Origin of the sequence: Amycolatopsis sp. NPDC049868, from assembly GCF_044461365.1 — a bacterium.
Classification (GTDB): Bacteria; Actinomycetota; Actinomycetes; order Mycobacteriales; family Pseudonocardiaceae; genus Amycolatopsis.
This window is the reverse complement of the sequence record NZ_JBITKV010000004.1, coordinates 171,210-228,880: the sequence shown is the minus strand read 5'-3', so window position 1 is coordinate 228,880 and position 57,671 is coordinate 171,210. Positions and strand designations below refer to the sequence as shown.

Genomic DNA, 57,671 nt, shown 5'->3' with positions numbered 1-57,671 from the left:
CCGGTGACGCCAGCGCGCCGGCGGCGAGCACGACCTCGTCGGCGAAGACCTTGCGCAGTTCGCCGTCGACCTCGGCCAGCACGCCGGTCACCCTGTCGCCCTCGAAGACCAACCGGTGGACGAGCGCTCCCGTGTGGACGGTCATCCGCTCGGCGGCGGGCCGACCGTAGGCGAGCCAGGTGTTGAGGCGTTCGCCGTCGCGGGTGGTGACCCGCTGCACGGACACGCCGTCGAGCTCGTCGCCGTTGTAGTCCGGGTTGAACGGAAGCCCGATCTGCATCGCGGCGTCCACAATGGACTGCTGGATCGGATGCAGCGGCTCGTTCGGCACCACGTCGAGCAGATCCTTCTCGATCCGTTCGAACACCGGGCGCACGTCTTCCCAGCGCCAGCCGGGCAGGTCCCAGCCGTCGTAATCGGCCGGGGCGCCACGCACCCAGATCATCGCGTTGAGCGAATGGGACCCACCGAGTACCTTGCCGCGTGGCAGATGCAGCCGCCGGTTCGCCGCGTGCGGCTGCGGCACGGTGTAGTAGTCCCAATCCTCCGGGCCGTGCCACAGCTCTCCTGCCCGCGAAGGGTCGTGAATCGCCGGATTGGTGTCCGGCCCGCCCGCTTCGAGCAGCGTGACCCACGCTCCGGAGTCGGCCAGTCTCCTGGCGACCACCGAACCGGCCGAACCCGCTCCCACCACGATGACGTCCATGTCTCCCACCCTCGCAAGGCACGACGACGTCCGGCGGATTCGCTTCGCTGGCCGACAATCGGCGTGCCCTGGCGGGCAAGACCGGAGGGCGCACAGCGCCCGATACTCGATCACACACCGGTCGAGGAGGAGCTAGCCATGGCCACACGCCTGTTCATCGACGGACAGTGGACCGCCGCGGGAGGCGGGTCACTGCCGACGTACGATCCGGCCACCGGCCAGGTGATCGAGGAGGTCGGCACCGCGTCGGCCGCCGACGTCGACGCCGCCGTCGGTGCCGCCCGGAAGGCACTGAACGACCCCGCCTGGGCGGGACTGCTGCCGGTCCAGCGGGCCGCACTGCTGTTCAAGCTGGCGTCGCTGGTCGACGAGCACCACGAAGAGCTGGCCGCCCTCGAAACCCGCGACCAGGGCCAGCCGATCGGGATCTCCCGCCAGGTCAGCGTCACCGGCGCGGCCGAGCACCTGCGGTACTTCGCGGGCTGGGTCACCAAGATCCAGGGCACCACCAACCCGGTGTCCTTCCCGGACACGCTGCACTACACCCGCCGCGAGCCGGTCGGCGTGAACGCGCTGATCACGCCGTGGAACTTCCCGCTGATGATCCTCGTGTGGAAGCTCGCGCCCGCACTGGCCACCGGCAACACCGTGGTGATCAAGCCCAGCGAGGTCACCCCGCTGACCAGCATCCGGCTGGTCGAACTCGTGCACGAGGCCGGGTTCCCGCCGGGCGTGGTCAACCTGGTCACCGGCGATGGCGCGGTGGGCGCGCTCCTGAGCAGGCACGACGACGTCGACCACCTGTCCTACACCGGGTCGACCGCGGTCGGGAAGCTGATCACGGCGGCCAGCGCGGAGTCGAACCTCAAGCGGCTCACCCTCGAACTCGGCGGCAAGGCGCCGAGCATCATCTCCGGCGACGCCGACATCGACGCCGCCGTCGCCGGCAACCTCGCCGGTGCGACGCTGAACAGCGGACAGGTCTGTGCGGCGTACACCCGCTTCTTCGTGGACCGCAAGCGCGAACAGGAGTTCGTCGCGAAACTGGCCGCCGGGCTCGAAGGCCTCAAACTCGGCCCGGGGCTGGACGAGGCAACCCAGCTCGGACCCCTCGTATCCGCCAAGCACCGCGAGCACGTGGACTTCCTCGTCTCCACCGGGAGCGAGCAGGGCGCGGAGCTGGTCACCGGAGGCAAGCCCGTCGACCGGGACGGCTACTTCTACACCCCGACGCTGTTCGCCGGTGTGGCCGACGACATGACGATCATGCGCGAGGAGATCTTCGGGCCGGTGCTCGCCGTCACCGCCTACGACGATCCGGACGAGTTGCTGGCGCGGGCGAACGACACCGAATACGGGCTCGCCGCCACCGTGTGGACCCGCGATCTCGGCGTCGCGCAGCGGTTCGCCAACGGCATCCGCGCGGGCGCGGTGTTCGTCAACATGCCGCCGATCCCCGACATGGCCGCGCCGTGGGGCGGGTACAAGGCATCGGGCTGGGGCCGCGAGATGGGGCCGTGGGCGATCGACGCGTACACCGAGATCAAATCAGTCTGGCTGCACTACTCGTGACCGCGGGCGACGCGGTGAACTCGACCGCGAAGAGCAAGTCGCAGATCGCCTACCACTGGATCAAGGCGAGAATCGACGACGGCACCTTCTCCCCCGGCTACCGCCTCGTGTTCGGGCAGATCGCGCAGGAACTCGGGGTCAGCACCGTGCCCGTGCGCGAGGCGGTGCGGCGGCTGGAGGCGGAGGGGCTGGTGACCTACGAGCACAACATCGGCGCGCAGGTCGCGATGGCCGACGAGAGCGATTACCAGCACACCATGCAGACGCTCGCGCTGGTCGAGGGTTACGCCGCCGCGCTGGCGGCGCCGTCCTTGCCCGGCGAGGCACTCGACCGGGCGAAGGGACTCAACGCGGAACTGACCGCCTGCCTCGACAACTTCGAGCCGTCGCGGTTCACCGCGCTGAACCGCGACTTCCACCGCGTCCTGTTCGGCACCTGCCCCAATCCGCAGGTCCTCGATCTGGTCAACCGCGGCTGGAACCGGCTGGCCGGGCTGCGCACCTCGACGTTCAGCTTCGTCCCCGGCCGCGCGCACGAATCCGTGCAGGAACACCAGAAGATCCTCGACCTGTTCGACCGGAACGCGCCGGCCGGCGAGATCGAACTGGCCGTGCGCGAGCACCGGTTGACCACTTTGGAGACCTTCCTGGCCTGGCGGCGCCCCTAGAGCCTGTTGGCGGACGGTCTCCTCAACGGTTGTGGCGTGTCGCGAAAGCCACTTTCGCGACACCTGACGTCCCGAAAGTGGCTTTCGCGACACGCCAGATGCTGTTTGGTTTATTCGGGCGGGATGAGACTGGCTCCTTCTCGACTGTCTATCGGGGACACTTTTGGGGTGATTGCGCCCGATTCGGGCGTTTCGCGAGGGGGGTCGTGAGTGATAACGAGCGTCAGAGCCAACGGCTTCTTAGGTACCTACTGGATTTAGGTGCGGCTTGATCGCGGACCAGGTCCGTGAAGGCCTCCTTCCCTACCCTGAAGGTAGCGAAGGAGGCCTTCACGGACACGACGATCGCCACACTCGGCCCAGGCACACCAACAGCATCACGCCAGGTCTTGAATCCGCCAACAGGCTCTTACGCCGAAACCACCTCCGGCGGCGGGAAGGCGTAGAAGCGCACGGAAAGCTCCTTCTCACCCTCCGCCGGACGCCGTCGGCGATGGCAGTACCGCGCGATCAGCTCGCGGTATTCCGCGTCCAGTTCCCGGAATTCCTCTTCGGTCAGCCTCGTCGAGGTCCGCTGCGCGGTCGCCCACGGACCGAACTCGTCGCGATGCTTCGCGGCCCAGGACAGCAAGGCGACCTCGTTCGCGTACTTGGCTTCGAGGAACGCCGTGACCCGTTCCCGGTCCGCGCCGTCGTAGTCCTCCGGCTTCGGCTCGCGCAGGTCCTGCGGGATCGAGATCCAGTTCCCTTTTCGGTCACGGCGCACGAAACCGTTGTCCTGCAGGGTTTTCAGGCATTCGGCGACTTCGGCGGGCGCCAGCCCGGTCCGGCGCGCGACGTCCTCCTCGGCGGCGGGAAGCTCGCGCGTCACCAGGTGATACCGCGGGTCCTCGCGCATCGCGATGTCGTGCAGGTTCACCGTTCGCCGGGGCATCGCCTGACTCAACAACCGCCGCGCGGCGAAGGCCAGTACCACGGCGACCGGGATCTCGACGAAGACCGCCAGCGCGACACTGGTCCATCGCTCGGGCGACGTCCAGCCGAGCATCACGTCGAACCACGCGTCGCAGCACAACATCGCGGCCGTCGCCGACAGCAGCGGCACGGCCGCCCGACGGCGGCGCATCCCCAGCCACGCCCCCGCCGCGAAACACAGCAGAAGGGCGATGTCGAATCCGACCCAGGCCGCGCGCCACTGGCCGGTGTCGTACCGGTCGGGCAGGGTGTGCGCGAGGTAGACGGTCCAGGGCACGAGCAGGACCGCCGCACCGGCGAGTACCGTCAGGAGTATCCGTCGGATCATGATCACGACCTTAGAAGCGGGCGGCCGTGGGGACATCCGGGCTTTCCCCTGGGCCGGGCTCAGGGTCGGCTCGCGTGTCCTCACCATCACCGAGACTTGAGTCTCCACCCACTGGAGCCTTTACCGTCGTTCCCATGACGATCACCGTTCTCGACACCTACCCCGCCATGCGCGAGATCCTGCGCGCGCCACGGGCGGACCGCGCGGCGCTGCTCAAGGCGATGGTCGAGCCCGCCGCCGGGATGTACCGCTACTTCCCCGGCGAGGTGGACCTCGTCGCGATGCACGCGATGAGTTCCGGATTCCCGCTCGACCGCGACGAGGATCGATGTCTGGCGGCGCTCGAAGCCCTGCACGAAGCGGATGCCTGGAACCGCATCCAGCGGGCACTGGACGATGCCGTCACCGCGCAGCTCGCCGCGACGCCCGGGCTGACGATCCCGGACATCACCGTGCTCACCGTCCTGGGCGATCCCGGCGACCGGCACTTCATGGGACCGAACCTGGGGATGACGGCCAACGGCAGCGTGTCCGGCTACATCTATCTCAACTTCTGGCCGTATCCGGAGAACTTGGCGAGGCTGGAGGCCACCGCTGTCCACGAGCTGAACCACAACCTGCGCTACAGCCCCGGCGGGGTGATCTGGGATCCGGCGACCGTCACGGTCGGCGAGCAGATCGTGTCCGAGGGCCTGGCCGACGCGTTCGCCCGCCAGTTGTACGGCGACGAGCTCGGCTACGCCCGCATCGGTGTGCCGCATCTGCGCGACGACGCGGTGTTCGAGAAGGTCGTCTCCGGCTTGGAGATCACCGGTATGCAGAACTTCGCGGCTTGGGTACACGGAGACGAGACGGCTGCCCGCTACGGCGGCACTCCCGTCGGCCTGCCGACCGGCGCCGGGTACGCGGTCGGCAACCGGCTCGTCGACGCCTACCTGGCCGCGACCGGCCGGACCGCCGCGGAGGCCCTACTGGTGGACCGCCGCGACGTCATCGGCACCGCCCTCAGGACTCGCGCCGCCTCGACCGGATCGTGAGCGCCACCAGCGCACCACCCACCAGCAGCAGGAACAGGCCGGACACCAGCAGACCTCGGACCTCACTACCGGTCGAGGCCAGCGGGCCGCCGTCGGACGGTCCACCGCCCGGCGTGGTCGCTCCCGGCTGCCCCGGTGTCGTGTAGGTGGTCACCCCAGGGCCTGGGGTCGTGCTCGAAGAGCTGCTGGAGGTGGTCGGTGAAGTGCTGCTGGACGACGCGCTGCTCGAAGTGGCGCTCGATGACGTCGGGCTCGTTGAGGTCGCACTGGACGAGGTGCTGCTCGACGTCGGGCTGGTCGACGTGCTGCTCGTCTGACTCGACGAAGTGGTCGACGTCGGTGTCGTGGAAGTGGACGTGGCCGACGTCGACGAGCTGGACGTCGAGGTCGACGTGGTGGACGTCGGTGAGCTGGACGTCGAGGTCGACGTGGTCGAAGTCGGTGAGGTCGACGTCGACGAGGTCGAAGTCGGGCTCGTCGACGTGGAGCTGCTGCTCGTCGTGGTCGAACTCGACGAAGTGGAACTGCTCGGCGTGGTGGTCGGCGTACTCACACATTCCGGCAGGTCACCGTCGAACGGGTAGGCGTGGAACTCTTGCCCGCCACCACCGGTCGCTTCGGAGCTGTGCACCAGCGAGCCCGTGGTGAAGAACCGGCCGTTCATCCCGGACGCGGTGACGGTCGCGGTGCTCCCGGGCTCGCCGATCAGCACACTTCCCTGGAACTGGGCTCCACCGGCGATCTTCACCTGGGTCGCGTCCGGGAAGTTCCACAGCAGCCGCTCGCGCAGTTTGTTCAACGGGTCCCGATCGTCCAGGTCGCCGGTGTAGGTGTTGATCGTCCGGGCGGCTCCCACCATGTTGACCAGGACCGTCGCCCCCGCCGGGATGCCCTCGAACTCGATTCCCTGCATGCCGCCGGTGGCGCCGGTCAGGTCGAAGTCCACGGTGAACACTTGCAGCGCCGATTTACCGTCCCCGGTGAACAAGGTCCGGTAGCCCTGGTTGACCGCCGTACCCGTGGCCGGCCGCGGTGTGGTGCCTTCCCGCGCGTAGCACTTGCTCGCCACTCGGAGATCCTCGCGCAGGCTCACATAGGGCTTCGCCGCGTCGGGGTCCTTTTCGAGTGTGCCGGTCACCGTCCCGGTGACGGTTCCCGCGTGCCGGACGACCCCGCCCTCGGCGATCAGCCGCTGGTCCGCCGCGACGCTGACGTTTCCGCCGGTGGTCAGGAAGTCGGCGCCGTCCGGCGGCGGAACGCGTGATCCGACACCGGCGATGCCGACGTTGTAGACGGAGGACGCGCCCGCTCGTTTCGCCATGTCGAAATCGCCGAGGACGACGACCCGTCCTTCGGCTTCCGCCGCCGCTTCCCGTACCTGGAATTCGCCGCCGACGTAGACGTTGATGCCATTGTCCCGGCCGGCGTAGTCCTGGTTGTTCACCGGTGGGTACTTATCCGGGCACGCGGGTCCGACACACGGTCCCAGCCCGCCCGGCAAAGGGGCGGCGGCCGCGCCGTCGGTGACCACGAGAGCCGCCACGCACACCGCGGCGGCGGCACCGGCGGAAAGAGACGCGAATCGCCTTGCACGCATGCGGCGATTCTTGTGCCCACCGGCCGGGGGAACACAATCGAATCCGGAAATACCCCCGACCGGGCGAGGTGGGTAACCCGGCCCATTCGTGGCCGTCCAGCGTTATCCAGACAACGAAATTCCAGGTGGACCGCTGAATCCCTAAAGTTCTGACCGACGATGGGAGGTTCGCCACATGACGGACACCGGAGTGGGCAGGCGCACCGGTTCGGTGGAAGTGCTCGCGGGCCTTCTCGTGCTCGTTCTGCTCGCGCGAGTGCTGCTCGGTGACGTCCTCGGGACGCCGATCGTGCAGACCTGGACGACGGTCTTCGTTTCGATCGTGCTCCAGGCCGTTCCGTTCCTCGTCTTCGGCGTGACCCTTTCCGCCGCGATCGCGGTCTTCGTGCCACGGGAATTCTTCGCGAAAGCCCTTCCGAAACATCCGGCCCTCGCGGTTCCGGCCGCGGCGGCGACCGGAATGGTGCTGCCGGGGTGTGAATGCGGTTCGGTCCCCGTCGCCGGGGCTTTGGTGCGCAAAGGGGTCACCCCGGCCGCGGCGCTCGCGTTCCTGCTCGCGGCCCCCGCCCTCAACCCGGTCGTGCTGGCCGCGACGGCGATCGCGTTCCCGGACCGGCCGTCGATGGTCTTCGCCAGGGCGGCGGCCGGGCTCGCCGCCTCGGTCGTGATGGGCTGGTTGTGGCTCGGTCTCGGCCGGATGGAGTGGATCAAGCTGCCCGAACACGCCCACGGTGACACGCGCTGGCGGGCGTTCGCCGGCGCGGCGGGCCACGATCTGGTGCACGCGGGCGGCTTCCTCGTCGTCGGGGCCATGGCGGCCGCGACGCTCAACGTCCTGATCCCGGGCCGCTGGCTCCAGGCCGTCGCGGACGACCCGATACTCGGTGTCCTCGCGTTGTCGCTGCTGGCGGTCCTGTTGTCGATCTGCAGCGAAGCGGACGCCTTCGTCGCGGCCTCGCTGACCCAGTTCTCCCTCACCGCCCGCCTGGCGTTCCTGGTGGTCGGGCCGATGGTCGACCTGAAACTGTTCGCCATGCAGGCCGGCACCTTCGGCAGGCGGTTCGCCGCGCGGTTCGCACCCGCCACGTTCGTGGTCGCCCTCGCCTGCGCGGCCGTGACCGGGACGGTGCTCTGGTGAACCGGACCGCAGCGACGGTCGTGCTGCTCCTGCTGGGCGCGGCGGTGCTCAAGGTCTGCCTGACCGGCCAGTACCTGCGCTATGTCAAGGAAGGGCTCTGGCCGTTCCTGCTCGCGTCAGGTCTCCTGGTCCTGGTGCTCGCGGCCGCGAACCGTCATCATCACCCGAAAGTGGGATGGCTGCTCCCGCTTCCGGTCCTCGCCCTGTTGCTGGTCTCCCCGCAGCCGCTCGGCAGTTACGCGGCGGGCAACGCGGGCATGGCGCTGACGCGCTCCGAGGAGTACCCGCCACTGCCCGACGGCGACCCGGTGAAGGTGACCGTCCTGGACTACGCCTCGCGCGCGGTGTTCGACGAGGGCCGTTCCCTCGGCGCGAGACGGGTCGTGCTCACCGGCTTCACCGCCACCGGCGCGGACGGCGCGTCACTGCTCGTCCGGATGATCCTGACCTGCTGTGCCGCCGACGGGCGGCCGGTCAAGGTCGTGCTGGACGGCCGCGTCCCGAGCGAACCCGACACCTGGATCGAGGTCACCGGCACGTTCCGGCCGGGATCCGTGGTGGACGAGGTCAACGGGGAACGCATCCCGTTCCTGAAGGTCGAAAGTGTCACCCCGGTCGCCGCGCCCGAGCGTCCTTACGAATAGTCAGGTCCAGCTCCACTGGATCCCGTATTGGCCGGGGACCGGATCGAGGGTGATGAACTGGAAGGTACTGGTGTCCTGATCGAACGTCGCCTCGGACCGTTCCTCGGGCGGCAGTACGCCGCGCGGCCGGAAGAAACCGGCGCATCGGCGCGGCAACCGCCCGGGGTCGAAGGTGACCTGCACCGCGATGTCCCGCGCCGGCCGGTAGAGCGCGACCTGCACCTGCCGCTTGCCTTGGCCCGGCGGATAGCGCACGCCGAACTCGACGACGGCGAGTTCACCGGCGGCCAAGGTGCGGTCGAGAGCGAACTCGAAGACACAGGTGGACGACGGGACGTCCGCGCGGAACCGCGCCGGGCGGCAACCGTCGGTGAACAGCACGGACGGCGGCTGGGTGATGCTGGTGCACCGGTTGACGAAGACGAACCGCGAGGTGCCGTCCCGATCGGCACGGATCAGCCGCCGGACCCGGACCGATTCCTGGTTGCCGTCGGCGTCGACCCGGTAGGTGAGGTATTGCGAGAGCCGGTGCGGAGTATCGAGCTCGTCCGGCGTCACATCCATTTTGGACAGTGCGCGCACGACCTCCTCCGGCCGCCGCCACACCTGGTCGTAGGTCAGGGCGTGTCCGGTACGGACGGTCCAGCGGCCGCGGGGCCGGCGCGGGCCGAGCAACCCGGTCAGTGTTTCCGGCGGTTGGCCGAGAATGGCCTCCAGCGCGGTCACCGCGGCGAGGGAACTCGCTCGTTCCGGCCGGTTTTCGCCATTCTGCCAATAGCTCAGCGCGCTGATGCTGACCGGTGTCTGCCTGGCACGCAAGCGGCGGCTGATCTCGCTGAGACTCAGCCCGCTGCGTTCGATCGCGGCGCGCAGTGCGGCACCGAATTCCGCCGGAGCGAGACTCGTCATGAAAGCGCAGCGTACCGTCCGAAACGCCCGACTTTCGTCGGGTGAACCGGCGTCGTTCAGAGTTATCCAGCCTCGCCGCGGCTTTTCGTTGACGGTCCCCCCGCCGCGATTAGGGTCGAAATCGTCGGAAGAATCCCCGAATCCCCGACGACTCGCACGTCCTCCCGCCGATGACCGAAGAGGATGATCTCCCATGCGCTCAACCACGAAACGATGGCGCCGCCGCACGCTCGCCGTCGCGACCTCCACGCTGGCGGCCGGGGCCTTCCTGGTCGCCGCGCATCCCCAAGCGGGCGGAGCCGCGCCACCCGCCGTACCCGAAGTGGCCGATCAGGTTCCGCAACTGACCGAAATGGGTGTCACCGGCGGCCCCGCGTCGGTATCCGGCGGCGGCGCGTCCACTCTGGCCGACCGGTCCGTCTGCGCGCCCGGCGCGCACTGGCTACGCGTCCGGTTCACGGAACTTTCGTTACGCGGCAACGACTCCGTGACCCTGACCGGTAGCAGTGCGGGCTCGTACACGCTCACTTCGCGACACTGGCCGGGCAAAGCGTTCCACACCCGCGCGTTCGAAGGCGACTGTGTGCGGGTGTCGGCGGCGCTGTCCGATCCCGCCAGCCGCTTCGCCATCGACGCCTACCAGGCGGGTGACCGGCCGCTCGCCGCGGCGACGACCACGGTGGCCGCCGTCGGCGACGTCTGCGGGTCTTCGTGCAACCAGACCGCGCCGCTGATCAAGAACATGAACCCGCAGGCGCTGATACTGGCCGGGGACAACGCCTACAGTTCGGGCACGCTCTCGGAATACAAGAACAACTACGACCCTTACTACGGCCAGTTCAAAGCGATCACCTATCCGACGCCGGGCAACCACGAATACAACACGTCCGGCGCCTCCGGCTACTTCGATTACTTCGGTGCGCGGGCCGGTGAACGTGGCAAGGGCTACTACAGCTTCGACGTCGGTGACTGGCATTTCGTGGCGCTCAACTCCAACATCACCCGGAGCACCGGTTCGGCGCAGGAGACCTGGCTGAAGAACGACCTGGCGGCGAGCACCAAACCGTGCACGGCCGCGTTCTTCCACCACCCGCGGTTCAGCCGCGGCTCGCACGGCGACGACACGTCGGTCAAGCCGTTCTTCCAGGCGCTCTACGACGCGAAGGCCGATCTCGTCGTCGTCGGCCACGACCACAACTACCAGCGCTACGCGCCGTCGCGGCCGGACGGCACCCGCGACGACGTGAACGGTGTCCGCGAACTGCTGATCGGGACCGGTGGACGGGGTTACTACAGCTTCGACCAGTCCTCGGCCGCCGTGCAGGAGGCAGGCAACACCAACACCTTCGGCGTCGGGAAGCTGACGCTGAGCGCCACCGACTACCGCAGCGACTTCGTGCCCGTGTCGGGCCGCACCTTCACCGACACGGCGACCGGCAAATGCAAGAAGGCCGTCTCCTCCCCCGCCTTCTCCGTCGGCACCAGCCCGTCATCGGTGTCGGTGAAACCGGGCGGGACGGCATCGGCGACGGTGAACGTCGGCAGCACCGGCGGCTTCACCGCGGCGACCGCGCTTTCGGTCTCCGGCCTGCCCTCGGGGGTGACCGGGACGATCTCCCCCGCGTCGGTCACCCCGCCCGCCAACGGCACCGCGACCGCGACGCTGACCTTGACCGCTTCGGACACGGCGTCCGGCTCCGCGACCGCCACGGTCACCGGTTCCTCGGGCTCCACGACCCAGACGGCGAAGGTCACGGTGAGCGTCGGTCCGGCGGGCGGTGAGGCGTTCGCCGACGACTTCGAGACAGACAAGGGCTGGCGGCTCAACGCGGCCGGGGCGGACACCGCCACCGCGGGCAAATGGGAACGAGGTGACCCCGAGCAGACCACCTCCACCTACAGCAACCAGATCAAACAGCGCGGAGACACCACCAGCGGCGCGAACTGCCTGGTCACCGGGCGGCTGGCCGGTACCGAGTACGGCGCCAACGACCTCGACGGCGGGGCGTCGTCGATGGCTTCGCCTACGTTCACAGTGCCCGCGGGCGGGAAACTGACCTTCTCCTACACCTTCGCCCACGGCGACAACGCGACCTCGGCGGACTATCTGCGGGTCCGTGTTCTCGACGGCACCACACCGACGACGGTGTTCGAGAAGACCGGATCCGCGACCGAGGTGGCCGGGGTCTGGCAGAACGCGACGGCGGACCTGTCGTCGTTCGCCGGCCGTAGCGTGCGCCTGCTGGTCGAAGCCGCCGACGCGAGCACCGCGTCGCTGTGGGAATCCGCGGTCGACGACATCCGCGTCACCGCGTAGCGCCGGGAAGGCCCGACATGTACGTCTCATCCATCCGCTCGGCCGACCCCGCCCGGCCCGCGAACCGCACGAAACACGCGGTCCCGAGCACCGTCATCGGTCTGGGCGTGGTCAGCCTGATCACCGACATGTCCGCCGAGATGGTCACCGCCGTCCTCCCGCTCTACCTCGTGTACGGCCTCGGCGTCGGGTACCTGCAGCTGGGCGCGATCGATGGGCTGTACACGGGAGCGACGGCGTTGCTGCGGCTGGCGGGCGGCTACCTCGCCGACCGCCTCGGCCGCCCGAAGGCCGTGGCCCTGGTGGGTTACGGCCTCTCGGCGGCGACCAAACTCGCCTTTCCCGCCGCCGGGTCCTCGCTCGGCGCGATCGGGCTGGTGATCGGCGCGGACCGGGCGGGCAAGGGCATCCGCACCGCGCCGCGGGACGCGATGATCACCCTCGCCACCCCTGCCGGCGGACTGGGCCGCGCGTTCGGTGTCCATCGCGCCATGGACACCGCCGGCGCGCTGCTCGGGCCGGTCGCCGCCTTCGGCCTGCTGACCGTGCTCGTCGGTGACTACCCGGCGGTGTTCGGGGTGAGCTTCTGCCTCGCCGTGATCGCGGTGATCGTGCTGGCGGTGTTCGTCCGTGCCCCCGCCGGGGCCGTCGAGCGGTCCCGTGTCCGGTTGCGCGCCGGTTTCGCCTTGCTGCGCGGGCCAGGGCTTCGCGGAACCTGTCTGGCCGCGGCACTTCTCGGTGTGTGCACGGTCGGCGACATGTTCTTGTTCGTCGGCGTGCAGCGGTCCGCCGGGTTGCCGCCCGGGGCGCTTCCCCTGTTACCGCTGGCGACGGCGCTGGCGTTCATGGCGCTGGCGTCGCCGATCGGACGGCTCGCGGACCGGCTCGGACGGTGGAAGGTGTTCCTGGCCGGGCACGTCGTGTTGCTCGCCGCGTATGTCGTCCTGGCCGCTTCGGCGACCGGTTGGCTCGTCGCGGTGGCCGTCCTGGCGGCACACGGCGTGTTCTACGCGTGCACGGACGGCGTGCTGATGGCACACGCGGCGCCGCAGGTGTCGGAATCGTTGCGGGCCACCGGTCTCGCGTTCGTCCAAACCGGACAGGCCTTGGCCAGGGCCACCGGCGCGGTGCTCTTCGGCGCGCTCGCGGCGGGGATGGCGCTGGGCCCCGCGTTCGCGGTGTTCGCCGTGGCGCTGCTGGTGTCGGTGCTGGCCGGAACGAGGGTCTCATGAAGCGGATCTGGGCGGGCGTCGCGGCGCTCGTGATCACGGTGGTGGCCGGGGCGGTGTTCGTCGGGCTGCGCACCGGCGACGCGGTGGCGGAACAGCGGCTGGACCTCACCCACGGCGGGCTGCTGTACGTCGACGAGTCGGGCCGCGTCCGGCAGGACGACCGCGCCGGCCCGTCGTGTCAGCGCGTCGACGTCGCCGCGGGCACCCTGGCGTGCCTGCGCGCGACGGCGGTGCCCGACCAGGCCGAACTGGTCGTCACGAAACCGGGGGCGGAACCGCGGACGATCTCCGAATGGGGAACGCCGTCCCGGGTCAGGGTGTCGCCGTCCGGGCGGCTGGTGGGCTGGACCGTGTTCCGCGCCGGGGACTCGTACCTGGGCGGCGTGGGCACGTTCTCCACCACCGCCGGAATCTTCGACCTGGACACCGGAAACCACTACGGCTCCCTGGAGGACTTCGCGCTCACCGTCGACGGAAAACCTTACCCCGCAAAGGACCTGAACTACTGGGGCGTGACCTTCGCCCGCGACGATCTGACCTTCTACGCCACCGCCCGGTCCGCGGGCGGCACCTGGCTGGTGCGAGGCGATCTTCGCGGCCGCACGCTGACCGCGCTGCGGCACAACGTCGAATGTCCCTCCCTCTCGCCGGACGGCACCCGCGTCGCCTACAAGTTCCGTGACGGCGACCGCTGGCGGCTGCACGTGCTGTCCCTCGCCGACGGTCGTGACGTCCCGCTCGCCGATCCGGCTCATCTGGACGACCAGGCGCAATGGCTGGACGACCGGACCGTCGCCTACGGCCGGGACAAGGCGATCTACGCCGTCCCCGCCGACGGCACCGGCGCGCCCACGCTCGTCCGCGCGAACGCCTCCTCCCCCGCGGTCGTGCGGTGATCCCCCGTGACTGCACCCCGATCGGCCTGGCGCTGGCGGCGGTGGCCGCCGTCGTGGTCGTGGTCCTGCCCGCGCCGGTCCCCGCGGTCAAGGCTCCGGTCTTCGCGTCGGTCACCGACGTCTGGCCCGGCGCGCGGATCGCCGCGAACACCGTCGCCGGGCCGCCCTACACCCCGTTGGCGTTCCTCGACTCCGGGACCTCAGCCGGAGTCACGCGGACGAGCGACGCGATCCGGCTGACACTGGGAGAACGAGTGCTCCGCGAAGTCCCGCTGTCGGGCTCGCCCCGCTTCGTTCTCGCCACCTCCCCGGACGCGCTCGTATGGCTGGAACTGTCCGACATCACCGGGACGGGCGCGTTGTGGCACTCCGGGCCACGCGGTGAGAACCCCGTCCTGGTCACCGCCGACACCGGGCGGGTCGTGTTCCTGGACTCCCAGTACGACCTCGTCGTGCACGAAGGCCAGGCCTCCTGGGTGGCCGTGCGGGGCGAGGCGACCGAGGTGCGGACGGTCGCGTTGACCGGCGGCCCGGTGACCGGCACTCCGCTGCCCGGCGACTTCGCGCTCACCGCCTGGCCGTTCGCGACGTCGGCCGCCGTCGAACAGGCGGGACCGTCGGAGCTGGTGGATCTCCGCGACCGCCGGGTCTCGCGGGTCGCCGGGCAGAACGTCGAACTGGTCGACTGCACCCCGTCCTGGTGCCGGGTCCAGGTACTGCGCCAGAGCGGGACGGCGCGGTTCGACCTGATGAAACCCGACGGTTCCGAACGAAGGCGTGTGGGCGGGAAGGGGATCCGGCCCGCGTTCGGCGACGTCGTCGTGCTCGACCGGTACGCGGTCGTGGTCGACGACGACCGCGGAGTGCTCGCCTTGTACGACACGGCGACCGGCCGGATGGCCGACCTCTCGGCGGAGTTCGGCACCGTGCTGGCGCGGGGGCCGTACGTGTGGTGGTCGGTGGGCGGGAACGAGGCGCTCACCTGGCGGGTACTGGACCTGCGCACGCTCGAGGCATCTGTTTGACTGCTGCCGTGCCATCCGATCGTGAGACCTCCGTCGAAGCGGAGTTCTCCAGGGTGGTCGGCCGGTTCGCCGGACCGGCGAGGGGTGCCGGCCTGCTGGTGATCAGCGTTTTCGGCGTGCTCGCCACGCCGTCGGACGCGCTTCCTCTCGCCTTCGGTCTGCTCGGGCTGGCCTTGGTCACCGCCGTGGCCGAATACGTCGTGGGCAAGACGGGCCGGGGCAGACCGGTGGCGTTCGCGCTGACCTTGGTGCGGGCCGCGGCGATCTGCGGCACCCAGTTCCTGACCGCGCCCGAAGCGGGCGAGCTGAACCAATGGGCGCTCAACGTGCTCACCCTCACCGCGATCACCCTCCAATGGGAATGGCCGCCGAAGATCACCGTGCCCGCCATCGCCGGCCTGCTGGCGATCGAAGTGGCGCCGCTCGGCTTCGAGGACGGCTTCCCGGTGGTCTTGCGAGTGCTCATCGAAGCCTCCCTTGCCCGTGGCGCCTTCCTCCTGCTGTCGCGGACGACGCGCCGGATCGACCACCTCCGCGAGCGCCGGGCCCGGCTGACACGTGAGGAATCCCTTGCCGTGGAACGGCGATTGCAGGAACGGGAGTATCTGGCCGTCCTGCACGACACGGCCGCGGCCACCTTTCTCACGGTGGCCCAGCGCGGGGAAACGACGGATCCGGCCGAGGTCGCCGGATACGCCCGCCGCGATCTCGCGATCCTCACCGGCGAATCCGGTCCCGGCAGCGTGGTCGACCTCGAGACCTCGTTGCGCGGCGTGCTCGCGCAAAGCCCGGTGAAGGTCGAGACCCGGTGGTCACCGGTCGCGCCGATCCCGGCGTCGGCGGCGCTCGCGCTGGTCCGCGCCGTGCGCGAGGCGCTGGTGAACGTCGACCGGCACGCGGGTGTCCGCGAGGCCCGGCTGACGGTCGAAGACGGCGTTCGCGTGACCGTCCGGGACGAAGGCCGCGGTTTCGACCCGGCGAAGACCCCGTCGCAACGGCGAGGTGTCCGGGAATCGCTCGTCGAACGGATGGCCGCGGCGGGCGGCCGGGCCGAGGTGATCTCCGCGCCCGGCGCGGGGACCACGGTGGAACTGGTGTGGCCGGATGAATGAGACCGCGGACCGCGTACTCGGCGGCTGCCGGATCGCGGTCCTGCTCGCGACGGCGGCGATCCAGGTCGGGCTGAGCCTGGCGCGGCTGACCGACACCCCGGGCCGGATCGCATACGCGGCGCTCGCCGGTGTGCTCGTCGTGGCGGCATGGTGGGTATCGCGCTGGAAGCCGGTCCCTTGGCCGGTCGCGCTCTCGGGAGCGGTGGTGGTCCTGGCCGCGTCGACGGTCGCCGTCTGGACGCTGCCCCCGGACCGGCTTTTCGGCGACGAGAACTGGGCGTCCGGTCTCGCGGGCTGGCATCTGCTGGTACTGCTGATGGACCGCCCCGCGATCGCGATGGCCGCGCTCGTCCTCCAGATGGCGCTCGCCGTCGTGCGGCAGTTCAGCGTGGAGTTCACCGATCGCGGCGAGATCGGCAACGTGGTGATCGTCGCGCTCAGCGTGCTCACCTTCCAGGCCGCGACGCTGGCGCTGATCAGGGTGGTCAACCGGCGGGCGGGCGACGCCGCGGAGGCCTCGGCCGAACGGGACCGTCAGGCACACCGCAAGGCGCTCGCCGAGGAGCGGGAGGCCGACCAGCGGAACCGGTTCGCCGGCCAGCTCGGTGCCACCTTGCCGCTGCTGGCCGGGCTGGCCGACCGCACCCTCGACCCGCGTGACGACGCGGTCCGGCAGCGATGCGCGCTCGCGGCCACGCAATTGCGGCGGCTGTTCGCGGAGAACGACGACGTCCCCGACCCGCTGCTGCACGAAGTCTCGGCATGCGTCGATCTCGCCGAGCGGCGGGGGCTGACGGTGACGCTGGCGGTCAGCGGCGACCCGGTCCCGGTCCCGACCGCCGTCCGCCGCGAACTGACCGGTCCGCTGATGACCGCACTGGCCACCGCCCGGTCACACGCCAGGGTCAGCGTCCTGCGTGCCGACGACGAGATCCGTGTCGCGGCGATCACGGACGGTGAATCAGGTGTGACCGAGAACGGATCGGGCGCCGTCGACGTCGAATGGCACGCACTGGGAGAACGATCGTGGATGGAGGCGAAATGGCGTTCGCGACCGAACTGACCGCGGTGGTCGTCGACGATCATCCGGCCGTACGGGCCGGGGTCGTGCACTGGCTGTCCTGCGGCAGCCCGCCGGTCAGCGTCGTGGCCGAAGGCGAGGACGTGCGGGCCGCGTGGATCGGCGAGGGCGCACACGCCGACGTCGTCATCCTCGACCTGCACCTGAACAGCACCACCCCGGCGATGGGCGATCTGCGGCGGCTCACCGAAGCGGGCCGTCGCGTCGTCGTCTACTCGATGCGGGCCGACGACGAGACCGTCCTGCAGTGCCTCGAACTCGGCGCGCTCAGCTATCTCACGAAGGCCGAGGGCGCGGAGCATCTCCTCGAAGCCGTGCGCACCGCGGCGGACGACCGGTCGTACACGCCGCCGTCGCTGGCGGGCGCGATGGCCGGGGACCGCTCCGAACGGCGGCCCGCCCTCTCCGCGCGCGAGACCGAGGTGCTCATCGAGTGGTTCCAGTCCGAGTCGAAGGACTTCGTGGCGCACCGGCTGGGGATCTCGCCGAACACGGTCAACTCGCATCTCGAACGGATCCGGGTCAAGTACGCCCAGATGGGCAGGGATGCCCCGACCAAGGCCGCGCTCGTCGCACGGGCGATCCAAGACGGGCTGATCGGCGTAAGCGATTTGTGATCGGTTGTGGTGCGAACGGACCACTCTCCGCTTCTCCTCCAGCGACTACGTTGCGTGACGAGCCACGAGTCCGAGGAGATCCATGAAGTCCGCCCTGATCGCCACCTGCTGCGCCGCCGCACTGCTGCTTTCCGCCTGCGGCGGGGAAGAGAAGGGTGACAAGACCGTCCGGGCCGACGGCACCCTGGCGCCCGGCAGCACGGTGAAGGTCGGCGAACGCGCCGTCGTCCCGTTCAAGGACGCGGGCAAGTCCGGCACGATCGCGATCACCGTGAAGTCGGTCGACCTCGGCCCCAAGGAAGACCTCGCCGAGTTCAAGAACAAGGGCGAAGGCATGCTTCCGGTCTACGTCCGGATGGTGATCGAGAACGTCGGCGGCACGGATCTCTCCGACACTTCGGTGTCGGTGCGCGCGGTGGACCCGAACGGCAAGAGCACCAAGGTGATCCTCGCCAACAGCACCGCGGCTTGCAAAGGCGAGGCGGCACCGGAGAACTTCACCACCGCCGGCGCGACCTACGAGACCTGCAAGACCGAAGGCGTCAAGGACGGCGGCGAGGTCGGCGGCGTCATGTTCCGGGACGGCGATTACCAGGACGACCCGATCACCTGGAAGAAGTGAAAGCGAACCCATTAGGCCGATAAGCGTAACCGATTCGTGACCTGCTCTGGTGCGAATGGACCACACCGATGTACTCCATCATCAACTACGGTGCGTGGCGAGAACGCCGGAGCAGGATTCGGCGGGGAGTCCGAGGAGATCCATGAAGTTCGACCGTATCGCTCTGTCCGCCACCGGCTGCGCCGCCGTGCTGCTGCTTTCCGCCTGCGGCGGCGAGGAGAAGGGGGGCAGTCCGGCCCCCGCCCCGTCGCCCGCGCCGGCGTCGGCATCCGCGTCCTCGCCCGCGACCAGCGGTACCGTCCCGGTCTCGAACGCGGACGCCACCGCGCCGGGCACCTCGCTCAAGGTCGGCGAACGCGCCGTCGTCCCGTTCAAGTACGGCAACGACAAGTCCGGCACCATCGCGATCACCGTCAAGGCGATCGAACTCGGCCCGAAGGAAGACCTCGCCTCCTACGGCGAGAAGGCCAAGGGCATGACGCCGGTCTACATCCGGATGACGGTGGAGAACGTCGGCGGCACGGACCTCAGCTACAGCACGGTGCGGATGCGCGCGGTCGGTCCGGACAACAAGAGCACCGGCGTGATCATCACCGGCGAGACGACCGCTTGCCAGTCCGAGTCGGCGAAGAAGGACTTCAAGACCGCCGGCGCGACCTACGAGACCTGTGAACTCCAGGCCATCAGGGACGGCGGCGAGGTCGGCGGTGCCGAGTTCAACGATGGTGACGGGTACAAGGACGACCCGATCGTCTGGAAGAAGTAGCCCGGATCGCGCGTGAAGGCCCCCTTCCCTCGGCTGAGCCGAGGGAAGGGGGCCTTCACGCGCTTCGCCGAGGCTGCGGGAGCCGGTTCTCCTGCGTAGCGTTGTCGTGATGGTCCACGTGCACCGGACGATCACGGTCCGAACCCCCGCCCAGACCGTCGTCGGCTATCTGCGGGACTTCGCGCACGCGGAGTCGTGGGACCCCGGCACCGTGTCCTGCACCCGCACCGACACCGGCCCGATCGCCGTCGGCGCGCGGTGGCACAACGTGTCCGAGTTCCGCGGCAAGAAGACCGAGCTGACCTATCGGCTCGACCGGCTGGAGCCGGACCGGATCGTGTTCGTCGGCAGCAACAAGACCGCGACGTCGACCGACGATCTGACAATCTCCGAACAAGACGGCACGACGACCGTCAGCTACCACGCCACCATCGAGTTCCACGGCCTGGCGAAACTCGCGGACCCCTTCCTCGTGAGCAGGGAGCGGCGTTTCGGGTCAAGTACATGAAGGCCCCCTTCCTTGCGCCTAGGTAAAGGAAGGGGGCCTTCATGTACCTAGGGTGTCATTTCCGCGGGCCGCTCAGCCGCCGCACCGCGTTCGCGCACGCGAGGGACTCCAGAAGCGGAACCGTCCGCTCCCAGCCCAGGCAGGCGTCGGTGATGCTCAGGTCGGGCCGGGGCCGTGTGGCGCCGACGTCCTGCCTGCCGTCGGAGAGGTACGACTCGATCATCACCCCGGCCAGCGCGTCGTTGCCCGCCGAGATCTGGTCCGCCAGATCGGCGACGACCACGGGCTGCCGGTTGTGGTCCTTGCCGCTGTTGCCGTGCGAGGCGTCGACGACGAGCCGGTGCGGCAGGCCTGCGGCAGTCAGCGCGTCGAGCGCGTCCGCGACCGCGTGGGCGTGGTGATTGGGTTTCGGGCCGCCGCGCAGCACGAGATGCGCGTCCGGGTTCCCAGCGCTGCGCTGGATCCGCGGCCGTCCGTCGGCGGCGGCGCCCGGGAAGACGTGGGGCAGCGCGGCCGCGCGGACGGCGGCCACGGCGGTGTCCAGCCGCCCGGACACGCAGTTCTTCATGCCCATCGGCATCGGCAGCCACGACGCCAGGTGCCGGTGCGGCTGGCTGGCGACGGTCCGCGCGCCGATCGCGCCCCAGCTGATGGTGTCCGCGAAGTACGGCGCCAGGAACGGATCGACGAACTCGTACGCCAGCGGCAGCCCGGTCGCGGCGGCGTCGTCCAGGAACCGCCGCCCGATTCGGATCCCCGACGCGAGATCGCCCTTGCCGTCCAGCGTGGGGTCGGGCACCAGGCCGGTCCAGCCCGCGATCGTCCGCGGTTTCTCCAGGTAGGCGCGCAGGACCACGACGAGGTCGTCGGCGAACCGGCGCGACGCTTCCGCGAGCCGGTGCGCGTAGTCGAGCGCGCCGTCGGTGTCGTGCACCGAACACGGGCCCACGACGACGAGCAGCCGCGAGTCGCGCCGCGCGAGGACGTCGGCGACGGTTTCGCGGTGCCGGGTGATCTCCTCCGGTACGAAGCCGCTCGTGGCCACCTCGGCCGGACTGGGCAGCTGGTCAAGCATCCGCATGACCTCTCTTCTTGTCGGGGGCGGCCCGGGGCAGCCGCGTCGCACCGGCCACCGCCACGACGGCGAGGCCGAGAACACACCAGAAGGCATCGGCGAAGGCGGCGGCGACATCCGGGCCGCGCGCGGCCAGCCGGGCCTGCAGCACCACGGCCAGCACCGCGGTGCCGATCGAGCCGCCGAGCGTGTTGAGCAGATTCAGTGCCCCGGCCGCGCGGGGCAGCCGGGCGGGTTCGACCCGGCGGTAGACGATCGTCATCACCGGCGCGCCGATCAGCGCCGCGCCGAAACCGCGCAGCAGCAGGGAAACCACGATCACCCAGTCCGGGAGACCCGGACCGAGCTGGGTGAACGGCGCGGTGCCCAAGGCGACCAGCCCGATTCCGCTCAGCACCAGGGTGCGCGGCGAGAGCCGGTCGACGAGCCGGTTCACCAGTACCGAACCGGCCGCCGCGCCGATGCCCTGGGGCACCAGCAGGAGACCGGTGTCCCAAGTGGACAGTCCGGGGCCGCGCTGGAGGTACAGCGGGAGCAGGAACATCGTGCCGAACACCGACGCGCCGAGCAGCACCAGCGCCAGCGCGGCGACGCCGAACGGGGGCCGCGTGAACAAGCGTGGATCCAGCAAGGGAGCTTCGGCCCGCAAACCGTGCCGCACGAACGCCGCCAGCATCACGACGCCGAGCGCGACGGCGATCCCAGCGACCGTCGGCGTCCCCTGGTCGAACCAGGTGAGCCCGAAGACCAGGACGGCCAGCCCCGGTGAGAGCAGCAGCGCACCCCGGAAATCGAAGCGCTCGCCCTTGCCCCCGGGTTCGCTCGCGGGAACCCAGCGCCGGGCCAGGATCACCGCCACCACGCCGATCGGAAGGTTGACGTAGAACAGCCACGGCCAGTCGGCGACCGCGAGGATCGTGCCACTCGCCAGCGGGCCGAGCACCGGCGACAACAGCGGCACGAGGCCGACGACGGCGATCACGCGGCCGATGCGGTCCGGCCCGGCGGCCCGCGCCAGCAGCGCCTGGCCGGTCGGCGGCAGCAGTCCGCCCGCGAGTCCTTGCAGGACACGGAACGCGATGAGCGCGGGCAGCGTCGTCGCCAGCGCGCACAGCAGGGACGCCAGCAGGAACACGACGACGGCGGTGAGCCAGACGCGACGGCCGCCGTACCGGTCGGCGAGCCACCCGGACGCCGGCACGGCGGTGACCACGGCCAGCAGATACGCCGTCGTCACCCAGTGGACGCCGGTGACCGGCGCGCCGAACTCGTCGGCCAGGGTGTCGACGCCGACCGAGACGATCGTGCTGTCCAAAGTGGCCATGAAGGTGCCGAGCACCAGCACGGCCGCCGTGCGCCACAACGCGGCGTCGATCGGGCGCGCGGTCACCGCTCCACCGCGAACCCGGCGGCGTCGCCGTCGATCCAGGACTGCAGCTTCCGGAGGAACCGGACCAGGTCATCGGCGAGCGACCGGGCGTCGGCCTCCTTCGCGTACAACACGCCTTCCCAGCCTTGCTCGCCGGGGACGACCGTGACGCTCACCGGGTGGTGCGTGCGTTCGCGGAACCTCGTCCCGGTGACGGTCAGGCCCGGAGCGGGCTCGCGCAGCTTCGCCGGATCCACCGGATAGTTCTCGAAGACGAGCAGGCTGTCGAACAGCCGCTCGCGTCCGGCGAGCGACGCGAGTTCCGGCAGGCCCATCCGGTGGTGCGCGGCCATCGCCTGCTGCCGTGCCTGCAAATCGGCCAGCGCCTCGGCGACGGTTCCGGTGAACCGGGCCCGGACCGGGACACTGTTCGCCAGCAGGCCGATGATGTCCTCGACACCGTCCACATCGGACGTCCGGTTCGAGGTCATCACCCCGAAGCTGACGTCGGGGCGTCCAGCGTGGGCCGCGAGCACGGCCGCCCACGCACCCTGCAGCAGGGTGTTGACGGTGAGCCCTCGTGCCGCGCCCAGCTTGGTCAGTTCCGAGACCAGGCGACCGTCCACAGTGAACAGCGCGGGATCGGCGGAGCCACCGGTACGCGGCAGGTGATCACCTTGCGGAAGACCGTCGAGTTCCCTGCGCCAGGCCCGGACGTCGGCCGAGTGGTCGGCCGCGGCGAGCAGGCGCGTGTACCGCGTCGGCGGTACCGGCTCCGGCAACGGCTTCCCCGCGTACAGCGCGAACAGTTCGCCGAGGATGCGCGGTGCGGACCAGCCGTCGGACAGCAGATGGTGACTGGTGAGCACGAGCGTCTGGCTGCCGGGTCCGTGCCGCAGCACGGTGACCCGCCACAACGGACCGTGCGCCAGGTCGAACGGCTCCGCGAGCTCCTCGTCCAACTCGGCGTCCAAATCGGACACCGCGCGCACACGGAAACCGGCCCGCGGCTCGGCGGGGATCACCTGGACCTCGTGCGACGGCGGGAACACCGCGCCCAGGTTGGGTTGCCGTCGCACCAGCTCGCTCGCCGCCACCCGCAACGCCTCGACATCGAGGTCGCCGGACAGGGTGAACGCGGCCTGCACCGGATACGGATCTTCCTCCGCGGCCCGGGACTCGCGCAGGATCACCTCCTGTAACGGGGTCAGCGGCATGATCTCGCCGGGTCCCGGCACTTCGGCGGCGAGAGCGTCCAGCTCACGCCGGAAGTGCTCACCCAGCACGACGATCTCGTCTTCGGCGAACAGCGCGGACGGCCAGGTGAAGCGGACACCGAGCGTGCCGCCGTCGGGCACCATCGCGTTCACCGTCAGCGCGTACGGCAACGGCATCTCCGCGCCGCCGCCCGAACCGAGCGGATCGGCGTCCGGCGGGCGCTGCCACAAGGTCTCCTCGACCGTGGCCGCGGGGAAACGGCCGAGGTAGTTCCAGGCCACCTCCGGCCGTGGGCCGTCGACCTCGAGAATCCCGTGTCCGAGTCCGTCGCCTGCCGCGCGCAGGTGATCACGCACCGTCCGCAGCGCGTCCGGCAAGGGCCCGGGCGGCGGGGCGATCCGCGCCGGATGCACGGCAGTGAACCAGCCGGCGGTCTGCGCGAGGTCGACCGTGCCCGCGAAGTCCGGGGTGTGCCCCGGGCGTCCGTGGCTCTCGACGGCGACGAGCAGGTCGGCTTCCGTCCCGCGCCAGGCGGCGACAGCGCGGGCGAGCGCGGTCAGCAGCACCGTGTCCGGGCCGGTGCGGTAGGCCGTGGGCAGCGCGGTGAGCACGGCGTGGGTCGTGGCCTCGCCGAGATCGATCCGGTGGTGCCGCGCGGTCGCCACGGTGTCCCGCGCCGGATCGAGCCCGGTCCGGCCGAGCGTGCTCACCGGCGCGGCGGCGACACCCTGCCAGTACCGCATTTCGTCCTCTCGATGCGGTGCGGCCGCGCGCAGTGACCGCGCCCAGCCCAGGAACGACTGGCCGCGCCGGTGCAGGGTGTTGCCGTGGAAGGCCTGTTCGACGTCGTCGAGCAGCACGCGCCAGGTCACCGCGTCGGCGACCAGGTGGTGCGCCACCAGCAGCAACCGTCCCGGACGGTCCCCGGCGTCCACCAGCACCGCCCGCACCAGCGGTCCGGTGCGCGGGTCCATCCGGGCGACGATCCGCTCGACCCGCGCGTCCAACGCCGCGCGAGGATCAGCGGACACGCGAACAGCGGCGAGCACGTCGGCGCCGGTCACGGCACCGACGTCCGGGACACGAAGCGCGTCCTCGACCAGATGCGCGCGCAGGACGTCGTGGCGGGCGAGAACGGCGTCGAGCACCGCGGTCCAGCGAGGGACGTCATCCGCCGAAGGCACGCAGATCTCGACCCACTGGCAGAACCCGTCGGCCGCCTTTCCCGCTCGCTGCAACAGATCGCGCATGACCGGCGTGAGCGGCGCGTCACCGACCGCGTGGGCTTCCTCGGCCCGTTCGGGTTCGCCGCAGCGCGTGGCGATCCCGGCGACCGTGCCGCCTTCGAGGACATCGCGCGCGGTCAGGTGCAGCCCTTCACGGCGTGCGCGGGAGACCACCCGCAGCGAGGCGATGCTGTCCCCGCCCGCGTCCAGGAATCCGTCGTCCAGGCCGACGTCGGGGCCGAGCAGCTCGCGGACCACCCGCAGCAGCACCGCTTCCGCCGGGGTGGCGGGCTCCCGGCCGCCATCGGAACGGGCTTCCGGCGCGGGCAGCGCGGCCCGGTCCAGCTTGCCGCTCGGGCCGAGCGGAAGCCGGTCCAGCGGCACGAACGCGGTCGGCACCATGTACGCGGGCAGTTCCGCGGCGAGGTGTTCGCGCAGTGCGGCGGGGTCGGGTTCGGCGCCGTCCACGGGGACGGCATAGGCGACCAGGCGGTCTTCGCGGACGATCACCGCGGCGGCGCGCACGTCGTCGTGCGCGGTCAGCGCGGTCTCGATCTCGCCGAGTTCGATCCGGAACCCGCGCAGTTTGACCTGGTGGTCGGCGCGGCCGAGGAAGACGATCTGGCCGTCCGGGCGCCAGCGGACCAGGTCACCGGTGCGGTACATCCGCTCCCCCGGCGGCCCGAACGGATCGGCGACGAACCGTTCCGCGGTCAGCGCCGCCCGGCCGACGTAACCCTGCGCGAGCTTCGGCCCGGCCAGGTACAGCTCGCCGGTGACCTTCGTGCCGACCGGGAGCAGACCGCCGTCCAGTACGTACGCGCGGACCTCCGGGTCCGGACGGCCGATCGGCAGCGGGCCCGGGTCGGCCGGGTCGTACTGCCAGGTGACCGAGTTGATGGTGACCTCGGTCGGCCCGTAGGCGTTGAACAGCGCCCGCCGGTTCCCCCAGCGCCGCGCCAGTTCTGGGTCGAGCCGTTCGGCGCCGACGACGAAGAACACGCCGGGGTCGACGGTCGCGTCGTCGGGCATCGCCGAGAGGAACGACGGCAGCAGGTTGAGCCCGGTGACACGGTGCTCCGCGGCGTAGGCGAGCAGGTCGTCACCGGAGACCCGCACCTCCTCCGGCGCGATCACCGAGGTGCCGCCGGACAGCAGCGGCAACATGAATTGCCAGAACGCGACGTCGAAACTCGTCGAGGCGAAATGCAGGTACCGCTCGGCGGTCCCGATCCCGACGATGTCCTCCTGCAGCGCGATCAGGCTCGGCACGCCGCGATGCGGCACCGCCACGCCCTTGGGTTTGCCGGTGGTGCCGGAGGTGTAGATGACGTAGGCGATCGCGTCCGCACACGAGGGCACGGCCGGGTCTGTGTCCTCAGTGGACAGTTCGGCCGGGTCGATCACCGGAATGCCGTCCACGTCCGAAGTGGACACGACGGCGGCGGGCCGGATGTCGCCCAGCATGTAGGCGAGCCGGTCCGCCGGGTAGTCCGGATCCATCGGCACGTGCACCGCACCGGCCTTGATCACGCCGAACAGCGCGACCACGAGGTCGACGTCGCGGCGCAACAGGACCGCGACCGGGTCCTGCGGTTTCACCCCGGCGTCGATCAGGGTGTTCGCGAGCCGGTTGGCGCGGCGGTCCAGTTCGGCGTAGGTCAGGCTCCGGTCCCGGCACACGACGGCTTCGGCGTCCGGCGTCTCCCGGACCCAGCGCCCGAACTCCGCCAGCATGCCGCCGCGTTCGCGCTTCGGTTCCGGTCCCTCGCCGAGACGCAGCATCGCGCGTTCTTCCTCGGCGTCGAGCGCACGCAGCCGGGAGACCGGCCGCGCCGGGTCGGCGACGATCTCGTGCAGCACCGCACGCAGCCAACGGCCGTACGACTCGGCCTCCTCGCGGGTGAACGCCTGGGGCTGGTATCCGAGGCCGACGGCGAACTCGTCGCCGGGCAGCACGATCACCGTGAGCGGGTAGTGCGTCGCGTCGGTGATGTCGACGCCGACGAGGTCGAGGCCGGGCGCCAGGGTCGTGCGGGCGCGGCTGGAGAGCGGGAAGTTCTCCATCACCAGCATCGTGTCGAACAGGTCGCCGACGCCGGCCGCGCGCTGGATGTCCGGCAGCCCGGCGTGATGGTGCTCGGTGAGCCGGACACTTTCGCTGTGCACGCGCTCCAGCACGGTGCTCGCGGTGTCGGCGGCGTCGAACCGCACACGCACCGGGATCGTGCTGCCCAGCTGGCCGATCATGCGCTCGACCCCGGGGACGTCGGCCGGACGGCCGGAGACCGGGCAGCCGAAGACCACGTCCCGGCGGCCGGTCAGCCTGGCGAGCAGCACTCCCCAGGCGGTCTGGAACACCGTCGTCGGCGTGATTCCGCGGTCGCGGGCGAAGGCCCGCAGTCGTTCGCTGAACTCGCCGCCCAGCTCCACGGTCACGCGTTCCGGACGCTCCACAGTGGACTCGATACTCGCCGGAGCGAGCCGCGTTCCTTCGTCCAATCCGGACAGTGCCTCGCGCCACGCCTCCAGCGCGGCGTCCGGGTCACGTTCGCCGAGCACCCGGTGGTACTCCGAAAGCGGCGGCGCGACCGGGGCCGCCGGACCACCGCCGAGTTCGGCGTAGGTGGCCAGCAGTGTGCGGCCGACGAGCGGCATGGACCAGCCGTCGAGCAGCGCGTGGTGATTGGTGAGCACCAGGCGATGCTCGTCCGGGCCGAGGGTCAGCAGCAGGAACCGGATCAGCGGCGGGGACGCCGGGTCGAAGGGACGGGCGAGTTCGGCGCGGCATTCGGCCTCGGCCTGGTCCGCGGAGACGTTCGCGAACCGCCAGTCCAGCCTGACCTCGGCGGGTACCACCTGGACGACCTCACCCGCATCGGTGGTGTGCAGGTGGACACGCAACGCGGGATGCCGCCGCAACACCTCCGCCGCGGCCTCGCGCATGCGGTCCGCGTCGAGCGCGCCGCTGAGCAGCGTGACGGCCTGCACCACGTAGACGTCGGTGTCTTCGGTGCCGCGCGCCAGCGTGTGGAAGGAAAGCCCGGTCTGCAACGGGGTCGCGGGCAGGACGTCCTCGACGCGGCCGAGACGTTCGAGCGTGTCGATGTCAGGCTGGTCGAGGCCGACCAGCGGGAGGTCCGACGGGGTGAGCCCGCCGCCGTCCGGCCCGATCCGGGCGGCGTGCGCGGCCATCGCCTCCAGCGCTCGCGACCACGATTCTTGAAGCGCGGCAACGCTTTCCGGTGACAGGACGGCGCCGGCCGCGGTCCATTCGACGGCGAGCCGGGGACGGCCGTCCTCGCGGACAAAGCAGTTCAGCGCCAGCACCTGTTCCAGCGACTTGGCGTCCGGCTCGGTGACCGCGAACGGATCTTCCTCCGGCAGCCGCCAGCCGGTACCGGGCAGGGCCGCGAACCGGCCGAGGTAGTTCAGGACGATGTCCGGGGGCGGGACGGTGGCGAGTTCGTCCCGGGTGAGCGGGTCGAGGTACCGCAGAACCCCGAAGCCGACGCCGTTGTCCGGAACGGCGCGTTTGGCCTCCTTCGCGGCCCGCAGCAGCTTTCCGGCCGCGTCTCCGCCCGCGAGCGCGCTGTCGAAGTCCGCGGTCGCGGCCACCGCGGCGGCGGGAACGCGCAACGGATGCTCGGCGGTGAACCAGCCGACGGTGCGGGAAAGGTCCAGGCCGTCATGATCCCGGCCGTGCCCTTCGAGCGACACGGTCTCGGCCTCGACGGGGGCACCACGCCACGACCGCAGAGCGAGCACGAGCACGGCGAGCAGGACGTCGTCCGGTCCGGCGCGATAGGCCGCGGGCAACGCGGTGAGCACCGCTCCGGTCTGCTCCGGGGTGGCGAGGGTGACCGACCGCCGCGCGGTCGCGACCGTGTCGGCGGCCCGGTCGAGTGGCCGGTGGCCGAGACGCGGACCGTCGAGCGCGCCGCGCCAAAGGTCGAGTTCGCCACGCCGGGCACCGGAAGTGCCTTGCCCGGCAAGAAGGAGCGCGTGCCGCCGCCACGACGTCCCGACCGGTTCCAGCGGTTCGCCGGCACAGGCCGCGCGCAGATCCGGCAGGAGGACCCGCCACGAGACACCGTCGACCGCCAGGTGGTGCAGCACGATGACGAGGTGGTCCGGCAGCAACGCGACCTTGAGCACCCCGGCCCGGAGATCCAGGGATTCCGCGAGTTTCGCCGCGACCTCGGCCGGTTCGCCGGTCGTCTCGACGACCACGTCGGACGCCCTCACCGCCCCACGTTCCCGGACCCGCATTTCGTCCTCTGAATGCAGACGCAGGACGTCGTGGTGGTCCAGCAGGGTTTGCACGCACTCGGTCAGCAGGCCGGGCGGAAGGTCCTCGTCGAGCCGGACGGCGGTCCACTGCGCGTAGCCGGAGATGGTCGAGAAGTCCGGATGCGGATCGAGCAGGGCGCGGACGATCGGTGGGGCGGGCACCACGCCGACGGGCTCGTCCGGCGGGTCGGCCGGGACGCCGATATCCGCGCTCGCCGCCGCCAGCGCCTCGAAACTACGGCGGGCCAGCAGGTCACGCGGGCGCAGGTCGAGGCCGTGCGCGCGCAGCCTGCTGCTGACGCTGATCGCGGTGATGCTGTCGCCGCCCAGGGCGAAGAAGTCGTCGTCGACGGCGACCTCGTCGACGCCGATCACCTCGGCGATGGTGGCGCACAGCAGCCGTTCGCGATCGGTGGCCGCGGCCCGCCCGGCCGCCGCGCGCGGTGCGGGCAGCGCGGGGCGGTCGATCTTCCCGTTGGAGGTCAACGGAAGCGTGTCGAGCACGACGACCGCGGCGGGTACGAGGTGCTCCGGCACCCGCGCGGCGAGTTCCGCGCGGACCTCGTCCGGCACGACCTCGCCCACGACGTAACCGACAAGCCTGGGCCCGCGCACCGCCGCGGCGGCGGCACGCACACCGGGAACCGCCGCCAGCGCGGCCTCGACCTCGCCGAGTTCGACGCGGTGACCGCGCACCTTCACCTGGCCGTCGCGACGGCCCAGGTACTCCAGGCCGCGGCCGGGCACCCAGCGGGCGAGGTCCCCGGTGCGGTACATCCGGTCGCCGGGCGCGCCGAACGGATCGGCGACGAACCGCTCGGCGGTCGCGTCGGGGCGCCCGAGATACCCGCGCGCCAGATGCGGCCCCGCCAGGTAGAGCTCTCCCGGCGTTCCCGCGGGCGCGGGACGCAGCGCGGCGTCGAGCACCCGCACCGCCGTGCCCGGCACCGCGGCGCCGATGGTCGGTTCCCCATCGTCCAGCCAGGATCCGGCACCGTCCACAGTGGCCTCGGTCGGGCCGTACATGTTGCGGGCGCGGACACCGGACTCGGCGACGCGGCGCCACAGCGCGGGCGGAGTCGCCTCGCCGCCGAGGACGAGCAACGCGGGCGCGCTGGGGCCGTCGAGCAGCCCGGCGTCGACCAGTGGGGCGGCCATCGACGGCGTGGTGTCGACGACGTCGATCCGGTCACGGGCGAACGCGGCCAGCAGTTCGTCGGCGTCGCGCGCGACGTCGGTGCCGTAGACGTGGAGTTCGTGCCCGAACAGCAGCCACATCAGCTGGTCGAGCGCGGAGTCGAAGGCGAAGGAGTACGTGTGCGCGACACGCAGCCGCCTGCCCGCGGCGCGTTCGGTCTCGGCGACCGTGGTCGCGCGGTGGTGGCGCAGCAGTGTCGCGAGTCCGCCGACCCGGCCGAGGACGCCCTTGGGCCGTCCGGTGGAGCCAGAGGTGAAGATGACGTACGCGAGATGTTCCGGATGGCGGGGAATCCCCAGCGGCGAAGAGTCCAGAATGGACAGATCGGTTTCGCAGAGCAGCAGTTGGGGTCCCGGCACGATTTCCGGGTCGTGGGCCACCGTGAGCACCGCGCCGGCCTCAGCAGCGAGTTCCCGCAGACGCTCGACCGGGTGCGCCAGATCCAGTGGCAGGAACGCGGCCCCGGCGTCGAGCACCGCCAGCAGGGCGACGACGAGATCCGCGGACCGCGGCAGGGCGAGCGCGACGACGTCGTCCGCCCCGACCCCGCGGGCGCGCAACGCCCGGGCGAGTCGGTGGACCCGCGTGACGAGTTCGCCCGCGGTCAGCCGTTCGTCACCGAAGACCAGCGCGGTCTGTCCGGGATCCAGCCGGTCGAGAAGTTCAGGTACGTCAAGGAGTTCGCTCTCCGGTGCGGGTGTCGACCACGCCTTCAGCAGCGTGTCCCGCTCCCCCGCCGGGACCAGATCCGCACCGGCGACCGGCGGGCCGTCCGGTTCGGTCAGCGCGGTGATCAGGCAGCGCAGCGCGGTCAGCTTGGCGTCGACGGCGGCCTGGTCGTGCGTCCGCGCGTCGACCTCGAAACCGAGCAGCAGCCCGCCGTCCGAGGTCGGCAGTACCGACAGCCCCATGTCCTCGGGCGGCCCGCCCGCGACGTTGCGCATCGTGCCGTGCGAGCCCGCGAAATCGAGCTTCAGGTCGAACGCCTTGAGATTGATGCCCCGGCCGTGCAGGAGCGCCCCGGCACCGGGCACCGCGAGGTCCTGGGGCAGGTCCTCACCGCGATACCGCTGGTGCGTGCGCATCTCCTTCAGCGCGCCCGCGACCCGCGCGGTCAGCTCGGCCGCCGTGTCCTCCGGGAGCACAGTGACCCGCAACGGCAGCACGTTGACCGCCATCGCCGGAGTCCGCAGGGCGGCCCCTTCGCGGCACATCAACGGCATCGCGAACACGACGTCGGTCCAGCCGAGCACGCGGTGCAGGAAGGCGGCGTAGCAGGCGATCAACGCGTCGCCCCACGTCGTGCCGACGCGTTTACCCAGTTCACGCAGCCTGGCCACGTCGGAAGCGGGCAGGACCGATCGGGCGGTCACGGTGTGCTCCGGCGGGCCCGACGCGCTGCCCGCGTCGTCGAGGTCCGGCAACGGCGTGAACCGCCCCCGCCAGTACTCGCGGTCTTCGGCGAACCGTTCGCTCTCGCGGTAAACGCGGTCGGCCTCGACGAGATCCGCGAACGGGGCGAACGTCGAAGCCGGGACGTCCTTGCCCTGGATCGACGCGGTATAGCGGGCCGCCGTCCGGCGCGCGAGCATCGCCGCGGTGTAGCCGTCGAACACCAGGTGGTGCCCGAGCTGGGTGAACCACACGTGCGAGTCGGACAGCCGCAGCACGAGATGGGCGAACAGCGGCCGGTCCACCATCCCGCGGCAGGCCTCGGCGACCCGGCGGCGTTCGGCGTCCACGCGCTCGTGCGCGGCGGCGACCGGATCGAGCTCGCCGCGCAGATCCACCACCTCCGGCAGCGGCACCGCGTCTTCCGACACGACCTGGCGCGGGCCGTCCGGCGTCTCGAAGACCCGCAGCCGCAGGCTGTCCGCCTCTTCGGCGGTCGCCTGGATCGCTTCGGTCAGCGCGACGACGTCGACCAGCTCGTCGCCGACGATCTCGATGACGTCACCGACGACGTAGTAGGGCGAGTCGGGTTCGAGGCGCTGCGCGGTCCAGATGCCCAGCTGGGCACCAGTCAGATTCAGCATGAAGGCACCACCATCGGGGTTCCGGTCACCGGGTCGGGCACGACGACGCTGGGGAGATCGAAGACCTCCTTCATCAGCTCCGCGTCGACGATGTCGGAGGGCGCGCCCTCGGCGACGATCCGGCCGTCCCGCAGGGCGACGAGGTGATCGGCGTACCGGCAGGCCTGGTTGATGTCGTGCAGGACGGCGATCACCGTGCGGCCCTCGTCGCGCAGGCGGGCCAGCAGACCCAGCAACTGGTACTGGTGCGCGATGTCCAAAAAGGACGTCGGTTCGTCGAGCAGCAGGTACGGCGTCTTCTGCGCCAGCACCAGCGCCACCCACACGCGCTGGCGCTGCCCGCCCGAGAGCTCCTGCACCGGCCGGTCGGCCAGTCCCGCCACCCCGGCCGCGGTCATCGCCTCCAGCACCGCGCGTTCGTCCTCTTCGGACCACGACGCGAACAGCGACTGATGCGGGAACCGGCCGCGCGCGATCAGCTGCCGGACGCGGACGTCCTCCGGCGCCACCGGATCCTGCGGCAGGAACCCGAGCTCACGCGCCAAACCCTTGCCGTGGAACGAACCCACGTCCTTGCCGTCGAACAGGACCTCGCCGTCCGCCGGACGCAGCAGCCGGACGAAGGCGCGCAGCAAGGTGGACTTGCCGCACGCGTTCGGTCCGACGACGGCGGTGAACGCGCGGTCGGGCACGTCGAGGCTCAGCCGGGTCGACACGACCCGGTCGCCGTAACGCAGGGTCAGATCCCGAGCGGTCAAGCGGGCACTCATGTGCGCCGCACCTCCTTGGTGAGCAGCCAGATCAGGTAGCCGCCGCCGATCACGGTGCTGACCACACCGACCGGCAGCGCTTCCGGCGCGAGCAACATCTGGGCGGCCAGGTCGGCGCTGGTCAGCAGCACGGCGCCGGTGAGGGCGGCGGGCAGCAGGGCGATACCGGGCGTGCGGGCCAGCCGCCGTCCGATCTGCGGTGCCGCCAGCGCGATGAACGCGATCGGACCGGCGACGGCGGTGACCGTGGCCGTGCACCCGACCCCGATCAGCACCAGCACCAGCCGCAGCCGGTCCCAGCGGACACCGGTGGTGACCGCCAGCGCACCGCCGAGCGCCGACTGGTGCAACGCCGGTGCCCTGGTGAACAGCACGACGAACAGCACCGCGAGCACCCCGAACGGGATGGCGACGTCGTCCCAGCCGATGCCGTTGAGGGAACCCGCGTTCCAGCCGACGGCCGCGATCGCGATCTCCAGTTCGGCGCGCAGCACGATCCACGAGTTGAGCGCGGTCAGCATCGCGTTGATCGCGATCCCGATGACGATCAGCCGCAGCCCGGACAGCCCGCCGCCGAGCGACAACGCGTAGACGATGGCCGCCGTGATCACGCCGCCGAGCACCGAACCGATGGTCAGCTGCGTCGACGTTCCCGAAAGGACGGTGATCGCGAACAGCGCGCCGGTGTACGCGCCGGCGTCGAGGCCGATCACGTCCGGGCTGCCGAGCGGGTTGCGGGTGATGTTCTGGAAGATCGCGCCCGCCAGGCCGAGCGCGGCACCGAATACCAGCCCGGCCAGTACCCGGGGCAGCCGCCATTCGCGGATGACCACGCCCGGCCCGCCACCAGAACCGGTGAGCGCGGCGAACACACGGGCGGGACTCGCCCACGCCGCGCCGTAGCAGAGCCCGAGCAGCGTCAGCCCGGCGATGACCACGAGCATCGCCACGAGGAAGACGAGGGTGCGGCGTTCCATCCGGGCGGAGAACCGCCCGCGCCGCAGGACAAGGGTGCTCACAGCGGCGCCGCCCCGTATTTGCGGACGGCCCAGATCAGCACCGGGCCGCCGAGGAACGCGGTCACGATCGCGACCGGCACCTCACCGGTCGGCAGCAGGACCCGGGAGCCGACGTCCGCGGCCAGCATCAGGACCGGGCCGAGCAGCGCGGCGAACGCGATCAGCCACGGGATCGACGCGCCGGCCACCCGCCGGGCCAGATGCGGCACGATCAGCCCGACGAACAGGATCGGCCCGGCCAGCGCGGTCGCCGCGCCCGCCAGCAGCGTGATCAGCAACAGGGTGATCGTCCGGACGCGCGCGACGTTCGCCCCTAGGGTGTGCGCGACCGTCTCGCCGAGCGCGATCGCGTTCAGCTGACGGCTCACCGCGAACGCGCCCAGCAGGGACAGGCCGATGATGATCAGCGGAACGGTGGTCGGCGCCTGTTCGCGGCCGGCCAGCGAACCCACCGACCAGAACCGGTAGACGTCGAAGGTGTCCGGGAACAGCAGCCGCAGGCCGAGGGTGAGCCCCAGCAGCACGGCGCTCAGCGCGGTCCCGGCGAGCACCAGCCGCAGCGGCGACTTGCTGCCGACCGCGTATACCAGCGCCGACGCACCGACGGCGCCCAGCACCGCCAAGCCCAGTTCGGCGGGCGCCGACGCGGCGAGACCGAACGAGGACCCCACCGCGATGGCGAACCCGGCCCCGGCGGTCACGCCGAGCACGCCGGGTTCGGCCAAAGCGTTGCGGGACAAGGCCTGCACGAGCACGCCACCGACGGCGAGCGCCGCGCCGACCCCGATCGCCAGTACCGCCCTCGGCATCCGGATGTCCAGGACCACCGCCCGGTCACTCGGATTCCCCTCGCCCAGCAGGGCACGCACGACCTCGCCGGGGGCGATGGCGTGCGCGCCGATGCCGACGCTCAGCACGGCGACCACGACGAGCCCGAGCAGTGCGGCGCCGAGCAGCGCGGACCGCCCGGTGGTGGTCACTGCTTGAGCAGCGGCGCGAACGCCTGGTCGACGGCGTCCAAAGTGGACGTCGCGGCCCGGTAGGTGGCGGCCTCGGTGTAGCGGAACGGGTAGACCTTGCCCGCCTTCACCGCGGGGAGTTCCTTCCACAGCGGCGAGTCGAGGACGTACTTGACCGGCGCGGGCACGGAGCCGTCGGCGGCGACCGAGTAGGTGATCGCGTCGGCCTGGGCGAACGCGGTCGGCAGTTCCTCGATCGACGGGTATTCGCTGACGTCCTTGGAGCCGCCGCCCTTGACCTTGACCTGGCCGTAGTAGGTGGCGCCGATGTCCTGCGCGACGTTGGTACCCCAGGAGCCGTTGAACTCACGCTGGAAATTGCCCTTGGCGACCTCGCCGTAGGCACCGACGTGGCCCAGTTTCAGCTGCGGCAGCACGGCCTTGTACTTCTCGGCGAGCCCCTTGGCCTTGGTGTCGTACGCGGTCTTGAGCGCGTCGAACCCGGCGGCCGCACCGGCGGCGTCGGCCTGTTTGCGCGACAGCTCACGCCACATCGACGGCACCGACGGGCCGATGGCCACGACGGGCGCGATCGCTTCGAGCCGTTTGATGTCGATGTCGGCGAGCACCGGCTTCGGCACACCGATGACGATGAGGTCCGGATCCGCCTGCGCGATCGCCTCGTAGTTCGTCTCCGACGCCGACTCGCCCGCGACCTTCGCCAGCTCGTCGTACTTCTTGCGCTCCTGCTCGTTGAACAGCGGGATCCCGCGCTTCCAGCTGGACACCCCGACCAGCGGCGCGCCCGCTTCGAGCAGGGCGGGCACGGCGTAGCCGGTGGCGATGACCCGCTTCGGCGAGACCGGGATGGTGATCTGGCCGTTGTCGGCCGCGAACACCCGGGTCTGACCGTCGGTGGCCTTGCCGTCGCCGCTCGAACCGCAGGCGGTGGCCGCGGTCGCGACCGTCAGCGCGAGCGCGATCGCTCCGGCGAGGCGTCGGGTTCTAGTGGTGCGCATGGGTTTCCTCGTTCTTCTTGGTGGGGATCAGTGGTCGTGCTCGTCGTCGAAGTCCGCGACGCCGCGTTTCCAGTAGCCGGTCACGTCGTGGTCGTCCTTGCCGAGCCCGAGATCGCTCTTGAGCCAGCGGCGCAACGGTTTGATCTGCCCCGCCTCCCCCGCGACCCAGGCGTAGAGCCGCTCACCGGCGGGGACCTCGATCGTCTGGACCGCGCGAGCGAGGATGTCGGAGGCGCCCGGTGCGACGTCGCCCCGATGCAGCCAGTGCACCTCGACGTCTTCGGGCGCGGACAGCTCGATCTCTTCGCTCGCGTCGGTGACCTCGATGAACGCCCAGCCGGCCGCGGTGCGCGGCAGCTCTTCGAGCCAGCGTGCGATCGCGGGCAGCGCGGTGACGTCACCGGCGAGCAGATAACGGTCGTAGGTATGCGGCACGATCAGCCCGCCGGGCGGTCCGGCGACATGCACCGGGGTGCCGGGCGTGACCTTCTCGGCCCATCCGGAACCGAGCCCGCCTTCGTGCAGTGCGACGTCGAGGTCGAGTTCCCCGGAGGCCGGGTCGTACCGGCGGACCGTGTACTCGCGCGACGTCGGGGACGGCTTCGGCCAGCGCAGCATGTCGCCGTCCTGGACCGGCAGCCGAGGCTCGGGATCCAGCTCGGGGAACAGGACCTTCACGTGTTCGTCGGGTGAATGCGCCTCGAAACCCGCCGTTCCCGGCCCGCCGAGGGTGACCCGGAGCAGTCCGGAGCCGACCATCTCGGTGCGCACGACCTCGGCCTGGCGGATGCGGATCGGGTACGGCACCTTCTCGGCGTGCTGTCCCGCACGGACTTCGGCGATGCGCTCGAGGTGCCGGTGGCGATGGTCGGCGCGGCTCACGTGTTCGGTCGCTTTCCGGACGCGTCCTCAGCTCCGCTGACCGGCTTTGAGAGAACCCGCGTCCAGTGGCCGAGGGTCGGCTGCTCGGCGAGGTCGGCGAACTCCAGGGTGTCGGCGCCCTCGGTGCGCCACTGTTCGACCAGGCCCATGATCCGCATCGAGTCGAGACCGAGGTCGGTGAGGTCGGTGTCCGGCTTCAGCTCGGCCGGGTCGCAGCCGAGGAGTTCGGCGACGTCGGCGTGGATCTTCTCGGCACGGAGGCTCATCGCTGTGCTCCGGCGTGGATCGGGGCCAGCGCGGCGAGCGCGGCGGCCGTGGTGGTCAGTGCGCCGCAGCGCTGGGCGACGTACTCACAGGCCTGGTCGTGGCGTTCGCGGGAGAAGTCCGCGACCGCGTCGCCGACCAGGAACGGCTGGATGTCACGCATGAACGCCTCGACGGCGGTGGCCTGGCAGCCGATATGCGCGTAGACACCGGTGATCAGCAACTGATCCCGGCCCGCTTCGGCGAGCTGCTCGGTGAACGTGCTGCGCTGGAACGCGCTGTAGCGCCACTTCGTCAGGACCTTGTCCCCCGCCTTCGGAGCCAGCTCGGCCACCACGTCGGCCGCGGCCGGGTCGTCGTCGATGACCGCGCCGATGCCGTCACCCCAGAACTCGGTGAGCAGTCCGCGGTCCTCGGCGGCCTGGTAGCCCGGCTGCGCGGTGTAGAACACCGGGACACCCGCGGCGCGGGCGGCGTCGGCCAGCGCGGCGATGTTCGCGACCATCTCCGGGACCGGGGATCCCGCGTACGGCGCGAGGAAGTACCGCTGCGCGTCGTGCACCAGCAGGGCGGCACGGGCGGCGTCGGGCTTCCAGCCGACCCGGCCGGCGGGCAGCTCGGCCTCCGTCGGGAGGACGTAGGGCTCGATCTTGGGCAGTGACACTCTCACTTCTCCTTCGCCAGAGCGGCCAATGCCGCCCGCAGCTCGCGTTTGCTGGTCTTGCCGACGCCGGTCACCGGGAACTCCGGCACCACCTGGACCAGATCGGGCACCTTGAACGCCGCGACCCCGCGCTCGCGGACGAACCGGCGCAGCTCCGCCGCGGCGGGCTCCGCTCCGGCGGCGGGGACGACGTAGGCGCAGGTGCGCTCGCCCAGGTACGGGTCCGGCACCGCGACGACGGCGGCGTCGAGCACACCCGGGTGGGCCATCAGGTGGTTCTCCACCTCTTCCGCGGCCACCTTCTCGCCACCGCGGTTGATCTGTTCCTTGGCCCGGCCGACCACTTCCAAATGCCCGGACGGCTGCCGCCGCACCAGATCACCGGTGCGGTAGAAACCGTCCTCGGTGAACGCGGTCTTGTTGTGCTCCTCGGCGCGGTAATAGCCGCGGATCGTGTACGGGCCGCGGGTCAGCAGCGCGCCGATCTCCCCCGGCGCGACGACGTCGTCCGAAGTGGACAGTGGGTCGTCCGGGTTCACCACGCGGATCTCGTCGTCCGGCGAGATCGGCCGTCCCTGTGTGGCGAGGACGTACTCGTCCGGGTCGTCGAGCCGGGTGTAGCAGACCAGCCCCTCGGCCATGCCGAACACCTGTTGCAGACGGCAGCCCAGCGCGGGCCCGATCTTCTCGGCCAGCTCACGGGCACATTTCGCACCGCCCACCAGCAGGACGTCCAAAGAGGACAGATCACGCGTGGTGCGCGCGGCCGCCTGAGCCCACGCCGCGGCCAGCGGTGGCACGAGCCCGGTGATCGTCACGCCTTCGGCCTCGATCAGCCGGAACGCGGTGTCGGCGTCGGGACGCGGCGCGAACACAGTCGCCGCGCCCGCGTGCAGCGCACCGAGCAGACCGGGCGAGCTGAGCGGGAAGTTGTGCGCGACCGGCAACGCGGCCAGGTACACGCTTTCCGGGCGCAGACCGCAGATCCTGGCGCTTTCCCGGACGCTGTAGAGGTAGTCGTCGTGCGTGCGCGGGATCAGCTTGGGCAACCCGGTGCTTCCACCGGACAGCTGCAGGAACGCGACGCCGGCCGGGTCCGGATCCGGCAGGGCGCGCGGAGTCGCCGCTTCGAGCACGGCGAATTCCTCCGTGCCGACGACGAAGACGTTCCGCACCGAAGGGATCTCGGCGGCGGCCGCGCGCGCCATGGCCGCGTGGTCGAACCGTTCGTGTTCCCCGACGGTCAGGATCGCCACGGCCTCGCTCTGCTCGGCGAAATGCCGCAGTTCGCTCGCGCGGTGCGCGGGCAGCGCGAACACCGGCAGCGCGCCCGCCCGCCACAGTCCGAAGACGACGGACGCGAACTCCGGCACATTCGGCAGTTGCACGACGACCCGGTCGCCCGCCTGGATCCCGGCCCCCGCGAATCCGGCGGCGAGCCGGTGCGCACGTTCGTCGAGTTCGGCGAACGTCCAGCGGGCGCTCTCGCCGATCACGGCGAGGCGCTCGGCGTAGGCCTCGGCGAGGCTGGTCAGCAGCTTGCCGAAGGTCTGGCCGCGCCAGTATCCCGAAGCCCGGTAGCGCGCGGCGGTTTCCGGCGGCCAAGGCACGTGACCGGTGGTCATGCCGCGCCCTCCAGACCGAGGGCTCGCAGCATCGTGCCGAACTTGGCGCCGGTCTCGGCGAGTTCGGCTTCCGGATCCGAGCCCGCCACCACGCCCGCTCCCGCGAACAACCGGACGGTCCGGTCGCGGACCTCGGCGCAGCGGATGGTGACGACCCATTCGCCGTCACCGTCCTGATCGGTCCAGCCGACGAGACCCGCGTAATAGCCGCGATCCTCCGGTTCGAGCGCGGCGATGGTGTCGCGGGCGAGTCCGGTCGGGACGCCGCAGACCGCCGGTGTCGGATGCAGCGCCTCGGCCAGTCCGAGCGCGGACGAACCGGCGTCGGTGACGTCGGCCAGGCGTCCGCTGATCTCGGTCGAGAGGTGCCACATCGTGGGCGTGCCGATCACTTCGGGTTCGGCGGGGACGTCGAGGTCGACGCAGAACCGGCCCAGCACGTCGGCCACCTGGGCGGCGACGTGCGCGTGTTCGGCACGGTCCTTTTCGGACGCCAGCAGATCCTTGATCCGCCGGGAGTTTTCGGCGTCGTCGGCCACCCGTGGCCGCGATCCCGCCAGCGGGTTGGCCGTGACGACGCGACCGCGGCGGGAGACCAGGAGTTCCGGGCTCGCGCCGATCAGGGTGCGCGGCGCGGGATCCCCCGGCGCGCTGACGTCGACGGCGAAGGCGTGGGCCGCCGGGTCCGCGTGGACGAGACGCGCCAGCAGCCGCGGCACGGCGACAGGGTCGCCGTCGGTGACATCGAGGCAGCGGGCCAGCACGATCTTGCGGAGGTCACCGTCGCGGATCTCGTCCAGCGCCCTGGCCACCGCAGTGGTGTAGACCTCCGGCGCGGGCCGGGGCGACACCTCCCAGGTCCCGCCGAGCGGGGCGACCGGACCACTCGTCTTCGGCGGTCCCGCCTTGCGCACGAGGGCGGGTACCACCAGGCTGCTCGGCGCGTCGGGCCGGAAGCCGATCGCGCCGGCGACGACGGGGTCGGCCACTCCCGCCACGAGAGCGGCGTCGAGGACTTCGGCGGCCGCGCGGGCACGCTTGCCCGGCGCCGCGTGGACCGGGGCGTACACCCCGTCGGCGAGCAGCGATCCGCGAGCGGACGAGTAGTAGAACGATCCGGGCAGGTACGCCGCCAGCAGATCGGCCGCCTGATGGACCGGCCTCGGCCGGGCCGGCGCAGGTGAGGACACGACTGGATTCCCTTTCGCGAATACTACCGACCGAACAGGCGCTCTTGTGGTGCCCCAGTGCGGAAGCGCCGAATATGACTGTTCGGTTAGCCTAACCTAATCGTACGGACCCGAAAAGTCTTCGTTGCGTCATCGAGATCACGCGCGGAGCGTCGCGCCACCGTCGACGTAGAGGTTCTGCATCGTGATGTGCCGCGCGCGGTCGGAGGCCAAAAACAGTACGGCGTCGGCGATATCGGCGGGTTCGGCTATCCGGCCCAGCGGTATGCCGACACGGTATTGCTCCGGATTTCCCTCGATGACACGGTCCGCGCCGTTCTCGTCCGTCCACAGTAGACGTTGCATATCGGTGTCGGTCGAGCCGGGCGAGACGACGTTGCAGCGGATGCCGGAACCGGCGAGTTCGAGCCCCAGACAGCGGGTCAGCATCGTCGCCGCGGCCTTCGAAGCGGCGTACGCGGCCATCCCGGTCCGCGGGACACCCGCGGCGTTCGACCCGACCGTCACGAGCACACCGCTCCGGCGGGGCAGCATCCGACGGGAAATCTCGCGGAGCACGGTGAAGACGCCGGTGGAGTTGACCGCGAAGGTCGCCGCCCAGTCCTCGTCGCTCGTGTCGCAGACAGACCCGGGCTTCAGCACACCCGCGACGGACGCCCCGATCCCGATCGGCCCGAGCCCGCTTTCGACCTCGTCGACCACCCGCGCGACCGCGGCGGGATCCCCGACGTCCGCGACGAACGAGGTCACCCCGTCCCGAGAAGCGCCTTCCACCAGGTCGACCGCCGCCACGATCGCGCCCGCCTCGGCGAGCCCGTCCACGACGGCCGCCCCGATCCCGCGCGCGCCTCCGGTGACGAGCGCGACCTTGCCCTCGATCCCCTCCACGCCACAACCACCCTACGTCCCATTTGCTTAGCCTTGCCTAAGCTAGCGGGCCGAACCGGACAAAGCGAGGGACCGACACCGGTGATTCGGGCCACTCCACCGGCCGGGCGGGAATGGCAAAAATGCCGTGGTACGTGCCGCCCGCGTGTGTGGACCTGCACGCCCAGCGTGAAGTACATGAAGGCCCCCTTCCTGTACCTAGGCGCAAGGAAGGGGGCCTTCATGTACTTCGGCGCCGGCAGGAGCCCCCGGCACCGACTTGGTCGCGGTGGTCGTGAGTGACTGAGTGGACGACACGCGTGACTGGATGGACGACACTCGGACGCGACCGGTCCTGCCGCGAGTCGTCCGGCGGGACACGCGTGTCGTCCACTCAGTCACCTGTGTCGTCCGTCTGATCACACATGCAGCCTGACGGTAGGTACCTAAGACACGATCGGCTCTAGCCCGAATCGCCGCTCACGATCGTCTAGCCGGGCAAGGGACACGACAGCGGACCGCGCATGGTTCCTCCGCCCCGCAACGTGATCTGCGCGCTCCCGCCGAGGGAATCCCTGGCAGTGCACACGATCTGATCGACCGCCCTCGCCGACAGCCCGGCGACGCCGACCGAGAGGGTCACCGTGACCCCGTTCGGCGCGGGCGTCTGGTCCAGCACCGCGGTTCCGGGCGGGACTTCGGTGGTGTACTGCCGTTCCCGCTCGCTCTCGTCCGGTCCGGCGGCGAGCAGGTCGACGGGACTCGCCGGCGGCAACTCCTCGGCGAGCGGGCGCAACACCCGGACCGGTTGCCCGCCGGACAGGAAGTAGAGCACCGCGCCGTTCGCGGGCCCCGTCGGCGCGGGCGCCCCGGTGATCACGGCGCTGGGCCGGACACCGCAGCCCGCGACCGCCGAGACGAGCAGAAGCGCGACGAGACAGGTCTTCCTCATGCCGTCACTCCCCGCCGGGGCAGGCTCAACGTGAACACCGCGCCACCGTCGGTGCCGTTGGCCGCGCTCAAGGTGCCGCCGTGCAGACGGGCGTTCTCCCAGGCGATCGCCAGCCCGAGCCCGCTTCCGCCCGACCTCGTCCTGGCCGAATCCGCCTTGTAGAACCGGTCGAACACATGCGGCAGCACCTCGGGCGCCAGCCCGGGACCGCGATCCGAGACCTCCAGCGTGATCCGCTCCCCTGCCTCGGAAAGCCGGAGCGAAACGGGCTTTTCCCCGTGCCGCAAGGCGTTCCCGACCAGGTTCGCCACGATGACGTCCACCCGCCGCGGATCCCATTCGGCGAAGATCCCGGAGGGCAGGTCTCCCTCCACCTCGCCCGTCCAGCCCCGGATGCGCAGGCTCGCCGCGATCACCTCGGCGACGTCGACTTCTTCCGGGGCCAGCGCGGCGGCCCCGGCGTCGAAGCGGGAGACCTCGATGAGGTCGTTCACCAGCCGGGTCAGGTTGTGCGTCTCCTCGATGCTCATCTTCGCCGCACGCCCGGCGTCGCCCGGCAGACTCGACGCCTCCTGCTCCAGCACGTCCGCGACCGCGGTCATCGCGGCCAGCGGGGTGCGCAGTTCGTGCGAGACGTCGGCGACGAACCGCCGCGCGTCGGCCTCCATCCGTTCCAGCTCACCGACGTGGCGTTCCAGCGACTCGGCCGTCTCGTTGAACGTCCGCGCCACACCGGCCAGTTCGTCGGAGCCGCGGACGCTGACCCGGGCCCGCAGATCGCCCTTGCCGAGCCGCCGCGCCGCGTCACCCAGTTCGCGCACCGGCCGAAGGACCCCGCGGGCGGCCAGCAAGGCCAGCCCGATGGCGAAAACGAGCGCCACCCCACCGATCAGCCAGGCCCGGGTGGCGAGTTCGTCGATACTCTCGGCCTCGGGCGCCATGCTGCGCGCGATGTAGGCCTCGATACCCGAATCCCGTTGCTGCCCACCGGGAAGCACCACCGTGAACCGGGTACCCACCACCAGCATCGGCGTGCCGCCGGACTCGACCCGTTGCCAGGCGACGTTTCCCGACCGGACCCGGTCGCGAAGCTCCGGCGAGATCAGTGATCGCATCTGCCGGTTCCCGCTCGCCCTGTCCGCGTACAGGACCAGGGAACTCAGGTCACGGTCGGACAGTTCACCACTGATCCGGCTCAGCGTGCCGTCACCCGGCGGCAGCGGACCGAGCGGGTACAACGCGGTGGCCTTGTCGACCAGGACGCGGGCGGTGGCGTCCTGTGCCTGCTGGAGGATCACGGTCCGGGACTGGACGTAGGCGCCGCCCGCGACCGTCGCCGCGGTGATCACGACCAGCAGGCTGAACGCCAGAAGGAGCCGGGTGCGCAGGCCCCCGAGCTTCACAGTGGCCCGAACCGGTAGCCGAACCCGCGGACCGTCTGCACGTACACCGGCGCGGACGAGTCGTCCTCGATCTTCGCGCGCAGCCGTTGCACACAGGCGTCGACGACCCGGGAATCGCCGAAGTAGCCGTGCTCCCACACGCTTTCCAGCAGGTACTGGCGGCTGAGCACCCGGCCGGGGACCTGGGTGAGTTCCAGCAGCAGCCGCAGTTCGGTCGGGGCGAGGGCGAGCGGCTTGTCCGCCTTGGTCACCGTCAGCCCGGCACGGTCGATGCCGAGATCGCCGTGGCGTTCGACCTCGGCCGGGGTGAGCACGGGTGCGGGTTGCCCGGTGCGGCGCAGCACCGCGCGGATCCTGGCCTCCAGCACCTGGGCCCTGGCGGGTTTGACCACGTAGTCGTCCGCGCCGGCGGCGAGCCCGGCCACCACGTCGATATCCTCGTTGCGCGCGGTGAGCATGATGATCGGCAGATCCCCCGCCGCCCGGATCCGGCGGCAGACCTCGAATCCGTCGAGTCCTGGCAGCATGAGGTCCAGCACGACGATGTCCGGCGGCCGCGACGCGAGCCGGGCGAGGCCTTCCTCGCCGGTGGCCACCGCGTCGACCGCGTGGCCACGTCCGCCCAGCGCCATGCTGAGCCCGTCACGCACGGCTTGGTCGTCCTCGATGAGCAGCACCCTGGGCATGCCGACGACTATCGCAGCGCCGGACGGAATCCGCTCGTCCATGACACGCCATGATGCCCGTCCTGTTTCCGCGGAACGTCCACGGAATGTCATCGTTGCGTCACGGCGTGATCCGTGCGGAACGGTGACATTTTCGTCGGCGTTCGCGCACGTCGCCGCGATCGGGTTCGAACAGGCCGCGGCGACCGTTGACGGCATGAAAGAACTCGTGCTCGCGGCGATCACCCGCGTCCTCGCGGTACTGCTGCTGATCCCGGCGTGGCTGGCCTCCCCCGGCCAGGCCCGCCGTCTCGCCTGCGGATGGGCGCTGTCGCTGCGCTTCCCCGCCGAGAACCTCGCCGGGCTCACCGCCGGAACGCTCGCCGCGTTCGCCGACGCCAGGAGCGAGGCGTTCTGGCGGCATCGCACGCTCCTCGGCGTCACCTCGGGACATCGGGACGCCGCCGAGCAGCATCGGCTGTTCCTCGCCGAGGCCGGTCGAAAGCGTGTCCTGCCACCGAAGGATTCCGCGCACGTCCGAGGCACCGCGCTGGACGTCCGGCCGCGCGAGGGCGCGCAGTGGCTGGAAGACCATGGCGCCCGCTTCGCGCTCTACCGGATCTACGACAACGAATGGTGGCATTTCGAGTACCGGCCCGGAGAAGCCCCGCCGGCGCGACTGCCGCATCCGGGCTGGCGGGCCGGTGTCACCCGGTGACGGTGATCCGCGGCGCCAGCGCCGCCAGGAAGCCTGCCGCGTCGAAGATCTCGCCCGCCGAAACGACCCCGGTCGCCTTGGTCCGCCCGTCGAGCACGCGCTGGACGGCCTCCACCACCAGCGGCGCCGTGATCGCGTAGATGTCCTGCCCTCGTGCGACGATCCGCCGTTCCTCGCCGCCGGACCGCACGACGACGTCGACCACGAACTCCTGCGAGGACGGGCCGTCCGCCGGAGGCGCGGGCGTCTCGGGAGTCACCACCTCACGGGCCGCGGCCACGGTCATGTACGTGGTCACTTCGGGAATGTCGAGGTGGCTCGGGACGGTGACGACGTCGGCCATCGTGAACTCGCCGAGCACGGCGCGGGTCCCGAGCGGCGCGGGAAAGTCCCAGTCCAGCTCCGGCAGCGCGTCCTCACGGCGTTCGATCCGGCCGCCGGAGAACCGGATCCGCTTGCCGCCACGCCGTTCCCTCGACACCTTGCCCGCCGCGCGGGTCCCCTCCGTCGGATGCCAGCTGCTCAGCGCGTACGCGATATGCGCTTCGTCCGCGGAAGTCCACTCTCCCATCGCGGCGGTGACCATCAGGTCGCCGAGCCCGCCGAAGAACGCCATCGCCGGGACTACCGTCGCCCCCTCGGCGCGGTCGCGGAACTCCGCGAAGGTGTCCATGTTCGCTTCGAGTTCCGCGGCCACGTCCAGGTACGGCACGCCTGCCCGGAGCGCCGCTTCGATCACCGGCGCGGCGGTGTCGGCGAACGGTCCGGCGGCGTTGATCACCGCGTCCGCGCCCACGAACGCCCGGTCGAGCGAAGCCGGGTCGTCGACCGACGCCTGGCGGACCTCGACGTCGGGCCAAGGCAGGCCGCGCAGCTTGGCCTCGTCGCGCCCCACGGCGAGCACGCCGAAGCCGCGCTCGCGCAATTCCGCCACCACGAACCGCCCGGTGTGCCCGTAGGCCCCGAACACCGCGACGTCGTACGTACCCATGGTTTCTCCTGCCCTCGGCTGATCCACTGTGGACCATCCTGTCGGCGGAGTCCGCCGATCGACAGTGTCCGGAATGCCATCATGCGTACACTTTCGGACATGAGTACGGTCGCCCTCGCCGCCACGGACGGCATGCTGCAGTTCGAGCTGTCCATCGCCCACGAGGTCTTCGACACGGGTCTGTACGAATTCGGCGTCTACGGCGACGAGCCGGTGAAGGTCGGGCGTTTCCTGCTCGAACCGGATCACGGGCTCGATCGCCTCGCGCGCGCCGGCACCGTCATCGTCCCCGGCTGGGCCGACATCGACGCCGATCCGCCCGCGGACCTGGTCGAGGCCGTGCGTGCCGCTCACGAAGCGGGCGCGCGGGTCGCTTCGCTCTGCACGGGCGCGTTCGTCCTGGCGGCCGCCGGCCTGCTCGACGGCCGCCGCGCGACGACGCACTGGGCGCACACCGACGTGCTCGCCGCCCGGTATCCCGCCGTCGAGGTCGATCCCGACGTCCTCTACGTCGACAACGGCAGCGTGCTCACCTCGGCGGGCAAGGCCGCCGCTATGGATCTGTGCCTGCACCTGGTCCGCCGCGACCACGGTTCGGCGGTCGCGAACACCGTCGCCCGCCGTCTGGTCGTCCCACCACATCGCGCGGGCGGGCAGGCCCAGTTCGTCACCACCCCCGTGCCCGACCAGGACGACCATCCGCTCGGCGGGCTCCTCCCCTGGGTCACCGAACGGCTGGACCGGCCGCTGACCGTCGAGGACCTCGCCCGACAGGCCAACATGAGTTCACGCAACCTGGCCCGGCATTTCCGGTCGGCGACCGGGACGACGCCGCTGCGCTGGCTGCTGACCCAGCGCATCCGCCGCGCACAGGAACTCCTGGAGCGGACCGACGACAGCGTCGACCTGATCGCGGAGGCCACCGGGATGGGTACCGCCGCGACCTTGCGGCGGCATTTCAACCGGACCGTCGGTGTGCCGCCGGACAGCTACCGCCGCACCTTCCGCGCGACTAGCGCAGCCGTGCCGTGATCAGGTCGGCGACGGCCGCCATCCCGGCCTCGTTCGGGTGGTAGGGCACGCGGCCCTGCGCGGTCACGTACCGCTCCATCCAGGGAACCGCGGCGCAGGCGTCGTGGTCCGCGCTGGCCGTGGCCGCCGGGATCAGGGTGGCCCGCTCGTCGCGCGCCGCCCGCCGGGTCGCCGCCGCCAGCCGGTCCGCCACCTCGCGTTCGAAGGCGAGCTGCTCCGGGGTGAGCGGAACGCCGTCGCAGGCGGGCCTTTCGCCCGGAACGATCGTCAGGTAGTCGACGACCAGCACCCGTGCCCGCGGCGCGCGCCGATGGACCGCCGCGATGACGGCACCGATCTTCTCGTGCACCGTGGTGAGCGCCGCGCGGACGGCGGTTCGGTCGACCTGGCCGCAGTTCGCGCCGCCGGTGTTCTGGCAGCCATAGGTGAACAGGCTGCCGACGTAGCCGACGTCGTTGCCGCCGATGGTGATCGTCACGAGCCTGGTGTCCCGGGTGACGGCCTCGATCTGCGGCGGCTGCCCTGCCTGTCCCGTGGTGAGGATATTCGCCGTGGTCGCGCCGCTGCAGGTGACATCGGTGAGGGCGAGACCGCGTTCCCCGGCCACGAGAGTCGCGTAGTTCTTCGTCGAACGTCCGCACGCCGCCGGGGTTCCTGGCTGCTGTGGCGGGATTCCCGGCCCCGCCGCGAAGGAACTGCCCATCGCGACATAGCGGGCAGGTGCGCTCGCCTGCGCGGGCGAGGTGGCCAGGAGAGCGAGCGAGGCCGCGGCGAGCACCGCGGCGGATATCCGCTTGAACATGTCGAACCCCTTATCTCACGAAGGTGATCGGTTCCGGTCCCGCGATGCCGTCGATGGCGCCGAGGGCGAGCAGATCTTCGGGGCGTGGCTTCAGCGCGTCGGCGAGCGCGGGGATCTCTTCAGGCCCCCGCTTGAGTATCCCGGCCGCCAGTTCCGGGGCGATGACGGAGAAACAGGCGTCCGGGGTGAGCCAGATCCGGTCCGCCGAGCAGAAGGCGAGCGCGCCGCCCGATCCTCCTTCACCGATCACCAGGGTGGTGATCGGTACCTCCGCCGCCGCGATCGTGCCGAACAGTTCGGCGATCGCGTTCCCGGCGCCGTCGGTCTCCGCGGCCGGATCGGCGGCCGCGCCCGGGGTGTCGACGAGCGTCAGCACCGGCAGTCCCAGCCGGTCGGCGAGGCGGATCAGCCGGGTCGCCGACCGGAAGCCGCCGGGTGTGGTCGCCGTCCCGGTCTGCGCCGCGAACGCGATCGGCCGTCCGCCCCGGCTGCCGATCCCGCAGACGGCGCCGTCGTCGACGCCGCCCCGGAGGGTGACGCGGGTGTCGAAGTAGTCGTGGAGATAGGCGTCCGCGCGGGGCCGGTCCGCCGACCGGGCGCGCTGGACTGCTCGCCAGCCGTCCGGCGCGGCGTCGAGGGCACCGAGCGCACGCGGCAGATCCGCCGGACGGTTCCGCGAACCGCCGGTCAGCAGACCGAGCCAAACCTCCAGCCGGTCGGCGATCGCGTCCTCGGCCACCAGTTCGTCGACATACCCGGCCGCGTACTGGTTTTCCGCCGTATAGGCGGGATCGTCGGCGTACTGCTGCGGCCGCACCCGGCGACCGGCGAAACCCACCTGGGCGCCGGGCACGGCGAGCACGACATCGGCGTCGGCGCCGAGGGAAGCCCAAACCCCGCCGGTGGTGGGGTGTCGCGCGACGGTGATGTGCGGCAGTCCTTCTTCCCGCAACAGCGCGAGACCGCGTGCGATCCGTTGCAGTTGCCGCAGCGCGGGAACACCTTCCTGCATCCGGGTCCCGCCCGTCGACAACAGGGAGACGACGGGCAGCCGATATCCGCGGGCCTGTTCGAGCGCCTCTTCGAGCAGCGCACCGGTCCCGGTGCCGACGGAACCGCCGAGGAAGCCGAACTCGAAGCGGATCGTCACGACCTCGTGGCCACCGAACTTCGCACGTTCCCAGACGACCGACTCGTCCGTGCCCGTGCGTTCCCTGGCGCGGGCCAGGGAATCGGCGTAACCGTCCCAGCCCAGCGGATCAGTCATGGAGCGCCCGCTTGAGGACCTTGCCCATCTCGTTGCGGGGCAACGCTTCCAGGTAGCGCACCACACGCGGCCGCTTATGCGGTGACAGCAGCCCGGCGACGTGGTCGGCGAGTTCGCCCGCCGTCGGCTTGTCCGCGGCGGGGACGATCCAGGCCACGATGCGCTCGCCGAGGTCGTCGTCCGGTTCCCCGGTGACGGCCGCTTCGGCGACCCCCGGATGCTCCAGGAGCGCGTTCTCGATCTCGCCCGCGCCGATCTTGTAGCCGCCGCTCTTGATCAGGTCGGTGGCGCGGCGGCCCACGATGCGCACGTAACCGTCCGGATCGCGGATCGCCATGTCGCCGGTCTTGAACCAGCCGTCGTGCAGCGCGGCTTCCGTGGCGTCCGACCGGTTCAGGTAACCGAGGAACAGGTTCGGGCCGCGGATCTCGATCTCGCCGACCGTCTCGCCGTCGAGTGGTTCACCGGCGTCGTCGACCAGCCTCAGTTCGACGCCGGGCACCGGCGGGCCGACCGCACCTGGCCGCCGGTCCCCCGTGACACGGACACCGCAGTTCATCAGCGTCTCGGTCATGCCATAGCGTTCGACGACCCGTTGCCCGGTCGCGGCGGTGATCCGCTCGTGGTCGGTCGCGGGCAGGGCCGCCGATCCCGAGACGAGCAGCCGCGCCGCGCCCACCCCGGCGGCCAGCGCGGGATCGGCCTCGCAATCGGCCGCCAGCCGGTGATACATCGTCGGGACGCCGAAGAGCATCGTCCCTACCCCGGCTAGCTCCTTCGCGGCCGCTTCACTCGAAAACCGCCCGAGGTGGTGCAGCGAGCCGCCCCGCCGCAGCGGGCCGACCACGCCCAGGATCAGGCCGTGCACATGGAAGAGCGGCAGGGCGTGCACGAGGACGTCGGCCTCGGTCCAGTGCCAGATCTCCGCGAGCGCGTCGAGATTCGACGCCACCGCGCGGCGTGGGAGCAGAACCCCCTTCGGCGGCCCGGTGGTCCCCGAGGTGTAGATGACGAACGCCGCGGCCTCCGGATCCGGTTCGTCGCCTCGCCACGGCGTGCCCGAGACGTCCAGCTCGATCGGAACCCGCTGCAACGCCCCGAGTTCCGGCGGCAGCGTGACATCCGGCTCGGCCAGCACGAGATCCGGCGCGCTGTCGGCGACGATATGCGCCAGTTCGCGTGATCCGGCCTTCGGGTTGATCGGCACCACCGGGACTCCGGCGGTCAGCGCGGCGACGATGGCGACACAGGTCCGCAGCGTCGGTGTCGCCCACACCGCGACCCGCGTGCGACCGGCCAGCCCGGCGGCGAGCGGACCCGCGACGGACGCGAGTTCGCCGTAGGTCAGGGCTTCGTCGCCGAACCGCAGGGCGACGCGGTCGTTCCCGGCAGTCAGTCCGGACAGCATGGATCTCCTCCTCAGCCCCAGTTGGGCACGACGAACACGAGCCAGGCGATCAGTGGCACGACGGCCACCACGAGCGCCCCGTAGACCAGAAGTTGTTTGAAGAACTTCTCGCGGTCGACGTCCTTGGCGTTGGCGAGGACGAGCGCGCCGTTGGTGGAGAAGGGACTGACGTCCACCATCGTCGCCGAGACCGCGAGGGCGGCGATCATGCCGACCGGCCCGATCGTGCCCTGCGCCAGGAACGGGACGGCGAGCGGGATGAGCGCGCCCATCAGCCCGACCGAAGACGCGAAGGCGGAGACGACACCGCCGATATAGCACAGCAGAAGCGCCGCGAGCAGCGGGATCCCCACGGTGGTGACCGCGTTGCCGACGTAGTCGATGGTGCCGATCTCCTTCAGCACCGCGACGTAGGTCAGCACACCGCAGATCAGCAGCACGGTCGGCCAGGTGATCTCGGAGACCGCGGAACGGCTGGTCTTGGGCCACGCGACGGACAGCAGGACGGCGACGGTGATGGCGGTCAGGCCGGGGTCGAGATCGAACACCAGGGTGCCGACCACGAGTGCGATCAGCCCGGTCAAGGTCACGATCTTGGGGCCGTCCAAGGGAATGCGCTGTTCGTGCGGCAGCGGTTCCTCGTCGGTCTCGGTTTCGCCCGCGCCCGCCGTCACGAGCTGGCGGCGCCGCAGTTTGGTCCCGCCGAGGACGACGAAGAGGACGCCCGCGATGGCGAGGTTCATGCCGAGGCTCGCGAAGAACAGCACCACGGGGCTGCCGGCGATGTGGTTGCGTTCGACGATCCCGTTGACGATCGAGCCGTAGACGCTGATCGGCGAGAACCCGCCGCCCTGCGCGCCGTGCACCACCATCGCGCCCATGAGCAGCGGGCTGATCTTGTAGCGGGCGGCGAAACCGAGCGCGATCGGCGCGACGATCGCGCAGGCCGCCGGGCTCACCGCGCCGATCGCGGTCAGCGCGCCGGTGACCACGAACATCACCCACGGGATGAGCGCGATCCGGCCGCCGACCAGCCGGACGGCCGCGGCCACCAGCCAGTCGGTGGTGCCGTTGGCCCTGGCGATGGCGAACAGATAGGTGACCCCCACCAGCACCACGAAGATGTCGCCTGGGAAGCCGGCGAAGATGCCGTCGGTGTCCAGTCCACCGGCGAGGGTGCCGACGAGGAACGCGCCGGCGAAGGCGAGCCCCCATGTTGATCGAGCGGGTCGTGGCGAGGGCGAAGATCACCACGAGGACGAGGATCGAGATCAGCTGGGCGGACATGACCGTCCTCCTTGACGGCGGGAGCCCCTTGGCGAGTGGCCGAGTGGACTAGTGGCTGAGCCACTTTCCCTGTGACGGCGACCACCTGTCAAGGGATCAGTGGTAAATTGGCTGAGCCACTTGTCCAGTCATGGGAGGGACCGCGTGCCGGAGGCGTTGAGCCGGTTGAACCGGGCGAAGCTCTACGAGCAGGTCGTCGAGCGGATCAAGGCGCACGTCGAAGAGTCCGGCCTGCACGCGGGAGACAAGCTCCCCAGCGAACGCGACCTCGCCGAACGGCTCGGGGTCAGCCGCGCGTCGGTCAAGCAGGCGATCGTCGTACTCGAAGTGCAGGGGCTGCTGGAGTCCCGCCACGGCGGGGGCACCTACCTGCGCAACGATCACCTCGACGTCGAACCGGTCGACGAACTCGTCGCCCGGCGCAGCCGGCTTCCGGAAGTGCTCGAAGCCCGTGAAGCGATGGAGACCAAGCTCGCGGAGCTGGCCGCGCTGCGGCGATCCGACGCGGATCTCGCCGCCATCGACGCGGCACTGGAGTTCATGAAGTCCGAGATCGAGGACGGCGGGCACGGGGCCGAAGGCGACCGCCGGTTCCACGAAGCGATCACCGCGGCCGCGAACAACGCCCTCCTCGCCGAATTCATGCGCTCGATCGACACGCAGATCGCGGAAAGCCGGAACGAGTCGCTGCGGCAGCCCGGCAGGCCGTGGCGTTCACTGAGCCAGCACCACAAGATCGCCGAGGCCATCCGGGCCGGCGCCCCGAAGGCGGCCGCGAACGCGATGCGGCAGCACGTCCAGACCGTCAGCAAGGTCCGGCTGCTGACCTGGGACCCACAGGCCGACTAGCCGCTGTCCGGGGCCGCTAGGTACCGACGCCATGTACTCGGCGAGTTGTGAAGGTCGAGTTTCCTCGGCTGAGCCGAGGGAAGGGGTCCTTCACGCGCGACCGCCGTGACTGCTGGCGCGAGCCCCAGCACCGTGTCGCGAAAGCCACTTTCGGGACATCACACGTCGCGAAAGTGGCTTTCGCGACACGCCCTGACGCCACTTACCTCACTGCGACAAGACTTTGCCCAGCCGCCGCAACCCCTCGGCGATCGTCTCCGGCCCGTGCGCGGCGAACGAGAGCCGCAACGCCGCCCGATCCGGCTCCCCGACCTGGAACGCCGAGCCGGGCACGAAAGCGACGTCGTGACGCAACGCCTCAGGGAGCAACCGGTCCGTGTCCGCGCCGCCGGGAAGGGTGACCCAGACGAACATCCCGCCGTCCGGGTCGGTCCACGTCGTTCCGGGCGGGGTGATCGCGGGCAGTTCGGCCATCATCGCGTCACGGCGCACGCGGTAGGTCGCGCACAGCCGCCGCACGTGCGCGTCGAGATCCGCGGCGGCCAGATACTCGGCCGCGGCCGCCTGATCGACGGTCGAGGTGTGCAGATCGGTCGCCTGCTTGAGAATCGCGACTCGCCGCAGGAGCTCACTCGGCGCCCGGAACCAGCCCAGCCGCATCCCCGGGGAGATCACCTTCGAGAACGTGCCGAGATAGATCGTGCGCCCGGCGAGTTCCGGACGGGCCGACAGCGGTTCCTCGCGTTCGCCGCGATACCGGAGTTCGTGATACGGGTCGTCCTCGACGAGCCAGAACCCGTGCCGCGCGATCACTTCCGCGAGGGCGCGGCGTCGCTCCGGGCCGACCGTGCGCCCGGACGGATTCGAGAACGTCGGGACCAGATACAGCAGCGACGGTCGTTCCGTGGCCGCGATCTCGTCCAGCGCGACCGGGTCGATCCCTTCCTCGTCACCGGGAACGGGCACGATGCGCGCTTCGGCGAGCTGGAAGCATTGCAGTGCCGACAGGTACACCGGTTCTTCCACCAGCACGGTGGCGCCGGGGTCGAGCAACGCGGTGCTCAGCAGTTGCAGGCCCTGCTGTGAACCCGTGGTGATCAGGAGATCGTCCACAGTGGTCGGGAGCCCACGACCGGACAGCCGTTCCGCGAGCAGTTCACGCAGCCGCGGATTCCCTTCCGTTGGCGAATACTGCAAGGCGCGCTGTGCGGGCCCGTCCGCGAGCGCCCGGCCGAAGGCGGCGCGGAGGCCGTCCACATCGAACAGTTCCGGCGCGGGCACGCCGCCGGCGAACGAGATCACGCCCGGGCGGGCGGTGAGCGCGAGCAGGTCGCGCACGGGAGAACTGGTGACGCCGTCCATCCGACGGGCGAGGGGAAGAGACAAGGAAGCTCCTCGGGAGAAACGTGCGGCTCCGGTGCAGCAGCCGGGGATCTTCCCGTGCGAGCAAGCAACTACCGCCACGATAGCAGTTTCGCCTGTCCTAGGCTGTGCCTGTGCCACTCGTCGAAATCACCTACGCACCCCACCTTTCCGACGCCAAACTTCGCGAACTCGGCTCGGTCCTGCCGCATCTCGTGTCCCTCGCGGTGGAATGCCCCGAGGAGCCCTACGACGGCGACCTCCAGCCGGGCGACGTGGAACTGCGCTTCCGCACGCCTGGACCGTTCGACCGCTTCGGACTCGATCTCCTGGTCGAGGTCCGGTCGAAATGGTTCCCGAGCCGGGCCGACAACCGCCAGGAGCGAGTGGACCTGCTGCGCACGAGCATCGAGTCCGCGACCGGGATCGACGACGTCGGCGTGTATCTCTCACTCCCCGTCGCAGCGTGGTCGCAGTCGGACTAACGCTCCCCGAACACGTGCCGCCGGACGAACGGGCTCCGGAACTTGCCGTCCGGGTCCAGTTCGGTGGCCAGCGCCCGGAAATCCGCCAGTTTCGGGTAGTCCGCCGCCCGATGGAAGAGCTTCCCCCAATGCGGCCGGACCTCGAACGGCGCCAGCCGGTCCTCCATGACGGGCAACAGCGCCCGGACCGCGTCCTCGTCCGGCAGCCAGGTGAAATGCAGTGCCACCCGGTCGCCACCGTGGAACGGGCTGAGCCACAGATCGTCTCCCGCGACCGTGCGGATCTCCGAGGTGAGCAGGACGGGTGCCAGCCGGTCTCCGATGGCGCGCATCGCCTCCATCGCCGCGACGGCGTGCCGGACGGGCACGAAGTACTCGGTCTGGAGTTCGTTCCCGACGCTGGGTGTGAAGTCCAGGCGGAAATGCGGGATCCGTTCGTGCCATGGTCCCCCGATCCCGAGCTGCCGCGTGCAGTTGTCCGCCGGGATACCCGCCGCGTGGGCCGGATGCCGCGGCCCGTCCGCCGCCTTCGCGCCGAAGAAGTCCGCGCCCGGCCGCCCCGGTCCCTTGACCCAGACCTGGTCGACCTCGCCGCGAGCCCAGTTCGTGAACAGGCTGACGCTGTAACCCGCGTCCTGGATCTCGTCGAAGTGGTCGTACACCGACTCCCAGGGCAGGCCGTCGAAGACGTCCTGGCGGAGGTCGAAGGACGGCACCAGGTCGAGGGTCAGCCGCGTCACCACACCCAGCGCGCCGAGCCCGACCACGACTCCGTCGTGCCGGGAGTACGTCTTCACCTCGCCGTCGGCGGTGACGAGCTCCAAACCGGACACGGCCGACGCCAAGCTCTGGTTACGCCGCCCGGAGCCGTGGGTCGCCGTCGCGACGGTGCCCGCCACGGTGCAATGAGGCAGTGAAGCGAGGTTGGCCAGCGCGAAACCGGCCGCGTCCACCTGGACGGCGATGTCGCCGTAGCGTGCCGCCGCGGGCACCGTGACCGTCGCCGACTCCGGATCGAGGGCGACCTCCGGGTCGAGCGCGGACAAGTCGAGCAGGACACCACCCGGACAGTCCGCGATGTCGTTGAAACAGTGTCTGCTGCCGAGCGCCTTGACGGCGGTCGCCCGGGCGACCGCTTCTTGAACCTCGTCGAGGTCGCGCGGGCGGAGGAGCCGCTCCGCGGTGAAGGTCCGATTGCCCGCCCAGTTCGTCTCGCGCACCAGGCTCAGCTTAGATTGCCGAGGGTGGCTCCACACCGAGGAGGTTCGCGCTGACCGGCATTCCCGGCGAGATGGTGTCCATCGCGCTCCTGTTGATCGTCCTCGCCTTCGCGGTGATCCGGCCACGTGGCCTTCCGGAGGCGGTCGCCGCCGTCCCCGCCGCCGGGATCGTGCTGGCGTCCGGGGCGATTTCGTTCCCCGACGCCGTCGACGAGGTCACGAGGCTCGCCCCGGTCGTCGGCTTCCTCGCCGCGGTGCTCGTCCTCGCCAAACTGTGCGACGACGAAGGGCTGTTCCAGGCGGCGGGAACGCTCATGGCGCGGTTCAGCCGGGGAAAGCCGCGACGGCTGCTGCCCGCGGTGTTCGTGGTCGCGGCGGCGGTCACCGTGGTGCTCAGCCTGGACGCCACCGTGGTGCTGCTGACCCCGGTCGTGTTCGCCACCGCCGCGCGGATGGGCGCGCGGGCCAAACCACACGCCTACGCCTGCACACATCTGGCGAACTCGGCCTCGTTGCTGCTGCCGGTGTCCAATCTGACCAATCTGCTCGCCGTGGCCGCGACCGGGATCTCGTTCCTGCGGTTCACCGCGCTGATGACTTTGCCCTGGCTCGCGGCGGTGCTCACCGAATACCTGGTGTTCCGCCGGTTCTTCGCCGCCGATCTGGCGGCCCGGCCGCGTGGCGGGAAGGTGGTCGCGGCCGGGAAGGTCCCGGCGTTCGTCCTGGTCGTGCTCGGCCTGACGCTGGCAGGCTTCGTGGTGACGTCGCTGCTGGACGTCAGCCCCGCATGGGCCGCGTTCGCCGGTGCCGCCGTCCTGGCCTGCCGCGCCCTCGTGCGGCGGCGGACCTCCCCGGCCGCGATCGTCCGCGCGGCAAGCATCCCCTTCGTCGCTTTCGTGCTCGCGCTGGCGATCGTGGTCCGCGCCGTGGTCGACAATGGACTGGACGAGGCGCTCGGCCATCTGGTGCCGACGTCGACCTCGTTCCTCGCCCTGCTCGGCGCCGCCGCGGTGGCGGCCGTACTCGCCAACCTGATCAACAACCTGCCCGCGGTGCTCGTGTTACTGCCGCTGGCCACCGCGGGCGGGACACCGGTGGTGCTGGCCGTGCTGATCGGGGTCAACCTCGGCCCGAACCTCACCTACGTCGGCTCGCTGGCCACTTTGTTGTGGCGGCGGATCCTGCACCGGCACGACACCCGGGCCGATCTGGGCGAGTTCACCCGGCTCGGGCTGCTGACCGTTCCGCCGTCCATCGTGCTCGCCGTCGCCGGTCTGTGGCTCGGGCTAGCCCTGACTTCCACTCAGTGAGAACATGAACGGATGCCCGGCAATCTGTCCACGCCCGGCGCCGGTGTCGTCTCGCGGGCGTTCGCGCTGCTCGGCGCCTTCGACGTCGACCATCGCGAGCTGTCGCTGACCGAACTCGCGAGCCGCGCCGGCCTGCCACTGCCCACCGCGCACCGGCTCGCGCGCGATCTCGTGGGCTTGGGCGCCTTGGAGCGACGCGAAGACCGGTACGCCGTCGGCAGGCGGCTGTGGGACCTCGGGCTGCTCGCCCCCGTCCAGTTCGAACTGCGGCAGGTCGCCGCACCGTTCCTCCAGGATCTCTACGGCGCGACCGGCGCCACCGTGCACCTCGGCGAGCGGGACGGTGACCAGGTGCTCTACCTCGACCGGCTGTCCGGGAACGCGTCCGTACCGGTCGTCAGCCGGATCGGCGGACGGCTGCCACTGCACGCCACCGGGGTCGGGAAGGTCCTGTTGGCCTGGGCGCCGGAGGACGTCCAGCGCCGGGTGCTCGCCG

At 70.8% G+C, this 57,671-nt stretch carries 48 protein-coding genes and 1 pseudogene (2 of these 49 cut by a window edge); 22 read left to right on the top strand and 27 right to left on the bottom strand.

The genetic code is table 11. From position 1 onward, the window contains the following. Positions 1-706 carry the beginning of a GMC family oxidoreductase gene (locus ACIBTM_RS19590; protein WP_395878483.1) on the bottom strand. 740 nt of this gene lie to the left of the window's left edge, so the window shows 706 of its 1,446 coding nt (coding positions 1-706); the start codon lies at positions 704-706; its stop codon lies off the left edge, out of view. Between the two features lie 138 nt (positions 707-844). Here ACIBTM_RS19590 and ACIBTM_RS19585 point away from each other — a divergent pair, with 138 nt between their 5' ends. Both ACIBTM_RS19585 and ACIBTM_RS19580 read left to right on the top strand, forming a co-directional pair. Next, entirely contained in the window at positions 845-2,278 is a 1,434-nt protein-coding gene (locus ACIBTM_RS19585; protein ID WP_395878482.1) for an aldehyde dehydrogenase family protein, read from the top strand. Beyond that, positions 2,275-2,946: a GntR family transcriptional regulator gene (locus ACIBTM_RS19580; RefSeq protein ID WP_395878481.1), complete on the top strand. Its 672-nt coding sequence runs from the start codon at positions 2,275-2,277 to the stop codon at positions 2,944-2,946. The genes ACIBTM_RS19585 and ACIBTM_RS19580 overlap by 4 nt, the downstream gene beginning before the upstream one ends. 409 nt (positions 2,947-3,355) lie before the next feature. Here the strand turns inward: ACIBTM_RS19580 and ACIBTM_RS19575 are convergent, their stop codons facing one another. Beyond that, the gene (locus ACIBTM_RS19575) at positions 3,356-4,249 is read right to left on the bottom strand and encodes a helix-turn-helix domain-containing protein (protein WP_395878480.1); all 894 of its coding nucleotides are present in this window, start codon (positions 4,247-4,249) and stop codon (positions 3,356-3,358) included. A 134-nt stretch (positions 4,250-4,383) separates the two neighbouring features. Between ACIBTM_RS19575 and ACIBTM_RS19570 the strand changes: the two genes are divergently transcribed. Continuing rightward, positions 4,384-5,286, top strand: coding sequence for a DUF2268 domain-containing protein (locus tag ACIBTM_RS19570; protein WP_395878479.1), 903 nt, complete (start codon positions 4,384-4,386; stop codon positions 5,284-5,286). Here the strand turns inward: ACIBTM_RS19570 and ACIBTM_RS19565 are convergent. Continuing rightward, positions 5,255-6,883 carry a choice-of-anchor A family protein gene (locus tag ACIBTM_RS19565; RefSeq protein WP_395878478.1) on the bottom strand — a complete coding sequence of 543 codons (1,629 nt, stop codon included), beginning with the start codon at positions 6,881-6,883 and terminating at the stop codon, positions 5,255-5,257. The two genes, ACIBTM_RS19570 and ACIBTM_RS19565, sit on opposite strands and share 32 nt — an antisense overlap. A 175-nt stretch (positions 6,884-7,058) precedes the next feature. Here ACIBTM_RS19565 and ACIBTM_RS19560 point away from each other — a divergent pair, with 175 nt between their 5' ends. Then, the gene (locus tag ACIBTM_RS19560) at positions 7,059-8,021 is read left to right on the top strand and encodes a permease (protein ID WP_395878477.1); all 963 of its coding nucleotides are present in this window, start codon (positions 7,059-7,061) and stop codon (positions 8,019-8,021) included. Continuing rightward, positions 8,018-8,665, top strand: coding sequence for a TIGR03943 family putative permease subunit (locus tag ACIBTM_RS19555; protein ID WP_395878476.1), 648 nt, complete (start codon positions 8,018-8,020; stop codon positions 8,663-8,665). Before ACIBTM_RS19560 ends, ACIBTM_RS19555 begins: the two co-directional genes overlap by 4 nt. Here the strand turns inward: ACIBTM_RS19555 and ACIBTM_RS19550 are convergent, their stop codons facing one another. Continuing rightward, positions 8,666-9,574, bottom strand: coding sequence for a multiprotein-bridging factor 1 family protein (locus tag ACIBTM_RS19550; RefSeq protein ID WP_395878475.1), 909 nt, complete (start codon positions 9,572-9,574; stop codon positions 8,666-8,668). Between the two features lie 193 nt (positions 9,575-9,767). Here ACIBTM_RS19550 and ACIBTM_RS19545 point away from each other — a divergent pair, with 193 nt between their 5' ends. The 10 genes from ACIBTM_RS19545 (at position 9,768) to ACIBTM_RS19500 (ending at position 19,750) form a co-directional block, all read left to right on the top strand. Next, positions 9,768-11,891: a metallophosphoesterase gene (locus ACIBTM_RS19545; protein ID WP_395878474.1), complete on the top strand. Its 2,124-nt coding sequence runs from the start codon at positions 9,768-9,770 to the stop codon at positions 11,889-11,891. Positions 11,892-11,908: 17 nt separating this feature from the next. Next, the gene (locus ACIBTM_RS19540; protein WP_395878473.1) at positions 11,909-13,123 is read left to right on the top strand and encodes an MFS transporter; all 1,215 of its coding nucleotides are present in this window, start codon (positions 11,909-11,911) and stop codon (positions 13,121-13,123) included. Then, positions 13,120-14,019, top strand: a complete 900-nt coding sequence (locus ACIBTM_RS19535; protein ID WP_395878472.1) for a TolB family protein — start codon at positions 13,120-13,122, stop codon at positions 14,017-14,019. Before ACIBTM_RS19540 ends, ACIBTM_RS19535 begins: the two co-directional genes overlap by 4 nt. Further along, positions 14,016-15,044 carry a hypothetical protein gene (locus ACIBTM_RS19530; RefSeq protein ID WP_395878471.1) on the top strand — a complete coding sequence of 343 codons (1,029 nt, stop codon included), beginning with the start codon at positions 14,016-14,018 and terminating at the stop codon, positions 15,042-15,044. Before ACIBTM_RS19535 ends, ACIBTM_RS19530 begins: the two co-directional genes overlap by 4 nt. Before the next feature lie 8 nt (positions 15,045-15,052). Continuing rightward, positions 15,053-16,156, top strand: a complete 1,104-nt coding sequence (locus tag ACIBTM_RS19525; RefSeq protein ID WP_395878469.1) for a sensor histidine kinase — start codon at positions 15,053-15,055, stop codon at positions 16,154-16,156. Further along, positions 16,149-17,219 (top strand): histidine kinase, encoded by a 1,071-nt coding sequence (locus tag ACIBTM_RS19520; protein ID WP_395878467.1) that lies wholly within the window; start codon positions 16,149-16,151, stop codon positions 17,217-17,219. The genes ACIBTM_RS19525 and ACIBTM_RS19520 overlap by 8 nt, the downstream gene beginning before the upstream one ends. Then, positions 17,198-17,854, top strand: a complete 657-nt coding sequence (locus ACIBTM_RS19515) for a response regulator (protein ID WP_395878465.1) — start codon at positions 17,198-17,200, stop codon at positions 17,852-17,854. Before ACIBTM_RS19520 ends, ACIBTM_RS19515 begins: the two co-directional genes overlap by 22 nt. A gap of 82 nt (positions 17,855-17,936) precedes the next feature. Beyond that, on the top strand, positions 17,937-18,476 hold the full coding sequence (locus ACIBTM_RS19510; protein WP_395878464.1) for a hypothetical protein: 540 nt from the start codon (positions 17,937-17,939) through the stop codon (positions 18,474-18,476). 142 nt (positions 18,477-18,618) lie between these two features. Next, positions 18,619-19,242, top strand: a complete 624-nt coding sequence (locus ACIBTM_RS19505; protein WP_395878462.1) for a hypothetical protein — start codon at positions 18,619-18,621, stop codon at positions 19,240-19,242. 109 nt (positions 19,243-19,351) lie between these two features. Further along, positions 19,352-19,750, top strand: a complete 399-nt coding sequence (locus tag ACIBTM_RS19500) for an SRPBCC family protein (protein ID WP_395878460.1) — start codon at positions 19,352-19,354, stop codon at positions 19,748-19,750. Between the two features lie 55 nt (positions 19,751-19,805). Here the strand turns inward: ACIBTM_RS19500 and ACIBTM_RS19495 are convergent, their stop codons facing one another. From ACIBTM_RS19495 to ACIBTM_RS19420, 16 genes are all read right to left on the bottom strand, one after another. Continuing rightward, positions 19,806-20,831 (bottom strand): 3-deoxy-7-phosphoheptulonate synthase, encoded by a 1,026-nt coding sequence (locus ACIBTM_RS19495; RefSeq protein ID WP_395878458.1) that lies wholly within the window; start codon positions 20,829-20,831, stop codon positions 19,806-19,808. After that, entirely contained in the window at positions 20,818-22,215 is a 1,398-nt protein-coding gene (locus ACIBTM_RS19490; protein ID WP_395878456.1) for a DHA2 family efflux MFS transporter permease subunit, read from the bottom strand. Before ACIBTM_RS19490 ends, ACIBTM_RS19495 begins: the two co-directional genes overlap by 14 nt. Beyond that, the gene (locus ACIBTM_RS19485) at positions 22,212-32,165 is read right to left on the bottom strand and encodes an amino acid adenylation domain-containing protein (protein WP_395878454.1); all 9,954 of its coding nucleotides are present in this window, start codon (positions 32,163-32,165) and stop codon (positions 22,212-22,214) included. The genes ACIBTM_RS19490 and ACIBTM_RS19485 overlap by 4 nt, the downstream gene beginning before the upstream one ends. Next, the gene (locus ACIBTM_RS19480; protein ID WP_395878452.1) at positions 32,159-32,935 is read right to left on the bottom strand and encodes an ABC transporter ATP-binding protein; all 777 of its coding nucleotides are present in this window, start codon (positions 32,933-32,935) and stop codon (positions 32,159-32,161) included. Before ACIBTM_RS19480 ends, ACIBTM_RS19485 begins: the two co-directional genes overlap by 7 nt. Further along, on the bottom strand, positions 32,932-33,912 hold the full coding sequence (locus ACIBTM_RS19475) for a FecCD family ABC transporter permease (protein WP_395878898.1): 981 nt from the start codon (positions 33,910-33,912) through the stop codon (positions 32,932-32,934). Before ACIBTM_RS19475 ends, ACIBTM_RS19480 begins: the two co-directional genes overlap by 4 nt. A 38-nt stretch (positions 33,913-33,950) precedes the next feature. Then, entirely contained in the window at positions 33,951-34,934 is a 984-nt protein-coding gene (locus ACIBTM_RS19470) for a FecCD family ABC transporter permease (protein ID WP_395878450.1), read from the bottom strand. Then, the gene (locus tag ACIBTM_RS19465; RefSeq protein ID WP_395878448.1) at positions 34,931-35,932 is read right to left on the bottom strand and encodes an ABC transporter substrate-binding protein; all 1,002 of its coding nucleotides are present in this window, start codon (positions 35,930-35,932) and stop codon (positions 34,931-34,933) included. The genes ACIBTM_RS19470 and ACIBTM_RS19465 overlap by 4 nt, the downstream gene beginning before the upstream one ends. 27 nt (positions 35,933-35,959) lie before the next feature. Beyond that, positions 35,960-36,814 carry a siderophore-interacting protein gene (locus tag ACIBTM_RS19460; protein ID WP_395878446.1) on the bottom strand — a complete coding sequence of 285 codons (855 nt, stop codon included), beginning with the start codon at positions 36,812-36,814 and terminating at the stop codon, positions 35,960-35,962. Further along, entirely contained in the window at positions 36,811-37,080 is a 270-nt protein-coding gene (locus tag ACIBTM_RS19455) for a phosphopantetheine-binding protein (RefSeq protein WP_395878444.1), read from the bottom strand. The genes ACIBTM_RS19460 and ACIBTM_RS19455 overlap by 4 nt, the downstream gene beginning before the upstream one ends. Beyond that, positions 37,077-37,748, bottom strand: coding sequence for an isochorismatase family protein (locus tag ACIBTM_RS19450; protein ID WP_395878442.1), 672 nt, complete (start codon positions 37,746-37,748; stop codon positions 37,077-37,079). Before ACIBTM_RS19450 ends, ACIBTM_RS19455 begins: the two co-directional genes overlap by 4 nt. After that, the gene (locus ACIBTM_RS19445) at positions 37,745-39,367 is read right to left on the bottom strand and encodes a (2,3-dihydroxybenzoyl)adenylate synthase (RefSeq protein WP_395878440.1); all 1,623 of its coding nucleotides are present in this window, start codon (positions 39,365-39,367) and stop codon (positions 37,745-37,747) included. Before ACIBTM_RS19445 ends, ACIBTM_RS19450 begins: the two co-directional genes overlap by 4 nt. Beyond that, positions 39,364-40,557: an isochorismate synthase gene (locus tag ACIBTM_RS19440; protein ID WP_395878438.1), complete on the bottom strand. Its 1,194-nt coding sequence runs from the start codon at positions 40,555-40,557 to the stop codon at positions 39,364-39,366. Before ACIBTM_RS19440 ends, ACIBTM_RS19445 begins: the two co-directional genes overlap by 4 nt. Before the next feature lie 138 nt (positions 40,558-40,695). Beyond that, the gene (gene dhbA / locus ACIBTM_RS19435) at positions 40,696-41,445 is read right to left on the bottom strand and encodes a 2,3-dihydro-2,3-dihydroxybenzoate dehydrogenase (RefSeq protein WP_395878435.1); all 750 of its coding nucleotides are present in this window, start codon (positions 41,443-41,445) and stop codon (positions 40,696-40,698) included. A gap of 469 nt (positions 41,446-41,914) precedes the next feature. Then, positions 41,915-42,376, bottom strand: coding sequence for a GerMN domain-containing protein (locus ACIBTM_RS19430; protein WP_395878432.1), 462 nt, complete (start codon positions 42,374-42,376; stop codon positions 41,915-41,917). Continuing rightward, positions 42,373-43,779, bottom strand: coding sequence for an ATP-binding protein (locus ACIBTM_RS19425; protein ID WP_395878430.1), 1,407 nt, complete (start codon positions 43,777-43,779; stop codon positions 42,373-42,375). Before ACIBTM_RS19425 ends, ACIBTM_RS19430 begins: the two co-directional genes overlap by 4 nt. Next, positions 43,776-44,507 carry a response regulator gene (locus ACIBTM_RS19420; protein WP_395878428.1) on the bottom strand — a complete coding sequence of 244 codons (732 nt, stop codon included), beginning with the start codon at positions 44,505-44,507 and terminating at the stop codon, positions 43,776-43,778. Before ACIBTM_RS19420 ends, ACIBTM_RS19425 begins: the two co-directional genes overlap by 4 nt. A gap of 154 nt (positions 44,508-44,661) precedes the next feature. Between ACIBTM_RS19420 and ACIBTM_RS19415 the strand changes: the two genes are divergently transcribed. Then, positions 44,662-45,162: a D-alanyl-D-alanine carboxypeptidase gene (locus tag ACIBTM_RS19415; RefSeq protein WP_395878897.1), complete on the top strand. Its 501-nt coding sequence runs from the start codon at positions 44,662-44,664 to the stop codon at positions 45,160-45,162. Here ACIBTM_RS19415 and ACIBTM_RS19410 read toward each other — a convergent pair. Then, on the bottom strand, positions 45,152-46,153 hold the full coding sequence (locus ACIBTM_RS19410) for a saccharopine dehydrogenase family protein (RefSeq protein WP_395878426.1): 1,002 nt from the start codon (positions 46,151-46,153) through the stop codon (positions 45,152-45,154). The genes ACIBTM_RS19415 and ACIBTM_RS19410 overlap by 11 nt on opposite strands. Positions 46,154-46,252: 99 nt before the next feature. Between ACIBTM_RS19410 and ACIBTM_RS19405 the strand changes: the two genes are divergently transcribed. Continuing rightward, on the top strand, positions 46,253-47,185 hold the full coding sequence (locus tag ACIBTM_RS19405) for a helix-turn-helix domain-containing protein (protein WP_395878424.1): 933 nt from the start codon (positions 46,253-46,255) through the stop codon (positions 47,183-47,185). On the opposite strand, the gene ACIBTM_RS19400 is transcribed toward ACIBTM_RS19405, so the two are convergent. From ACIBTM_RS19400 to ACIBTM_RS19385, 4 genes and pseudogenes are all read right to left on the bottom strand, one after another. Continuing rightward, complete coding sequence (locus tag ACIBTM_RS19400) at positions 47,166-47,987, bottom strand: SGNH/GDSL hydrolase family protein (protein ID WP_395878423.1); 822 nt, start codon at positions 47,985-47,987, stop codon at positions 47,166-47,168. The genes ACIBTM_RS19405 and ACIBTM_RS19400 overlap by 20 nt on opposite strands. Positions 47,988-47,997: 10 nt before the next feature. After that, complete coding sequence (locus ACIBTM_RS19395) at positions 47,998-49,254, bottom strand: carboxyl transferase domain-containing protein (RefSeq protein WP_395878421.1); 1,257 nt, start codon at positions 49,252-49,254, stop codon at positions 47,998-48,000. Continuing rightward, a complete protein-coding gene (locus ACIBTM_RS19390; protein ID WP_395878419.1) occupies positions 49,247-50,662 on the bottom strand; it encodes an acyl-CoA synthetase in 1,416 nt (471 codons plus the stop codon). Before ACIBTM_RS19390 ends, ACIBTM_RS19395 begins: the two co-directional genes overlap by 8 nt. A gap of 11 nt (positions 50,663-50,673) precedes the next feature. Further along, a pseudogene (locus tag ACIBTM_RS19385) lies at positions 50,674-51,913 on the bottom strand (SLC13 family permease). Between ACIBTM_RS19385 and ACIBTM_RS19380 the strand changes: the two are divergent. Together ACIBTM_RS19380 and ACIBTM_RS19375 are read left to right on the top strand one after the other, a co-directional pair. Continuing rightward, positions 51,876-52,001 (top strand): hypothetical protein, encoded by a 126-nt coding sequence (locus ACIBTM_RS19380; RefSeq protein WP_395878918.1) that lies wholly within the window; start codon positions 51,876-51,878, stop codon positions 51,999-52,001. The pseudogene ACIBTM_RS19385 and the gene ACIBTM_RS19380 overlap by 38 nt on opposite strands. Before the next feature lie 92 nt (positions 52,002-52,093). Further along, positions 52,094-52,798 (top strand): FadR/GntR family transcriptional regulator, encoded by a 705-nt coding sequence (locus tag ACIBTM_RS19375; protein ID WP_395878417.1) that lies wholly within the window; start codon positions 52,094-52,096, stop codon positions 52,796-52,798. A 207-nt stretch (positions 52,799-53,005) separates the two neighbouring features. Here ACIBTM_RS19375 and ACIBTM_RS19370 read toward each other — a convergent pair whose 3' ends face one another. Further along, positions 53,006-54,160: a PLP-dependent aminotransferase family protein gene (locus ACIBTM_RS19370; RefSeq protein WP_395878896.1), complete on the bottom strand. Its 1,155-nt coding sequence runs from the start codon at positions 54,158-54,160 to the stop codon at positions 53,006-53,008. Positions 54,161-54,294: 134 nt separating this feature from the next. Between ACIBTM_RS19370 and ACIBTM_RS19365 the strand changes: the two genes are divergently transcribed. Then, positions 54,295-54,645, top strand: coding sequence for a hypothetical protein (locus tag ACIBTM_RS19365; RefSeq protein WP_395878416.1), 351 nt, complete (start codon positions 54,295-54,297; stop codon positions 54,643-54,645). Here ACIBTM_RS19365 and ACIBTM_RS19360 read toward each other — a convergent pair. Further along, positions 54,642-55,865, bottom strand: coding sequence for an FAD-binding protein (locus ACIBTM_RS19360; RefSeq protein WP_395878414.1), 1,224 nt, complete (start codon positions 55,863-55,865; stop codon positions 54,642-54,644). The genes ACIBTM_RS19365 and ACIBTM_RS19360 overlap by 4 nt on opposite strands. 71 nt (positions 55,866-55,936) lie before the next feature. Here ACIBTM_RS19360 and ACIBTM_RS19355 point away from each other — a divergent pair, with 71 nt between their 5' ends. After that, positions 55,937-57,175, top strand: a complete 1,239-nt coding sequence (locus ACIBTM_RS19355) for an ArsB/NhaD family transporter (protein WP_395878412.1) — start codon at positions 55,937-55,939, stop codon at positions 57,173-57,175. A 12-nt stretch (positions 57,176-57,187) separates the two neighbouring features. Then, positions 57,188-57,671, top strand: the 5' portion of a protein-coding gene (locus ACIBTM_RS19350) for an IclR family transcriptional regulator (RefSeq protein WP_395878410.1). 287 nt of this gene lie beyond the right edge of the window; only the first 484 of its 771 coding nucleotides appear in the window; it begins with the start codon at positions 57,188-57,190; its stop codon lies beyond the right edge, outside the window.

Coding starts and splice junctions, on each gene's coding strand:
- ACIBTM_RS19480 (WP_395878452.1), bottom strand. CDS start 32,935: ATGAGTGCCCGCTTGACCGCTCGGGATCTGACCCTGCGTTACGGCGAC.
- ACIBTM_RS19505 (WP_395878462.1), top strand. CDS start 18,619: ATGAAGTTCGACCGTATCGCTCTGTCCGCCACCGGCTGCGCCGCCGTG.
- ACIBTM_RS19390 (WP_395878419.1), bottom strand. CDS start 50,662: ATGCTGTCCGGACTGACTGCCGGGAACGACCGCGTCGCCCTGCGGTTC.
- ACIBTM_RS19355 (WP_395878412.1), top strand. CDS start 55,937: ATGGTGTCCATCGCGCTCCTGTTGATCGTCCTCGCCTTCGCGGTGATC.
- ACIBTM_RS19520 (WP_395878467.1), top strand. CDS start 16,149: ATGAATGAGACCGCGGACCGCGTACTCGGCGGCTGCCGGATCGCGGTC.
- ACIBTM_RS19545 (WP_395878474.1), top strand. CDS start 9,768: ATGCGCTCAACCACGAAACGATGGCGCCGCCGCACGCTCGCCGTCGCG.
- ACIBTM_RS19535 (WP_395878472.1), top strand. CDS start 13,120: ATGAAGCGGATCTGGGCGGGCGTCGCGGCGCTCGTGATCACGGTGGTG.
- ACIBTM_RS19430 (WP_395878432.1), bottom strand. CDS start 42,376: ATGAGGAAGACCTGTCTCGTCGCGCTTCTGCTCGTCTCGGCGGTCGCG.
- ACIBTM_RS19455 (WP_395878444.1), bottom strand. CDS start 37,080: ATGAGCCTCCGTGCCGAGAAGATCCACGCCGACGTCGCCGAACTCCTC.
- ACIBTM_RS19565 (WP_395878478.1), bottom strand. CDS start 6,883: ATGCGTGCAAGGCGATTCGCGTCTCTTTCCGCCGGTGCCGCCGCCGCG.
- ACIBTM_RS19475 (WP_395878898.1), bottom strand. CDS start 33,912: ATGGAACGCCGCACCCTCGTCTTCCTCGTGGCGATGCTCGTGGTCATC.
- ACIBTM_RS19370 (WP_395878896.1), bottom strand. CDS start 54,160: ATGGACGGCGTCACCAGTTCTCCCGTGCGCGACCTGCTCGCGCTCACC.
- ACIBTM_RS19380 (WP_395878918.1), top strand. CDS start 51,876: ATGTTGATCGAGCGGGTCGTGGCGAGGGCGAAGATCACCACGAGGACG.
- ACIBTM_RS19395 (WP_395878421.1), bottom strand. CDS start 49,254: ATGACTGATCCGCTGGGCTGGGACGGTTACGCCGATTCCCTGGCCCGC.
- ACIBTM_RS19510 (WP_395878464.1), top strand. CDS start 17,937: ATGAAGTCCGCCCTGATCGCCACCTGCTGCGCCGCCGCACTGCTGCTT.
- ACIBTM_RS19550 (WP_395878475.1), bottom strand. CDS start 9,574: ATGACGAGTCTCGCTCCGGCGGAATTCGGTGCCGCACTGCGCGCCGCG.
- ACIBTM_RS19495 (WP_395878458.1), bottom strand. CDS start 20,831: ATGCGGATGCTTGACCAGCTGCCCAGTCCGGCCGAGGTGGCCACGAGC.
- ACIBTM_RS19585 (WP_395878482.1), top strand. CDS start 845: ATGGCCACACGCCTGTTCATCGACGGACAGTGGACCGCCGCGGGAGGC.
- ACIBTM_RS19410 (WP_395878426.1), bottom strand. CDS start 46,153: ATGGGTACGTACGACGTCGCGGTGTTCGGGGCCTACGGGCACACCGGG.
- ACIBTM_RS19400 (WP_395878423.1), bottom strand. CDS start 47,987: ATGTTCAAGCGGATATCCGCCGCGGTGCTCGCCGCGGCCTCGCTCGCT.
- ACIBTM_RS19420 (WP_395878428.1), bottom strand. CDS start 44,507: ATGGACGAGCGGATTCCGTCCGGCGCTGCGATAGTCGTCGGCATGCCC.
- ACIBTM_RS19465 (WP_395878448.1), bottom strand. CDS start 35,932: ATGCGCACCACTAGAACCCGACGCCTCGCCGGAGCGATCGCGCTCGCG.
- ACIBTM_RS19570 (WP_395878479.1), top strand. CDS start 4,384: ATGACGATCACCGTTCTCGACACCTACCCCGCCATGCGCGAGATCCTG.
- ACIBTM_RS19500 (WP_395878460.1), top strand. CDS start 19,352: ATGGTCCACGTGCACCGGACGATCACGGTCCGAACCCCCGCCCAGACC.
- ACIBTM_RS19485 (WP_395878454.1), bottom strand. CDS start 32,165: ATGCTGAATCTGACTGGTGCCCAGCTGGGCATCTGGACCGCGCAGCGC.
- ACIBTM_RS19560 (WP_395878477.1), top strand. CDS start 7,059: ATGACGGACACCGGAGTGGGCAGGCGCACCGGTTCGGTGGAAGTGCTC.
- ACIBTM_RS19405 (WP_395878424.1), top strand. CDS start 46,253: ATGAGTACGGTCGCCCTCGCCGCCACGGACGGCATGCTGCAGTTCGAG.
- ACIBTM_RS19540 (WP_395878473.1), top strand. CDS start 11,909: ATGTACGTCTCATCCATCCGCTCGGCCGACCCCGCCCGGCCCGCGAAC.
- ACIBTM_RS19445 (WP_395878440.1), bottom strand. CDS start 39,367: ATGACCACCGGTCACGTGCCTTGGCCGCCGGAAACCGCCGCGCGCTAC.
- ACIBTM_RS19575 (WP_395878480.1), bottom strand. CDS start 4,249: ATGATCCGACGGATACTCCTGACGGTACTCGCCGGTGCGGCGGTCCTG.
- ACIBTM_RS19415 (WP_395878897.1), top strand. CDS start 44,662: ATGAAAGAACTCGTGCTCGCGGCGATCACCCGCGTCCTCGCGGTACTG.
- ACIBTM_RS19515 (WP_395878465.1), top strand. CDS start 17,198: ATGGCGTTCGCGACCGAACTGACCGCGGTGGTCGTCGACGATCATCCG.